The organism is Pseudomonas sp. GYB4201, assembly GCF_056312595.1.
In genome coordinates this window covers 56,313-104,467 of record NZ_JBWGIG010000023.1, presented here as the reverse complement: position 1 = coordinate 104,467, position 48,155 = coordinate 56,313, and the positions used below count along the sequence as shown (strand labels likewise).

At 66.5% G+C, this 48,155-nt stretch carries 40 protein-coding genes and 1 pseudogene; 21 read left to right on the top strand and 20 right to left on the bottom strand.

Annotation, left to right across the window (positions count from 1 at the left end):
* The first annotated feature begins 753 nt into the window (after positions 1–753).
* The gene (locus AC0Z2B_RS21175; protein ID WP_476299206.1) at positions 754–1,020 is read left to right on the top strand and encodes a DUF3077 domain-containing protein; all 267 of its coding nucleotides are present in this window, start codon (positions 754–756) and stop codon (positions 1,018–1,020) included.
* 531 nt (positions 1,021–1,551) lie between these two features.
* Here the strand turns inward: AC0Z2B_RS21175 and AC0Z2B_RS21170 are convergent.
* The 7 genes from AC0Z2B_RS21170 to AC0Z2B_RS21140 form a co-directional block, all read right to left on the bottom strand.
* The gene (locus tag AC0Z2B_RS21170; protein ID WP_476299204.1) at positions 1,552–2,973 is read right to left on the bottom strand and encodes an efflux transporter outer membrane subunit; all 1,422 of its coding nucleotides are present in this window, start codon (positions 2,971–2,973) and stop codon (positions 1,552–1,554) included.
* Entirely contained in the window at positions 2,970–6,149 is a 3,180-nt protein-coding gene (locus tag AC0Z2B_RS21165; protein WP_476299202.1) for an efflux RND transporter permease subunit, read from the bottom strand. The genes AC0Z2B_RS21170 and AC0Z2B_RS21165 overlap by 4 nt, the downstream gene beginning before the upstream one ends.
* A 13-nt stretch (positions 6,150–6,162) precedes the next feature.
* The gene (gene mexE / locus AC0Z2B_RS21160; protein WP_476299200.1) at positions 6,163–7,398 is read right to left on the bottom strand and encodes a multidrug efflux RND transporter periplasmic adaptor subunit MexE; all 1,236 of its coding nucleotides are present in this window, start codon (positions 7,396–7,398) and stop codon (positions 6,163–6,165) included.
* A gap of 696 nt (positions 7,399–8,094) precedes the next feature.
* On the bottom strand, positions 8,095–8,952 hold the full coding sequence (locus AC0Z2B_RS21155; RefSeq protein WP_476299198.1) for an efflux RND transporter periplasmic adaptor subunit: 858 nt from the start codon (positions 8,950–8,952) through the stop codon (positions 8,095–8,097).
* Positions 8,953–8,962: 10 nt separating this feature from the next.
* Positions 8,963–9,163, bottom strand: coding sequence for a DUF1656 domain-containing protein (locus AC0Z2B_RS21150; protein ID WP_416424750.1), 201 nt, complete (start codon positions 9,161–9,163; stop codon positions 8,963–8,965).
* Positions 9,164–9,180: 17 nt separating this feature from the next.
* Complete coding sequence (locus AC0Z2B_RS21145; protein ID WP_476299196.1) at positions 9,181–11,193, bottom strand: FUSC family protein; 2,013 nt, start codon at positions 11,191–11,193, stop codon at positions 9,181–9,183.
* Complete coding sequence (locus AC0Z2B_RS21140; RefSeq protein WP_476299194.1) at positions 11,190–12,695, bottom strand: efflux transporter outer membrane subunit; 1,506 nt, start codon at positions 12,693–12,695, stop codon at positions 11,190–11,192. The genes AC0Z2B_RS21145 and AC0Z2B_RS21140 overlap by 4 nt, the downstream gene beginning before the upstream one ends.
* A gap of 143 nt (positions 12,696–12,838) precedes the next feature.
* On the opposite strand from AC0Z2B_RS21140, the gene AC0Z2B_RS21135 reads away from it, so the two are divergent.
* The gene (locus AC0Z2B_RS21135) at positions 12,839–13,786 is read left to right on the top strand and encodes a LysR family transcriptional regulator (RefSeq protein WP_476299192.1); all 948 of its coding nucleotides are present in this window, start codon (positions 12,839–12,841) and stop codon (positions 13,784–13,786) included.
* Positions 13,787–13,825: 39 nt separating this feature from the next.
* On the opposite strand, the gene AC0Z2B_RS21130 is transcribed toward AC0Z2B_RS21135, so the two are convergent.
* A complete protein-coding gene (locus tag AC0Z2B_RS21130; RefSeq protein WP_476299190.1) occupies positions 13,826–14,245 on the bottom strand; it encodes a hypothetical protein in 420 nt (139 codons plus the stop codon).
* Between the two features lie 72 nt (positions 14,246–14,317).
* On the opposite strand from AC0Z2B_RS21130, the gene AC0Z2B_RS21125 reads away from it, so the two are divergent.
* Together AC0Z2B_RS21125 and nudK are read left to right on the top strand one after the other, a co-directional pair.
* The gene (locus AC0Z2B_RS21125; RefSeq protein WP_476299188.1) at positions 14,318–14,698 is read left to right on the top strand and encodes a MerR family transcriptional regulator; all 381 of its coding nucleotides are present in this window, start codon (positions 14,318–14,320) and stop codon (positions 14,696–14,698) included.
* A 37-nt stretch (positions 14,699–14,735) separates the two neighbouring features.
* Positions 14,736–15,317: a GDP-mannose pyrophosphatase NudK gene (gene nudK / locus AC0Z2B_RS21120; protein WP_476299186.1), complete on the top strand. Its 582-nt coding sequence runs from the start codon at positions 14,736–14,738 to the stop codon at positions 15,315–15,317.
* 4 nt (positions 15,318–15,321) lie between these two features.
* On the opposite strand, the gene AC0Z2B_RS21115 is transcribed toward nudK, so the two are convergent.
* From AC0Z2B_RS21115 to codB, 4 genes are all read right to left on the bottom strand, one after another.
* A complete protein-coding gene (locus AC0Z2B_RS21115) occupies positions 15,322–16,716 on the bottom strand; it encodes an MFS transporter (protein WP_476299184.1) in 1,395 nt (464 codons plus the stop codon).
* A gap of 198 nt (positions 16,717–16,914) precedes the next feature.
* Positions 16,915–18,150, bottom strand: coding sequence for a cytosine deaminase (codA, locus tag AC0Z2B_RS21110; protein ID WP_476299182.1), 1,236 nt, complete (start codon positions 18,148–18,150; stop codon positions 16,915–16,917).
* Positions 18,147–19,370, bottom strand: coding sequence for a PucR family transcriptional regulator (locus AC0Z2B_RS21105; protein ID WP_476299181.1), 1,224 nt, complete (start codon positions 19,368–19,370; stop codon positions 18,147–18,149). Before AC0Z2B_RS21105 ends, codA begins: the two co-directional genes overlap by 4 nt.
* Complete coding sequence (codB, locus tag AC0Z2B_RS21100) at positions 19,367–20,623, bottom strand: cytosine permease (protein WP_476299179.1); 1,257 nt, start codon at positions 20,621–20,623, stop codon at positions 19,367–19,369. Before codB ends, AC0Z2B_RS21105 begins: the two co-directional genes overlap by 4 nt.
* Before the next feature lie 260 nt (positions 20,624–20,883).
* Here codB and AC0Z2B_RS21095 point away from each other — a divergent pair, with 260 nt between their 5' ends.
* Positions 20,884–21,096, top strand: coding sequence for a hypothetical protein (locus AC0Z2B_RS21095; RefSeq protein ID WP_476299177.1), 213 nt, complete (start codon positions 20,884–20,886; stop codon positions 21,094–21,096).
* Positions 21,097–21,224: 128 nt separating this feature from the next.
* On the opposite strand, the gene AC0Z2B_RS21090 is transcribed toward AC0Z2B_RS21095, so the two are convergent.
* Both AC0Z2B_RS21090 and AC0Z2B_RS21085 read right to left on the bottom strand, forming a co-directional pair.
* The gene (locus AC0Z2B_RS21090) at positions 21,225–21,554 is read right to left on the bottom strand and encodes a hypothetical protein (protein ID WP_473002602.1); all 330 of its coding nucleotides are present in this window, start codon (positions 21,552–21,554) and stop codon (positions 21,225–21,227) included.
* 511 nt (positions 21,555–22,065) lie between these two features.
* Positions 22,066–22,509: a hypothetical protein gene (locus AC0Z2B_RS21085; protein WP_473002601.1), complete on the bottom strand. Its 444-nt coding sequence runs from the start codon at positions 22,507–22,509 to the stop codon at positions 22,066–22,068.
* 259 nt (positions 22,510–22,768) lie between these two features.
* Here AC0Z2B_RS21085 and AC0Z2B_RS21080 point away from each other — a divergent pair, with 259 nt between their 5' ends.
* Positions 22,769–24,970, top strand: a complete 2,202-nt coding sequence (locus tag AC0Z2B_RS21080) for a TonB-dependent receptor (protein WP_476299175.1) — start codon at positions 22,769–22,771, stop codon at positions 24,968–24,970.
* Between the two features lie 147 nt (positions 24,971–25,117).
* Here the strand turns inward: AC0Z2B_RS21080 and aceE are convergent, their stop codons facing one another.
* Positions 25,118–27,787 (bottom strand): pyruvate dehydrogenase (acetyl-transferring), homodimeric type, encoded by a 2,670-nt coding sequence (gene aceE / locus AC0Z2B_RS21075; protein WP_476299173.1) that lies wholly within the window; start codon positions 27,785–27,787, stop codon positions 25,118–25,120.
* Between the two features lie 98 nt (positions 27,788–27,885).
* On the opposite strand from aceE, the gene AC0Z2B_RS21070 reads away from it, so the two are divergent.
* On the top strand, positions 27,886–28,326 hold the full coding sequence (locus AC0Z2B_RS21070) for a MarR family winged helix-turn-helix transcriptional regulator (RefSeq protein WP_476299171.1): 441 nt from the start codon (positions 27,886–27,888) through the stop codon (positions 28,324–28,326).
* A 119-nt stretch (positions 28,327–28,445) separates the two neighbouring features.
* Here AC0Z2B_RS21070 and AC0Z2B_RS21065 read toward each other — a convergent pair whose 3' ends face one another.
* Together AC0Z2B_RS21065 and bamA are read right to left on the bottom strand one after the other, a co-directional pair.
* Positions 28,446–30,164: a tannase/feruloyl esterase family alpha/beta hydrolase gene (locus AC0Z2B_RS21065; protein ID WP_476299169.1), complete on the bottom strand. Its 1,719-nt coding sequence runs from the start codon at positions 30,162–30,164 to the stop codon at positions 28,446–28,448.
* Positions 30,165–30,240: 76 nt separating this feature from the next.
* Positions 30,241–32,607, bottom strand: a complete 2,367-nt coding sequence (bamA, locus tag AC0Z2B_RS21060) for an outer membrane protein assembly factor BamA (protein WP_476299167.1) — start codon at positions 32,605–32,607, stop codon at positions 30,241–30,243.
* Between the two features lie 224 nt (positions 32,608–32,831).
* Here bamA and AC0Z2B_RS21055 point away from each other — a divergent pair, with 224 nt between their 5' ends.
* From AC0Z2B_RS21055 to AC0Z2B_RS21020, 8 genes are all read left to right on the top strand, one after another.
* Complete coding sequence (locus tag AC0Z2B_RS21055) at positions 32,832–33,515, top strand: response regulator (RefSeq protein ID WP_416424731.1); 684 nt, start codon at positions 32,832–32,834, stop codon at positions 33,513–33,515.
* Positions 33,512–34,765 (top strand): HAMP domain-containing sensor histidine kinase, encoded by a 1,254-nt coding sequence (locus AC0Z2B_RS21050; RefSeq protein WP_476299165.1) that lies wholly within the window; start codon positions 33,512–33,514, stop codon positions 34,763–34,765. The genes AC0Z2B_RS21055 and AC0Z2B_RS21050 overlap by 4 nt, the downstream gene beginning before the upstream one ends.
* Before the next feature lie 129 nt (positions 34,766–34,894).
* Positions 34,895–35,101 carry a hypothetical protein gene (locus AC0Z2B_RS21045; RefSeq protein WP_416424729.1) on the top strand — a complete coding sequence of 69 codons (207 nt, stop codon included), beginning with the start codon at positions 34,895–34,897 and terminating at the stop codon, positions 35,099–35,101.
* The gene (locus tag AC0Z2B_RS21040; protein ID WP_476299163.1) at positions 35,098–35,511 is read left to right on the top strand and encodes a hypothetical protein; all 414 of its coding nucleotides are present in this window, start codon (positions 35,098–35,100) and stop codon (positions 35,509–35,511) included. Before AC0Z2B_RS21045 ends, AC0Z2B_RS21040 begins: the two co-directional genes overlap by 4 nt.
* Before the next feature lie 161 nt (positions 35,512–35,672).
* On the top strand, positions 35,673–37,019 hold the full coding sequence (locus tag AC0Z2B_RS21035; protein ID WP_476299161.1) for an MFS transporter: 1,347 nt from the start codon (positions 35,673–35,675) through the stop codon (positions 37,017–37,019).
* A gap of 94 nt (positions 37,020–37,113) precedes the next feature.
* Complete coding sequence (locus tag AC0Z2B_RS21030; protein ID WP_476299159.1) at positions 37,114–38,361, top strand: OprD family porin; 1,248 nt, start codon at positions 37,114–37,116, stop codon at positions 38,359–38,361.
* 59 nt (positions 38,362–38,420) lie between these two features.
* Positions 38,421–38,828 carry a protein-tyrosine phosphatase family protein gene (locus AC0Z2B_RS21025; RefSeq protein ID WP_476299157.1) on the top strand — a complete coding sequence of 136 codons (408 nt, stop codon included), beginning with the start codon at positions 38,421–38,423 and terminating at the stop codon, positions 38,826–38,828.
* A gap of 434 nt (positions 38,829–39,262) precedes the next feature.
* The gene (locus AC0Z2B_RS21020; RefSeq protein ID WP_416424724.1) at positions 39,263–40,894 is read left to right on the top strand and encodes a methyl-accepting chemotaxis protein; all 1,632 of its coding nucleotides are present in this window, start codon (positions 39,263–39,265) and stop codon (positions 40,892–40,894) included.
* A gap of 52 nt (positions 40,895–40,946) precedes the next feature.
* On the opposite strand, the gene AC0Z2B_RS21015 is transcribed toward AC0Z2B_RS21020, so the two are convergent.
* Positions 40,947–41,474: an RrF2 family transcriptional regulator gene (locus AC0Z2B_RS21015; RefSeq protein WP_476299154.1), complete on the bottom strand. Its 528-nt coding sequence runs from the start codon at positions 41,472–41,474 to the stop codon at positions 40,947–40,949.
* A gap of 162 nt (positions 41,475–41,636) precedes the next feature.
* On the opposite strand from AC0Z2B_RS21015, the gene AC0Z2B_RS21010 reads away from it, so the two are divergent.
* The 6 genes from AC0Z2B_RS21010 (at position 41,637) to AC0Z2B_RS20985 (ending at position 46,737) form a co-directional block, all read left to right on the top strand.
* Positions 41,637–42,839 carry an NAD(P)/FAD-dependent oxidoreductase gene (locus AC0Z2B_RS21010; RefSeq protein WP_416424722.1) on the top strand — a complete coding sequence of 401 codons (1,203 nt, stop codon included), beginning with the start codon at positions 41,637–41,639 and terminating at the stop codon, positions 42,837–42,839.
* A 155-nt stretch (positions 42,840–42,994) separates the two neighbouring features.
* Positions 42,995–43,759: a COG4705 family protein gene (locus AC0Z2B_RS21005; RefSeq protein ID WP_473002587.1), complete on the top strand. Its 765-nt coding sequence runs from the start codon at positions 42,995–42,997 to the stop codon at positions 43,757–43,759.
* 32 nt (positions 43,760–43,791) lie between these two features.
* Entirely contained in the window at positions 43,792–44,217 is a 426-nt protein-coding gene (locus tag AC0Z2B_RS21000) for a hypothetical protein (RefSeq protein ID WP_476299152.1), read from the top strand.
* A gap of 34 nt (positions 44,218–44,251) precedes the next feature.
* On the top strand, positions 44,252–44,917 hold the full coding sequence (locus AC0Z2B_RS20995) for a response regulator (RefSeq protein WP_476299150.1): 666 nt from the start codon (positions 44,252–44,254) through the stop codon (positions 44,915–44,917).
* A complete protein-coding gene (locus tag AC0Z2B_RS20990) occupies positions 44,893–46,239 on the top strand; it encodes an ATP-binding protein (RefSeq protein WP_476299148.1) in 1,347 nt (448 codons plus the stop codon). Before AC0Z2B_RS20995 ends, AC0Z2B_RS20990 begins: the two co-directional genes overlap by 25 nt.
* A 213-nt stretch (positions 46,240–46,452) precedes the next feature.
* Entirely contained in the window at positions 46,453–46,737 is a 285-nt protein-coding gene (locus AC0Z2B_RS20985) for a hypothetical protein (protein ID WP_476299146.1), read from the top strand.
* 161 nt (positions 46,738–46,898) lie between these two features.
* On the opposite strand, the pseudogene AC0Z2B_RS20980 reads toward AC0Z2B_RS20985, so the two are convergent.
* Positions 46,899–47,063 (bottom strand): annotated as a pseudogene (locus tag AC0Z2B_RS20980) (MATE family efflux transporter); the annotation flags it as partial.
* A gap of 151 nt (positions 47,064–47,214) precedes the next feature.
* Positions 47,215–47,625 carry a carbohydrate binding domain-containing protein gene (locus tag AC0Z2B_RS20975; protein ID WP_476299145.1) on the bottom strand — a complete coding sequence of 137 codons (411 nt, stop codon included), beginning with the start codon at positions 47,623–47,625 and terminating at the stop codon, positions 47,215–47,217.
* Between the last annotated feature and the right edge of the window lie 530 nt (positions 47,626–48,155).

Below are 48,155 nucleotides of genomic sequence, written 5' to 3'. Positions count from 1 at the left end.
CGCCAGGCTGCGCTGGCCGGTGTGAACCCTGAAGATTTCCAGTGAGGCACAGGGCCAGCGCAGCCTGGCGGCAGCGGCTACGCGATCGGGTTATGGCTGCCAGGTGCTAGGCGATGTTTTACCGGCGCCCTTGAGATCGAGCGCCGCCCGCGCGGCGCATCGCGACCAAGGTCGGCTCCTACGGTTTGTTGCAACGTGCCATGGCCTGATAGACCTGCGTTGGCAGCCTTTGGTGCATGGCTGGGAGAAGAGGAGGGGCCGTTCCTGGGTGGCAATAACCTCCCCCGTAGCAGCTGCCGCAGGCTGCGTCCGCGCCACCGCGCAATACCTGGCTTAACTGGGTGGGTGGCCCGGACGCAGCCTTCGGCAGCTGCTACGCGATAGGGTCATGGCCGCCAGGTGCCAGGCGATGTTTTACCGGCGCCCTTTAGATCGAGCGCCGCCCGCCTGGGGGATGAGGGGAGGTCCTGAGCGGCAAGGTTTCCGTAGGACCAAACGTAGGACAATTCTGATTTGCTCGGGTAGGCTTGTCCGGCCCGGGTCATGGCAATAACCTCCCTCGTGCCACTGCTTCCAGTGGTCGGGTTTGGTAGCCCGGGCCTTTGATGTATGCGCATTTCCACCTGTGGTGGCTGTGCGCAGGGCACCTTGTGTGCGCCGGTTTTTCTCGTTGGCCCGGTCTACCAACCTGCGGACAGCCGCCTCCATCGTTTGGTAGCGATGGAGCGGTGTTTATTCCCAACGAGGATCTACATGACATTCGAAACCCCTTGTACCGCGACAACCTCCTTCGGCACCCACGGCGCCACCTCCGAACCCTTCTACACCGTACGTGCCGGTATCCCCCTGGAGGATGCCCTGGGCCAGATCTCCCTGTTGCTCAAATGCGCGGGTGAATCAGCGTATGAATTGTGCGATTGCGAAGTGCGTGAGCGCGGCCTGCTGTGGTCCGCGCTGCATCAGATCGAAGCCGCGAAGGCCCTGACGGATGCGTTGATTCGCGGTGTTTCGCTGAACTGACAGGCCTACGCCCACAGTCCACCTAAACCTGAAGCCAGGCCAACAAGGCGGGCAACTCGGCCTATCAGGCCATGGCACGATGCAACAAATGTGGGAGGGGGTTCTACCCCCGAAGCGCCGCGCGGGCGGCGCGCGATCTCAAGACCGCCACAGCCTCCAAGGCATGCACCTCCAACCCCCACCGCAATCCTGTAGCCGCTGCCGCCAGGCTGCGCTGGCCGGTGTGAGCCCTGAAGATTTTTAGTGAGGAACCGGGCCAGCGCAGCCTGGCGGCAGCGGCTACGCGATCGGGTCATGGCTGCCAGGTGCTGGGCGATGTTTTTTCAGTGCCCTTGAGATCGAGCGCCGCCCGCGCGGCGCATCGCGACCAAGGTCGGCTCCTACGGTTTGTTGCAACGTGCCATGGCCTGATAGACCTGCGTTGGTAGCCTTTGTTTGTTCGGCTCGGGGTTTGTGTCAGGCACAAAAAAGCCCCGCACGAGGGCGGGGCAAAAAGGTCAGTCAAAAACCAACCAAAGGAGCTCGGTTAAATCACTGGGCCGAGGCCACTGCCTGGCCTTTGTCCGGCACCTGCCAGCCACCGCCCAGCGCCTTGTAGATGGCGACGATGCCGCGGTATTGCTCGATTTCGGCCTGGGCTTGGGCGTCTTCGGCGCTCAGGCGTTCGCGTTCGGCGTCCAGCAGCACCAGGTAGTCGACGGTGCCTTCGCGGTACTGGATCGAGGCCAGGTCGGCGGCGGCGCGGCTGGCCTGGCTCTGTTTGTTCAGCGAGGCCAGGCGCTGCTGGATCTTGCCGTAGTCGCTGAAGGCGTTTTCCGATTCTTCCAGGGCCAGCAGGACCTGCTGTTCGTAAGTGGCCAGGGCGCCTTCGGCTTCGGCGTTGGCGCCACGGATGCGCGCTTTCACGCTGCCCAGGTTGAACGCCGCCCAGGTGATGCTCGGGCCCAGGGACCAGGCGTTGGCGGCGGCCGAGCCGATCTGCGAACCGCGGGCGGCGGTGAAGCCCAGGAAGCCCGACAGGCTGACCCGTGGGAACAGGTCGGCGGTGGCCACGCCGACGTTGGCGGTAGCGGCGGCCAGCTTGCGTTCGGCGCTGCGCACGTCGGGGCGGCGGCGCAGCAGCTCGCCAGGGTCACCGATGGGCAGGGCCTTGGAGATGGCCGGCAGTTTCGCCGGGCTCAGGTCCACGCTCAACTGGTCCGGGCGCTGGCCCAGCAGGGTGGCGATGCGGTTGCGCGCCCGTACCTGTTCGGCCTGCAGTTGCGGCACGGTGGCTTCGACCCCGGCCAGGCGCGCGTCGGCGCGCACCACGTCCAGTTCGTTGCCAACGCCTGCGTCACGCAGGCTGACGGTGATGGTGCGCGATTCCTGCTGGGTCTTCAGGTTGGCCCGGGCAATGTCTTCGCGCAGTTGGGCGCCGCGCAGGTCGCCGTAGGCGTCCACCAGGTCGGCGATCATGGTCACCTGCAGCTGCTGCAGGTCGGCGCGCGCGGCGTCTTCCTGGGCGTCGCTGGCTTCCAGGCTGCGCTGGATGCGGCCGAACAGGTCGACCTCCCAGGCCATGTCCAGGCCCAGGTCGTAGCGTTCCTGGTTGACCCGGTCGGTGGTCTGGCCGGGCACCTGGCCCTTGCCGACTTCGCTGCTGGCGCGGCTGGTGACCACCGGGAAGCGCTCGGTGTTGACGTCGTCGCGAATGGCGCGGGCGGCCTTGAGGCGGGCGAAGGCCACGCGCAGGTCGCGGTTGCCGGTCAGCGAGGTCTGCACCAGCTGGTTCAGGGTAGGGTCGTCGAACTGCTGCCACCACACCGCGTCGAAGTGACCGCGGTCGTACTGGCCGTCCTTGGCGGCAACCACGTTGGCCGCCGCCGTGTCCGGGGTCTTGTAGTCGGGGCCCACGGCGCAGGCCGCCAGGGCCAGCACCAGCAGGCTGGGCATGAAGAGTTTCAGGCTCATGCTGGGTTCTCCAGGGTCAGAAGCTGGGCGGCCTTGCGGGCCTTTTTCTTTTCCACGCGGTTGCGGATCAGCACGAAGAACACCGGGGTCAGCAGCAGGCCGAAGAAGGTCACCCCCAGCATGCCGGAGAACACCGCCACGCCCATGGCATGGCGCATCTCGGCACCGGCGCCGTGGGACAGCACCAGCGGCACCACGCCCATGATGAACGCGAAGGAGGTCATCAGGATCGGCCGCAGACGCATGCGGCAGGCTTCCAGCACGGCGGCCAGCGGGTCCAGGCCTTCTTCCTGCTTGTCCTTGGCAAACTCGACGATCAGGATCGCGTTCTTGCACGCCAGGCCCACCAGCACGATCAGGCCGATCTGGGTGAAGATGTTGTTGTCGCTACCGGCGATGATCACGCCAGCGATGGCCGACAACAGCGTCATGGGCACGATCAGGATCACCGCCAGCGGCAGGCTCCAGCTTTCGTACTGGGCGGCCAGCACCAGGAAGGCCAGCAACACGCACAGCGGGAACACGAACAGCGCGGTGTTGCCCGAAAGGATCTGCTGGTAGGTCAGCTCGGTCCACTCATAGGTCATGCCGTTGGGCAGTTCCTGCTTCAGCAGTTTCTCCACCGCCGCCTGGGCCTGGCCCGAGCTGTAGCCGGGGGCGGCGTTGCCGCTGATTTCGGCGGTGACGAAGCCGTTGTAGTGCATCACCCGGTCCGGGCCCGAGGTGTTGTTGACCTTGATGAAGGTCGCCAGCGGGATCATCTCGCCGAGGTTGTTGCGCACCTTCAGCTGGCCGATTTGCTCGGGCTCGAGGCGGAACTGCTGCTCGGCCTGGACGTTGACCTGGTAGGTGCGGCCAAAGCGGTTGAAGTCGTTGGCGTACAGCGAGCCCAGGTAGATCTGCAGGGTGTCGAAGATGTCGCTGATGGCCACGCCGTGGGTCTTGGCTTTCTCGCGGTCAATGGCGGCGTCCACCTGCGGCACGTTCACGGTGTAGCTGGTGAACAGCCCGGCCAGTTCCGGCACGCTGCGGCTCTTGGCGATGATGTTCTGGGTTTCGGTGTACAGCGCGTCGTAACCCAGGTTGCCACGGTCCTCGATCTGCAGGCGGAAGCCGCCGATGGTGCCCAGGCCCTGCACGGGCGGTGGCGGGAAGATCGCCATGTAGGCGTCCTGGATGGCGGCGTACTTGCCGTTCAGGGCGCCGGCGATGGCCGCGGCCGACTCGCTGGGGTCACGGCGCTCGTCGAAGTCCTTCAGGGCCACGAAGACGATGCCGTTGTTGGGGCTGTTGGTGAAACCGTTGATCGACAGGCCCGGGAAGGCGATGGCGTTGGCCACCCCCGGCTGCTTCATGGCGATGTCGGACATCTGCTTGATGACGTCTTCGGTGCGGTCCAGGCTGGCGGCATCGGGCAGTTGCGCGAAGGCCACCAGGTACTGCTTGTCCTGGGCCGGGACGAAGCCGGTGGGGGTATTGGAGAAGCCCAGCCAGGTCAGGCCGATGAGGCCGGCGTACACCACCAGGGCCACGCCGCTGCGGCGGATCACCCGGCGCACGGTGCCTACGTAGCCATGGCTGGCTTTGACGAAGAAGCGGTTGAACGGCGCGAACAGCCAGCCGCCCAGCAGCTTTTCCAGCACCCGCGAGAAGCGGTCCTTGGGCGCGTCGTGGCCTTTGAGCAACACGGCGGCCAGGGCCGGCGACAGGGTCAGCGAGTTGAACGCCGAGATCACCGTGGAGATCGCGATAGTGAGGGCGAACTGCTTGTAGAACTGCCCGGTCAGGCCACTGATGAAGGCGGCCGGCACGAACACCGCGCACAGCACCAGCGCCGTGGCGATGATAGGCCCGGTCACCTCGCCCATGGCGCGCTTGGTGGCGTCCACGGGGTTCAAGCCCAGCTCGATGTTGCGTTCGACGTTCTCCACCACCACGATGGCGTCGTCCACCACGATGCCGATGGCCAGCACCAGGCCGAACAGCGACAGGGCGTTGAGCGAGAAGCCGAACAGGTGCATCACTGCAAAGGTACCGATCAGCGACACCGGCACCGCCACCAGCGGGATGATCGAGGCGCGCCAGGTCTGCAGGAACAGGATCACCACCAGCACCACCAGGATCAGTGCCTCGAACAGCGTGTGGATCACCGCCTCGATGGAGCCACGCACGAAGATGGTCGGGTCATAGACGATGCTGTAGTCCATGCCTTCGGGGAAGCTCTTCTTCAGTTCGGCCATCTTGGCCCGCACTTCATTGGAGATGTCGATGGCGTTGGAGCCAGGGCGCTGGAAGATCGGGATGGCCACCGCCGGCTGGTTGTTGAGCAGCGAGCGCAGGGCGTACTGGCTGGAGCCCAGCTCGACCCGGGCGATGTCCTTCAGGCGAGTGATCTCGCCGTCGGCACCGGTGCGGATGATGATGTTCTCGAACTCATCCTCGGTGACCAGGCGGCCCTGGGTGTTGATCGACATCTGGAAGCTGGTGGCGCTGGGCGAGGGCGGCGAGCCCAATTGGCCGGCGGCCACCTGGCGGTTCTGCTCGCGAATGGCGGTGACCACGTCGGTGGCGGTCAGGTTGCGCGACGCGGTCTTGTTCGGGTCCAGCCACACGCGCAGGGAGTAGTCGCCCATGCCGAACAGCTGCACGTCGCCCACGCCGCCCAGCCGCGCCAGCTCATCCTTGATGTTGAGGATGGCGTAGTTGGACAGGTAGAGCATGTCGTAGCGTTTGTCCGGCGAGGTCAGGTGCACCACCATGGTCAGGTCGGGGGAGGCCTTGTCCACGGTGATGCCGATGCGCGTCACTTCCTCTGGAAGCTTGGGCTCGGTGCGCGTCACGCGGTTCTGCACCTGCACCTGGGCGTTGTCAAGGTCCGTGCCCAGGGCGAAGGTGATGGTCAGGGTCAGCTTGCCGTCGGCGGTGGACTGCGAGGACATGTACAGCATGTTCTCCACGCCGGTGATGGCCTGCTCCAGCGGCGCGGCCACGGTTTCACCGATGACCTTGGGGTTGGCGCCGGGGAAGTTGGCGCGCACCACCACGGTGGGCGGCACCACTTCGGGGTATTCGCTGATGGGCAACTGGAACAGCGAGATCGCGCCGCCGATCAGGATCAGCAGCGAGAGCACGGCGGCGAAGATCGGCCGCTGGATAAAGAACTGGGAAAATTTCATCGGTCTGTTCCTGTTAGCCGCGTGGCGTGGCGGCGCTGGCCAGGTTCACGCTGGCAGCGGCGGCGGGCTTGTTGCTGGCTTGCAGCGCCCGCAATTGCTCGGCCAGGGCGGCGAGGGTGGCGGGGCTGGCCATGGGCGAGTCCTGCGGGTCGACCTGGGCGCCGGGGTGCACGCGCTGCAGGCCGTTGATGACGATGGTGTCGTCCTTGGCCAGGCCCGAACGGACGATGCGCAGGCCTTCGAGTTTCGGCCCCAGTTCCACGGTGCGGTAGGCGGCCTTGTGGTCCTTGTCCACCACCAGCACGTACTTCTTGCCCAGGTCGCTTGCCACGGCCTCGTCCTTGATCAGCACGGCCTCGTAGGTGGCGCTGCCCACCAGTTTCAGGCGGGCGTACAGGCCGGGGGTGTAGCTGCCGTCGCTGTTGTCGAACACGGCGCGGCCGCGGATGGTGCCGGTCTTGGGGTTGACCTGGTTGTCGACGAAGTCCATCTGGCCCAGGTGCGGGTTGCCGTCCTCGTTGGACAGGCCCAGGTACACCGGGGTGGTGGCGCCGCGCTCGCCCTTGCGCGCCAGCTGGCTGTACTTGAGGTACACGCGCTCGTCGGCGTCGAAGTAGGCGTACACCTTGTCGGTGGACACCAGGCTGGTCAGCGGCGTGACATCGGCGGTGACGATGTTGCCGGCGGTGATCTCGGCGCGGCTGACGCGGCCGCTGATGGGCGCGGTGACACGGGTGAAGCTCAGGTTCAGGCGGGCCAGGTCCAGCTGGGCCTGGATGGCGGCCACGGCGGCGCGCGATTCCTGGGCGGTGCTGGTGCGGGTTTCGGCAAGCTCGGTGGAGATGGCGTTGCTGGCGCGCAGGCGCTCGCCGCGCTGGGATTCACTTTCGGTACGGGTGGCGGTGGCGCGGGCCTGTTGCAGTTGCGCTTCCAGGCGGCGTACTTCGGCTTCGAAGGGACGTGGGTCGATCTGGAACAGCAGGTCGCCTTTCTTCACCAGGGCGCCTTCGGTGAAGGCTACCTGGTCGATCTGTCCGGACACCCGTGGGCGCACTTCAACGGTTTGCGGCGCCTCCAGGCGCCCGGTGAACTCGTCCCACTCGTTGATGGGCTGCTCCAGCACCTTGGCCACGGTGACTTTCGGCGCCGCTGGCGCCTGGGCCACTTCGGGGGCACGCCCGCAAGCACTCATCACCACGACCGCGAGGGCGGCCAGAGGGAAGCGTAGATGTTTGATTGACTGTTCCATGGGGCACGTCCACCACTGTATTGAGAATGGGCGGAGTGTGTTCGCTTGGGCGGGTTATCGACGAATCGAATGGGGCGAAGGTATATATCATTCACAATGATATTAGAGTGCCCCCAAGGCTCTGGGACGGTGATTTCGTAAGCTTGCTATCGATTTTGGTGATGGCGGACGCTATTGAAAAGGTGACGCCGCGAATGGCGTAGCCGCTGCCGCCAGGCTGCGCTGGCCCTGGCGTACGCCGCAGATCTTCAGCGTGGACCAGGGCCAGCGCAGCCTTCGGCAGCGGCTACATCGCGTGTAGCTGCCGCAGTTGGAAAAGGTGACGCCGCGAATGGCGTAGCCGCTGCCGCCAGGCTGCGCTGGCCCAGGCGTACGCCGCAGATCTTCAGCGTGGCTCAGGGCCAGCGCAGCCTTCGGCAGCGGCTACATCGCGTGTAGCTGCCGCAGTTGGAAAAGCGGACGCCGCGAGTGGCGTAGCCGCTGCCGCCAGGCTGCGCTGGCCCGGGCGTACGCCACCGATCTTCAGCGTGGATCAGGACATCGCGTGGTAGCTGCCGCAGTTGGAAAAGGGGACGCCGCGAATGGCGTAGCCGCTGCCGCCAGGCTGCGCTGGCCCGGGCGTACGCCGCCGATCTTCAGCGTGGATCAGGACATCGCGTGGTAGCTGCCGCAGGCTGCGTCCGGCCGCGACGCGGTTCAGGCGCCGGGGGTGATGACCACCGTGCAGGTCGTGCCCGCCGCCAGCACCATGTCCTGGGGCACGTCATCCAACTGGATACGCACCGGCACGCGCTGGGCCAACCGCACCCAGTTGAACGTCGGGTTCACATCGGCCACCAGCTCGCGGCTCTCGGGGTTGTCGCGGTCGTAGATGCCGCGCGAGATGCTTTCGACGTGGCCCTTGAGCACTTCGCCGCTCATCATCTGCAACTGCGCCTTGTCGCCCACTTTCACGTTGGGCAGCTTCGATTCCTCGAAATAACCGTACACCCAGAACGAATGGCGGTCGACCACGGCCATTTTCGCCTCGCCCACCTTGGCGTAGTCACCCGGGTGCACGTTGAGGTTAGTGACGTAACCGTCGACGCTGGCCACCACCTGGGTGCGGGCCAGGTTCAGCTGCGCGGCGTCCAGCGCGGCCACCGCCTGCTGGTAGTCAGCCTGGGCGGCGCTGGCGGTGTTGCCGGCGTCTTCGCGGCTTTCCTTGGACACCACCAGGTTGTCCATGTCGGCGCGGCGCTTGGCGTTGACTTCGCGCATCTGCCAGGTGGCCTTGCGCGAGGCCACCAGGGCCTTGGCCTGGTCCACGGCCACCTGGTAATGGGCCGGGTCGATGCGCATCAGCACGTCGCCCTTTTTCACCAGCTGGTTGTCGTGCACCGGCACCTCCACCACCACGCCGCTGACGTCCGGGGCGACGTTGATGATGTCGGCGCGCACGCGGCCGTCACGGGTCCAGGGCTGGGCCATGTAGTGGTTCCACAGGGTCGAACCCAGCTGGGCGGCCACGGCCACCACCAGCAGGGTCGCCACTACGCTGAAGAGTTTTTTCATGGTTGGCGTCTCAACGGTAGATGGTCAGCGCCAGGGCGCTGAACAGGCAGATGAACAGGCTCAGGCGCACCAACGGGGCGTGCCAGAAGAAGCGGTACAGGTTCAGCGCGATCAGCGCGCGGTCCAGCAGCCAGGCCAACAGGGCGCTGGCGCCGAGCACCAGCAACAGGGTCGGCAGGTACAGTTCGAGGAAAAACAGTTCGCGGGGCATGGTCGGTCAGGTCCGGTTCAGGCGCTGGCCAGCGGCGAGCGAGGGTTGAGCAGGGCGCTGCGGATAAAGTGCAGGTACGCCGCCTGGGGCTGCGCCGGTTGTGCCGCCAGGGCGTCATCCAGGGCCAGCAGCGCCTGTTCGCGCTGGGCCGCGCCGGGGCGGTCGAACAGCCGCGCCAGGGCCGCGCTGACCGCCGCCGGCGCCTGGCCCAGCTCGCGCAGGCGCACCAGGGCGTGGCCCACGTCCTGCACGCTCAGCGCCCATTGCAACAGTTCGTCCTGCACCGCCGGGCGCGCCGCCGACAGCGAGGTGGCGTGCTGCAGCACGTCGCGGCTGCGGCTGTCGAAGCGCTGGCGCAGGTGCTTCAGGCTGCCATGGGCGGCGAAGCCCACCTGGCGGCGCAGGTCGCGTTGCAGGTGGCGCCAGGCCCAGGGCGCGTTGCTGGGCAAAATCACCGCGCCGGCGATGGCGCACAGGCCGAAGGCGATGATGTTGGCGATGCAGTCGTTGAGGAAACCGCTGGGGTTATAGACCGTCAGGTTCGCCGGAATGGCGCCGGTGGCGAAGGTGATCAGGAAGCCCAGGCCGATGCCCATGGTAGACATACGCGTGGTCAGGAACCCGCCGAACAGCAGCGCCGGGGCCAGCACGAAGCACAGCAGGGGAAAACCGTCGATGTGCGGGTACAGCAGGAAGTATTCGACGAAGCCGAACAGGCTGCTGAGCACCACGCCCAGGCCCATCTGCACGCCTGCGCGCCACGGGTTCGGGGTGCTGGCGGTGAGGCTGATGCCGGCGGCGGCCGAGATCATCAGGCTGATGCCACTGGGCCAGGCGGTGGCGAGCCAGAAGCTGGCGGCCAGGGCCACGGTCAGGAAGCCGCGCACGCCCGAGGCGGCGCACAGCCACAGGTTGGTGCGGGGCGTGTAGCCGGCGGCCCATCGTTCGCGCGGGTGGCGGTGGCTGGCGAGCGAGGCGTGGGTCTGGGCGTAGTCGTGCAGTTCGTCGATCAGCCCCAGCAGCAGCTCGCCGGCGGTGTCCAGGTCTTGCTGGCAGGCGGTGGCAGGCAGGTGCCGCAGGCGCACGGCGGTGTCGGCGTGCAAGCGCTGCAGGCGCTCGGCCAGGGGCGCGGCGCCGGCGCTGTCCAGCGGCTGGTTGCGGTAGTCTTCCAGCAGCGCCACCAGCCCGGCCAGCGCCGGTTGCAGGTCTTGCCAGGCGCCTGGCGCTTCGTGGCGCAGGCGCTGCAGCTGCTGGTGCAGGGCGTTGAAGCGCGTGGTGCACTGCATGAATTCGCTGTTGAGGCGGCTCAGGCGGCCGCTGCGCATGTGCGTCAGCGGGTCTTCGAACACGGTCACGCTGCGCAGGTTCTCCAGGCCCACGGCCTCGGCCACCAGGCGGCGGTTGTGCTGGGCGAAGGCGCCCTCGGCCAGGCGGCCTTGCAGGCTGTCGGCGGCAAAGGCGGCGAACAGCCCCAGGCGCTTGCCGATGGTGGCGCGCAGCGCCGTGCGGCTGTTCTGCGGGAAGATCACCGCCGAGACCACGCCGCTGCAGATCACCGCCAGGCCGATCTCGATGGCCCGCCACACCGCCGACAGGTACACGCCTTCGGGGTGGGTGAGGGCCGGCACGCCGACGATGGCGGCGGTGTAGCCAGTGAGCACGAAGGCGTAGGCCTGGAAGTTGCGGTAGCGCGCCGACAGCCCGCAGCACAGCCCCACCCACAGTGCCAGGCAGCCCAGGAACAGGTCGCTGTGCTGGCCGAACAGGGCGATCAGGGTGACCACCACTACCGCGCCCAGCAAGGTGCCCAGCAAGCGCCAGGCGCTCTTGGCAATGACCTGGCCGCTTTGCGGCTGCATGACGATGAACACCGTGGCCAGTGCCGTGGTCGGTTGCGGCAGCTCCAGGCGCAAGGCCAGCCAATAGGTGAGGAAGGTGGCAGTGAGCAGCTTGAACAGGTAGATCCAGGTCACACCGTCACGTTCGGCCCAGGCGCGCAGGGCGGCGCGCCAGTCGTTGCCCAGGCTCATGGTTGCTGCTCGCCGCGCAGCAGCGCCAGGCCGGGCTTGGCCGGGGTGGCGCGGGCCGGGTCGGGGCTGTCGTTGCCGGCACGCACGCCGCCGCCCAGGGCAATCACCAGCGAGGCCTGGGTTTGCAGGCGTGCGGCCTGCACCTGCTGCAGGGTCTGCTGCTCGCGGAACAGCTGGGTCTGGGCGTTGAGCACCTCCAGGTAGCCGGTCAGGCCGCGCTGGAAGGCGATGCGGGCGATGTCATAGCTGCGCTGGGCGTTGGCCACGCCCTGGTTGGCCAGGGTGTATTGCTGGTCCATGGAGTGGCGGCGGATCAGCTGGTCGCTGATGTCCTTCAGCGCCTGCACCAGGGTCTGGTTGTACTGGGCGACGGCCAGGTCGTAGCCGGCCGAGGCGGCGCCCAGCTGGGCGCGCAGGCGGCCGCCGTCGAAGATCGGCAGGCTCAGCGCCGGGCCCACGGTCCAGGTCTGCTTGCTGGCGTTGAGGAACTCCAGCACGCCACCGCCGGTGGCGCTGAAGCCGAGGCTGGCGGCCAGGTCCACGTCAGGATAGAAGCCGGCGCGCGCCACTTCGATGCCGCGTGCCTGGGCGTTGACGCGCCAGCGGCTGGCGACCACGTCCGGGCGCTGGCCCAGCAGTTGCGCGGGCAGCCGGGCTGGCAGGGCCAGCGCGGCGCCCAGGGCCAGGGTCGGGCGTTGCAGGCTCTGCGCAGCGCCCGGGCCCTTGCCGGCCAGGGCGGCCAGCTGGTTGCCGCTCAGGGCAATGCTCTCATCCAGGCTGTCGATCTGGCGCAGGGTTTCGGGCAGCGAGGTCTGCGCCTGGCTGACCTCCAGCTGGGTGCCGATGCCGTGGTCAAAACGCTTCTGGGCCAGGTCCAGCACCTGCTGCTGTTGCTTGAGCAACGCTTGGAGAATGTCGCGCTGGGCATACTGCTCCGACAGCTGGATATAGGCGCGGACGATATTGCCCTGCAGTTCCAGCTGCGCGGCGCGCCCTTGGGCGGCCGCGGCGTGGGCGCTGTCCAGGGCCTGTTCGGTGGCGCTCTGCTCGCGGCCCCACAGGTCCAGGGAATAGCTCAGGCCCAGGGCGGCGCTGTTGTCGAAGTCGGTGACGTCGGCCAGCTCGCCGGGGCCGTAGAAGTTGTCGGTGGGCCATTTGTGGCGGGTGATCGAGGCCTTGCCGTTGACCTGCGGCGCCTCATTGGCGGCGGTCACCCCGGCCATGGCCTTGGCCTGGCGCACCCGCGCGGCGGCTTCGGCCAGGGTTGGGCTATTGCGCTGGGCATCGTCGATCCACCGGTTGAGCTGGGCGTCGCCGTAGGCCATCCACCAGCGGCTGTCGGGCCAGTGGGCGTCGTTGCGGGCCTGGGCAATGGCGGCGTCGAGTTGCAACTGGTTGGCGGCCATGGGCTGGCTGGTCGGGCCGATGCCGTGGGTGCTGATGCAACCACTGATTGTTAACGTTAATGTGAGTAACATCAGGGGCAAAGCGTGTCTGGTCATGCGTGTATCGTTCCCCTGATAGGCCCGTTGATTATGGATGGGGAGGATTTTACCGGCTGGCGGCTGATGCAATAAACGCAACAACACATGATTGTTTGTTGTAATTAATTTTATAATCGCCCGGTCACTCGGGGAAACGTCAGATGAACATCCTCCAATACATGCGCGCCTTCGTCTGCGTGGCGCAAACCGGCAGCTTCACCCTGGCCGCCGAGCAGATGAACACCACCACCGCCAACCTGTCGCGCGCGGTGTCGAACCTGGAAAGCCACCTGCGCACCCGGCTGCTCAACCGCACCACCCGGCGCATCGCCATGACCGAGGCGGGCAAGCGCTACTACCACCGCTGCGAGAGCATCCTGGCCTCGGTGGCCGAAGCCGAAGCCGAGGCCGAAGCCACCCAGGACTACGCCGCCGGCAGCCTCAAGGTGCACGCCATGGCGGGCATCGGCATGCACTACGTGATCGAGGCCATGGCCGACTACCGCGAGCGCTACCCCGAGGTGAGCTTCGACCTGCACCTGAGCAACCGCGTGCCCGACCTGATCGAGGATGGCTTCGACGTTTCCATCGTGCTGGCCGCGCAGTTGCCCGACTCGGGCTACATCTCCCAGCGCCTGGGCACCATCTACAGCGTGCTGTGCGCCGCGCCGCGCTACCTGGAGCGCCGCGGCGGCGGCCCGTGCACCCCGGCCGAGTTGGAAGAGCACGACTGCCTGCTGATGAGCAGCGTCGCCTACCCGGACAACCGCTGGCAGTTCGAAGGCCCCGATGGCCCGGAAGTGGCCTCGCTGCGCGCCACCCCGTTCCAGGTCAACGCCATCGACGCCATGCGCGTGGCCATCCGCAGCGGCATGGGCATCGGCGTGCTGCCCAGCTACTCGGCCATCGACGGCCTGCGCAGCGGCGAGCTGGTGCGGGTGCTGCCCGGCTACCGCCTGCAGCGCCTGAACCTGTACGCCATCTACCCGTCGCGGCTGTTCCTGGACGCGAAGATTCGAACCTGGGTGGAGCACCTGCGGGCGTCGTTGCCGCAGGCGCTGGCGGATGAGGAAAGTGACTTGAATGCCACCCAGCCACTGTCTTCCTGACAAACACCGCGTCGCCTGCATCGCGACCAAGGTCGGCTCCTACATCGTCCGTGGTAGGAGCCGACCTTGGTCGCGATTAGGCGACAATTGCAACGCCCCGAAGGTGAGCTCCATCAGCGTGAAGGCGAGGATGATCGGGCTGGCGCCGCTGAGCACCGCCACGACCTGCCACAACGCGAACAACCCCCGCGCCGCGGCGTCGTACAGTCCGTGTTCGGGCCGGGTGTGCCGCAGGCGCAGCAGCGCCCAGACAATCACCACGCTGCCCAGCAGGTTGGCCATGAGCATGTGCGCAGGGTCGGTGAGCGGCTGCGGCGCGCCCAGGCCCAAGGTTGTCGATAGACCGGCCAGCTGGCCGAACAGCCAGTGCATGCTCCAGGGAGTCATGAACGCCGCCGTGGCGAACAGGTCGTACCAGGCACTGGCGCGCACCAGGCGCAAATAGCGGGGGGTATCCATTGTGACAGGCTTCCTTAGTGATAGGATCGCCAGGCTAAACCCTGGTGCTAGGTCCAGGGTCAAGGGGGCAGGATGAAAATAGGGCAGGTGGCCGCGCTGGCCGGGGTGAGTTGCGACGCGCTGCGTTTCTACGAGGAGCGCGGGCTGATTCATTGCACCCGCAGCGCCAACGGGTACCGGCACTATCACCCTGACACGGTGCAGCTGGTGCAGTACATCCGCACCGCCCAGCAGCTGGGTTTCAGCCTGGCCGAGGTGGGCGAGAACCTGCCGGCGCTGTGGCAGGCCAGCGACGAGCCGGCCGAGCGGCTGGCGGCGGTGTTCGCGCAGAAACTGGCGGCCATCGACGCGCGCATCGCCCAGTTGCAGGGCTTGCGCCAGGCCCTGAGTGCGCGGGCGCAGGCGGTGTGCCCGCTGGCGCCGGTGCTTGACGCCAGCAAGGCCGGCGGGTAACCCTGCGCCCTTGGCGTTTTACCCTCAAGGATTTTCCATGGCCGACAGCCCCATTCGCATTACCGGCAAGGTACTGCTCTCTGACAACTGGTACCTGCTGAACAAATACACCTTCGACCTGCGCCGCCGCGACGGCAGCTGGCAGACCCAGACCCGCGAGGTGTACGACCGCGGCAACGGCGCCACCATCCTGCTGTACAACCTGGCCAAGCGCACCGTGGTGCTGATCCGCCAGTTCCGCCTGCCCACCTTCCTCAACGGCCACGACGGTTTCCTGATCGAGACTGCCGCCGGGCTGCTGGACAACGCCAGCCCCGAGGAACGCATTCGCCTGGAAGTGGAGGAGGAGACCGGCTACCGGGTCAAGGCCATCGAGAAGATCTTCGAGGCCTTCATGAGCCCCGGCGCGGTGACCGAGCGCATTCACTTCTTCATCGGTGAGTACGAGGACGGCGACCGCGTGAACGCCGGCGGCGGCCTGGAAGCCGAGGGCGAGGACATCGAGGTGCTGGAGCTGGGCTTCGACGAAGCGCTGGCCATGGTCAGCAATGGCCAGATCGTCGATGGCAAGACCATCATGCTGCTGCAGTACCTCGAATTGCGCATCATGCCGCGCTGAGCCCTCAGCCCTGCAGCACCTGCGCGCCGGCCTGGCGCGGCAGCTTGATGGCGTCCACCAGGGCAATCAGCCCCAGCACCGCGATGCCCAGGAAGGCCACGCGGAAGTCGCTGGGCTGGGCCTGGGCGGCGTGGCCCTGGACGTTCATGGACAGGCGCAGCAACAGCGCCGCGGCAGCCACGCCGACGCCCATGCCCAGCTGGAAGAACATGCTGAACAGGGTCGAGGCCTCGCTCATGCGGTCCTTGGGCACGTCGGCAAAGCCGATGGAGTTGTAGCAGGTGAACTGCATCGAGCGCGACAGGCCGCCAATGAACAGCACCAGCACCACCAATGGCCACGGCGTGCTGGCGCTGAACAGCGCGCAGGCAGCGATCGACGCCACGCCGATCAGGCCATTCACCAGCAGCACCCGGCGGAAGCCAAAGCGGCGCATGGTGGCGGTGGTGAAGGGTTTCATCGCCAGGTTGCCGGCGAACACCGCCAGCACCAGGCTGCCGGCGTACACCGGCGAGAAGCCGAAGCCCACCTGGAACAGCAGCGGCAGCAGGAACGGCAGGGCGCTGATGGCCACGCGAAACAGCGAGCCGCCGAAGATGCTGACGCGGAAGGTGTCGATGGCCACCGGCCCCAGGGGCAGCAGCGGCGAGGGGTGACGGCGGCAATGGCGGATGGCCAGCACCGCCAGCACTGCGCCGGCCACCAACAGGCCGAGGCCGGTGCCCACGTGCTCGGCACCGCCCAGCCACTCCAGGCCTAGCATCAACGCCGCACAGGCGCCGGCCAGCAGCAGGAAACCGAGGCTGTCGAACGGCCGGGTGTTTTCAGCGTGGCCCTTGGGCACCAGACACAGCGCGCAGCCCAGGGCGATGGCGCCCAGCGGCAGGTTGACGAAGAAAATCCATGGCCATGAGGCATGGGTGACGATCAGCCCGCCCAGCGGCGGGCCAAGGATCGGCGCCACCAGGCCGGGCCAGGTGATGACCGCGATCATCTTCACCAGGTCCTTCTTCTCGGTGGTACGCAGCACCGCCAGGCGCCCCACCGGCACCATCATGGCGCCGCCGATGCCCTGCAGCACGCGGGCCGCCACGAAGCTTTCCAGGCTCTGGCTCAGGCCGCACCACAGCGAGGCCAGGGTGAACAGGCTGATGGCGCAGGAGAACACCCGGCGCGTGCCAAAGCGGTCGGCCACCCAGCCCGACAGCGGAATGAAGATCGCCACGGCCAGCAGGTAGGCGCTGATCCCGATGTTGAGGTCCACGGGGGCCTTGCCGAATTGCTGGGCAATCTGCGGCAGGGCGGTGCTGATCACCGTGGCGTCGAGGTTCTCCATGAAGAAGGTGACGGCCACCAGCAGGGCGATCCAGGTGGCGGGCGTGGGGCGGTTGTCGGGCACTGTGGGGTTCCTTGTGTTGCCGAACGACGTACGAACAGGTGAGTCCGCGTTTCATTCTGCCTTCGGGGAAACCTTTTGTAACACCAATTTTCATCGCTACCAGATGAAACCCTGTAGCAGCTGCCGAAGGCTGCGTCCGGCGGCGTGCCTGCCCAACCGCAGGGTTCAAGACGCAGCCTGGCGGCAGCTGCTACGGGGTCAGGCGAACTGAACGCGTTCGGGCACCCGCGTCATCAACACTTTGCCTGCGCGAATCGACACCCGCGCCTTGGCCTGGCGCCGCACCGCCTCGTAATCACTCTCGGCGTCCAGGATCACCAGGTTCGCCGGGCGCCCCACCTCGATGCCGTAGCGCTCGCCCAGGTGCATGGCGCGGGCGCTGTTGTCGGTCACCAGGTCCAGGCTGCGGGCCAGGTCTTCGAAGCCCATCATGTGGCAGATGTGCAGGCCGGCGTCCAGCACGCGCAGGATGTTGCCGTTGCCCAGCGGGTACCAGGGGTCCTTGATCGAGTCCTGGCCGAAGCACACGTTGAGGCCGGCGCGGTCCAGTTCGGCCACGCGGGTCACGCCGCGGCGCTTGGGGAAGGTGTCGAAGCGGCCCTGCAGGTGGATGCTTTCGGTGGGGCAGGAGACGAAGTTGAGGCCCGACAGCTTGAGCAGGCGGAACAGCTTGGAGCAGTAGGCGTTGTCGTAGGAACCCATGGCCGTGGTGTGGCTGGCCGTGACCCGGCTGCCCATGCCGCGCACCCGGGCTTCTTCGGCCAGCACTTCGAGGAAGCGCGAGTGCGGGTCGTCGGTCTCGTCGCAGTGCACGTCCACCAGGCAGCCGGTGCGCTCGGCCAGGTCCATGAGGAACTTGATCGAGCTGACGCCCTGGTCGCGGGTGTTCTCGAAATGCGGGATGCCGCCGACCACGTCGGCGCCCATCTCGATGGCCTGTTCCATCAGCGCGCGGCCGTTGGCGAACGACTCGATGCCTTCCTGGGGGAAGGCGACGATCTGCAGGTCGATGAGGTGGCGGGCTTCCTCGCGCACCTCGAGCATGGCTTTGAGCGCGCCCAGGGTCGGGTCGGTGACGTCGATGTGGGTGCGCACGTGCTGGATGCCGTGCTCGGCGAGCATGCGGATGGTGGTGTGGGCGCGCTGCTTGGTGTCTTCGTGGGTGATGGTGGCCTTGCGTTGGCCCCAGCGCTCGATGCCCTCGAACAGGGTGCCGCTCATGTTCCATTCCGGCTCGCCGGCGGTGAGGGTAGCGTCGAGGTGAATGTGCGGCTCCACCAGCGGCGCGATCAGCAGCTGGCCGCAGGCGTCGATGTCGTCGCCGCTGGCACTGCGCAGGGCGGGTTGTGCGCTGATGGCGCTGATGCGCGCGCCGTCGCAGGTCACGGTAAACAGGCCCTGGCGTTTGCGCAGGGTGGCATTGATGATGTTCATGGGCGGTCCTGTAGCTGGGCCTCGGCCATGCGCCATACCAGCAGCGCGACCGAAGCGTTCATGCGGAAAAGGGGATCGTCGAGCGACTGCTCGCTGAGCTGTTCGATGCGTTGCAGCCGTTGGTTGAGGGTATTGCGGTGGATGCCCAGGCGTAAGGCGGCCTTGAGGGCGTTGCCGTTTTCCTGCAACAGCGCGTCCAGGGTCTGCAGCAGGGTCTGCGGTTGCTTGCGCCCGGGCTCCTGCAGCGGGCCCAGGGTCTGGCGCACGAAAGTGTCGATGATGCGCCGCTCGGGGATGGCCTGCAGCAGGCGCAACACCCCCAGTTCGTTGAAGTCGCAGAGGCCGTGGGCCGGGCGCAGCTGCTCGGCCACCTCCAGCGCCTGGCGCGCTTCGCCCAGGGCCTGGCGGTACTGGCCGGGGTCGTGGACCACGGTGGACAGGCCCATGAACAGCGTCATGGGCGCGCTCATGCCCAGCAGGTCGCGGTACAGCGGCGCCAGTTGGCTGCGCGGCTCGACGTCGCCGGCCAACAGCAGCACCAGCAGGTCACCCTGGCTGACCACCGGCAACGGCAGCGGGTGCGCGTTGTTCCAGGCCTCCAGCTGGTCTTCCAGCGCCTGGCGGCAGTGCTGCAACTGGCGCTCGGCTTCGGGCGGCGGGCTGTGGGCGAACACCGCGGCCTGGTTCGACAGGCGCATCACCAGCACTCGCCGTGGGCCGTCCAGGGGCACCTGCAGGTGGGCGGCGCGCTGGCGCACGATGGCCAGGCCAGGGTAGTCGCCGCTCAGCAGCTGGCCGAGGATGTCGTGGCGCGAGCGGCGCACCTGGGCCATCTGCACCAGCGACGTGCCGATCAGGTGGGTGACGATGACCATCTTCAGCTCGTAGGGCTGTTCGATCAGCGGCACCCCCAGCGCCTCGGCCAGCGCCACCACCGACGCCGGAATGCGGCGGATGAACGCCTCGCCGGTGAGAATCACCAGCCCGGCAATGGCGCAGCGCTCGCCCTCGCGCACCAGGCGCAGCAGGTTGGCTTCGTCGCGGGGCAGGTTGATGCCGGTGACGAACACCAGTTCGCCGCCCATCACCCAGTCGGCGATGCCTTCGTTCTCGGCCACGTACGACCAGCGCACGCTGCGGTGGCACTGGCGGGCGCCGGCACGCAGGGCCATGGCCTCCAGGCCCGGTAGCGCCAGAATCTGTTCAACGGTAAGGCTCACGTTTCCTCCTGCAGGTAGGGGCGGCGCTGGCCGCCCAGTTGCAACAGCAGCCAGTAGCAGCCGGCCGAGGCGGCGATGCCCACCAAGGGGGCGATCCAGGGTGACGCGTACGCGGCCACTGCCCCCACGGCGTAGGCGCCCAGGCCAGCCAGGTTATAGCGCGGCAGGCGGGCGTCTGCCAGGCGCGGGTAGCGGCCACGGTGGCGGCACCAGAAGTCGGCCATGATTACGCCGCCGATGGGCGGGATGATCGAGCCCAGCAGAATCAGGAAGGGGATCAGCAGCTCATACATGCCACCGATGGCCAGCACCACGCCGACGCCGGCGGCCACCAGGGTCATGGTGCGCCGGCGTTCGCTGCGCAGCAGGTGGCAGCTGGCGGCGGCGACGTTGTAGATGGTTGGGCCCTGGATGGTCCACAGGTTCAGGCACAGCATCACCACGGCGGCGAACGACAGGCCTTGCAGCATCATCACCTCGACGATGTCGGCCTGCTGGTAGACGATGGCGCACCAGGCCCCGGCAACGATCATCAGGCCGTTGCCCACCAGGAAGCTGAGCACGCTGGCGACCACCGCAATGCGCCCGCTACGCGCCAGCCGCGTCCAGTTAGTGGCCTGGGTGGCGCCGCTGGCAAAGGTGCCGAAGACCATGGTGATGGCCGCCGAGACGCTCATGCCTTGCTGCGGCAGTACGGCGCTCAGGCCCTGCCAGCCGCCGATGGTGCGTGTGGCGATGACCATCGACACCACCAGCAGGATGAACATCAGCGGCACCGACAGCCGCGACAGCACGTCCAGGCCCTTGTAGCCCACCAGCGCCGTGAGGCAGAAGCCGAAGCCGAACAGCACCATCAACGGCGTGGTCAGCCCCTGGCTCAGGCCCAGCAGTTTCACCAGCACGATGGCCACCGTGGCGGTGCCCCAGGCGTACCAGCCCAGCTCGGCGAAGCCCAGCAGCACATCGGAAAGACGGCTGCCGGCCTCGCCAAAGCAGAAGCGCCCCATCAGCACGGTGTTCAGCCCGCTGCGCGCGGCGATCAGCGCCAGGGCCGCGGCGTAGATCGCCAACAGGCTGTTGCCGATGAAGGCGATCCACAGCATGTCGCTGACGCCGAAGGCCATGCCCAGCTTGCCACCGGCGAACATGGTGCCGGTGAAGAAGGTGAAGCTGAACAGCACCATGGCGATGGACAGCAGGCCCTTGCGCCCCTGGGGCGGGGCTTCGCTCAAGGGGAAATCAGTTGCGCTCATTGTTGTGCTCCGCAGGCAGGCAGTGAAGGGGTAGGCCTGGCCGGAGCAAGTTGCGGGCCACTGCGCAAAGCAGGGCAGAGGTGCTGCTGGTAAGTGTTCACTGTGCACAGTCTTGTTGGTTTTATTGTACGGGTGGTGTGCATCGTGCCTCAAAAGGTGGCGTGGCTGCACCTGTTTCGACCTTCGGCTGCTGGACGAACGCCAGGCGCGTGGTTAACGTGTGGAAAATCCTGAACACAAGAACAAAGGGAATCACACGGATGAGAGAACAGGACAAGCCAGAACCGCCGCGGGGGGCGCGGCCCTTTCTGGGCGCGGGGATCTTCCTGCTGACGTTGCAGGTGCTGTGCAGCCTGTGCGAACGCCATCACTGGGGCCTGGCGGTGGTGGGTGCGCTGCTGGCCACCGGGGTGTGGGGGTATGGCGAGTGGCAGGCGCTGCGCCGCGAGCGGCAGCAGGGGTGGCAGGCGTAGGGCGAGGACGCGAACGCTCACCGTAGCCGCTGCCGCAGGCTGCGCTGGCCTCGACCCACGCTGGAGGTCTCCAGTGTATTCAAGGCCCAGCGCAGCCTGGCGGCAGCGGCTACAGGGCGGTGTCCTGCTTAGCAGTAGCGGTCGATCACCTGGACCTGCGCCGCTTGCCGCGCCTCGGGCCATTGGGCCTCAAGGGTGTGCAGCACGCGCCCCAGGAACTCGCGGTCGGCCGCTGCCTTGCGGCCGATGTAGCCCTGGCCGCGGCGGTAGGTGCGCAGGCGGGCGCGCATGCTTGGCTTGCTCTGTTCGAATTCGGCTTCGCCGGCATGGCGCGCCATTGCGTCGATATGAACTTCGCCCGATGCGCAGACCCACAGGATGTGGCTGTCCAGCGTGTCTTTGCGCGATGCGAACAATTGAGCCAGTTCTTCAATGGTCGGTTGATTGTTCAAGTTCATGATGTAAGTCCCCTCGACTGTTATTTCTATTGTCTGTGTTGAGTTCAAACATGGCCCCCAATCGGCCACTCCACGGTGCTGCAAGGCAAAAAAAGCCGGTTGCAGATAGCGCAGGGTTGATGTGTGTAGCGTTGATGGAAAGTGGCTACAGCAGGGAGGAAGGCGCGACGAATCAGGAAGATCACGGACGACAGTACTGCAGTCAGCCACAAGCATCTTGAGATCGTCTCGCCGGCCTGGTGCCCCATACGGGCGACCTGCCGGTCAGCTTTTCATCAATCTGCCTTGTGGGCAGTACACATCACGCAACCGGACGACGGCTTGTCGCCAGGCTTTGACACCCTTTGCCTTGGCTCCCGATCGGGGAGACGGCTTCACTATGCAAGGCGCCGTGCGGGGCGTCAACACCTTTTGTAGTGATTTTTTACTGGCACTACATGATTGTTGGCGGGGGCCTTTGTTTATAAGGGGTTGAGCCGAAAAGGCGACTTGGTGGCTTGGAAATGACTGGTTAGTCAGCGGGTTGTGGGGCAGGGGCCACTGTAGCCGGGGCCGGCAGAAGCGGGAGCGGAGGCATGGGGTGGACCGATTTTCCCAGTTGGAAAGCGGCCAGCATGTTGGAGGTCAGTGAGGCGTTGAACGAGGCGACCCCCAGCACGATCGCAATGGTTGCGGTGACGGCGGTCACCAGGATGGTGGTGCGCAGCGAGCTGAAGCCGGTGCGCATTTCCACGGCCATGTCGCGCACCTCGCCGGTCAGGGCTTCCAGTTGCTTGTCGCGAATTGCCTGGCCTTCGTAATAGCGCTGGTCGCGCTCGGCCTGCAGCAGCAGGAAGTTGTCGAACCGGGCATGGGTGGCGTCGGCCTTGGCAATGGAGGCATTGACGCGGGCATCCATGCGCGCCTCGATGGCCTCGATTTTGGCGTCGAATACGTCTCGTGATACCGCGCTCATCGTGAAGGTTCCCCGGAATAACTCCTTGTGAGCGGTCCATTATCCGCCGCCCGCTTCAGGAGTCCAGCGCTGCGCCGGGCTACTTTGTAACCCCCGATGAGCCAACTGTGTAACGCATCTGTGACCAAATATCATCCGCAAATGAGATGTATATCTAATTGATAAGTAATATCATTAATGCATGAGGCACATTGCCTCTACCCAGCGCACCCGAGGCTCTGCCTCGCGCCCTTCACCATTCCCCTCCGCAGGACTGATCATGCTCCCACCTGTTTGCCAAGGCGTCCCGTTCCGGCCCACGATGCTCGCACTGCTGTGCTCGCTGGCCATGACGGCGCAGGCGGCCACTGTCACCAACTCGCAGGATGCGACCGCCAAGCAGGGTGATGGCACCCTGCAGTTGAGCGACGTCAACATCGCTGCGCAGTCGCTGACTGCCGCGCCTTCGCTGCCCCCGGTGTACGCCGGCGGCCAGGTGGCACGGGGCGCGCAGCTGGGCGTGCTGGGCAACCAGGACATCATGGACACGCCGTTCACCAGCACCGCCTACACCTCGGAGCTGATCGAGAATCAGCAGGCCGAGAACATTGGCGACGTGCTGCTCAACGACGCTTCCGTGCGCCAGGCCTCGGGCTACGGCAACCAGTCCCAGGTGTTCATGATCCGTGGCCTGCCGCTGGCCACCGATGACATCTCCTTCAACGGCCTGTACGGCATGCTGCCGCGGCAGATCATTTCCACCGACGGCATCGAGCGCGTGGAAGTGTTCCGTGGCCCCAGCGCCTTCACCAACGGCATCACCCCCACCGGCACCGGCCTGGGTGGTTCGGTGAACCTGCAGCCCAAGCGGGCCGACGACACCCCGCTGCGCCGCCTGACCACCGACATCAGCGACAACGGCCGCGTGGGCGAGCACCTGGACCTGGGCCAGCGCTTTGGCGAGGACAACCAGTTCGGCGCCCGCGTGAACCTGGCCCAGCGCAGCGGCAACACCGGCGTCGATCACGAAAGCCAGAGCGAGCAGGTGTTCACCGCAGGCCTGGACTACCGCGGCGACAAACTGCGCCTGTCCGCCGACTTCGGCTACCAGAAGGAAGACATCGACGGCGGCCGCAACTCGGTGTTCCTGGGCAGTGCCACCAAGGCACCCAAGGCGCCATCGTCCACCAGCAACGCCAACGCCAAGTGGGCCAATACCACGCTGGAAGACACCTACGGCATGCTGCGTGGCGAGTACGACCTCAACGACAACTGGACCGCCTACGCCGCCGGTGGCTACAAGCACACCCGGGAGAACGGCCGCTATTCCTCGGTGACCCTGACCGACAACGTCGGCGACGCCAACGTCACCGGTTCCACCATTCCCCACGACGAAGACAACACCAGCTTCTCGGCGGGCCTGAACGGCACGTTCCAGACCGGTGCGGTCAGCCACCGCTTGAACCTCGGCATGGCCGATATCTGGGCCCAGCAACGCAGCGCCTACGATTTCGACGTGATCGGCGAAGCCTCGAACATTTACCACCCGGTAGCCACCGCCAAGCCTTCCTACGACTTCCCCGGCGGCGACCTCAGCGACCCGGGCATCACCGGCAAGACCTTCAACCGCAGCCTGGCCGCCTCCGACACCGTCGGCTTGCTCGACGACCGCGTGCTGGTCACCGCCGGGCTGCGTCGCCAGCAGTTGGTGGTCGAGGGCTACGACTACAACAGCGGCGCGCGCGACGCCAACTACGACAAGGAAATTACCACCCCGGTGTTCGGGCTGGTCATCAAGCCGTGGGAGCACGTGTCGTTCTACGCCAACCGCATTGAAGGCCTGGCTGCGGGCGACACCGCGCCAGATACCGCCAGCAACCGTGGCCAGACCTTCGCGCCCGGCCGTACCAAGCAGGTGGAGGCGGGCGTCAAGGTGGACATGGGCACCTACGGCGCCACCCTGGGGGTGTACCGCATCGAGGAGCCTACCGCCGGCTACACCAACAGCGCCTTGCTGTACGTGCAGGACGGCACCCAGATCAACAAGGGCGTGGAGTTCAACGCCTTCGGCGAGCCGGTGCAGGGCTTGCGCATCCTGGGCGGCGTGACGGTGATGAAGACCCGCGTGGAAGACACCCAGAACGGCACCAACGACGGCAACCGCGCCATCGGCGTGCCGACCTTCCAGCTCAACGCCGGCATCGACTGGGACGTGCCGGGCCTGGAAGGCGTGTCGCTGAACGGGCGCATGCTGCGCACCGGCGGCCAGTACGCCGACGCCGCCAACACCATCAGCCTGCCGACCTGGAACCGCTTCGACGCCGGCGCGCGTTACGGCTTCAAGGTGGACGAGCGTGACGTGACCCTGCGCGCCACCGTGGAAAACGTGTTCAACAAGGACTACTGGGCCTCGGCCCAGGGTGGCTACCTGACCCAGGGTGAGCCACGGGTGATGAAGTTGTCGGCTACCGTCGATTTCTGATCCAGCAAGCCCTTAGCGGCACAGGAATACCCGTAGCCGCTGCCGTCAGGCTGCGCTGGCCCTTGGGTACACTGAAGATCTTCAGTGTGGAGGTGGGCCAGCGCAGCCTTCGGCAGCGGCTACAGGGTGTTGTAGCAACTGCCGCAATCAAACACTGGCGGGGTCGGTCTTGTCGGGATCGATCTGCAAGGCCGCCAGCGCCTGCGCCACCACGGCGCGCGCCACCATTCCCTCATCCGCCAACGCCTTCAACGCCGCCAGCACCACGAACTGGCGGTCCACCTCGAAGTGCCGGCGCAACGCCTCGCGGGTGTCCGACTGGCCGAAGCCATCGGTGCCCAGCGCCACGAACCGACGCCCGTCGACGAAGGGGCGAATCTGGTCGGCGAAGATCTTCATGTAGTCAGTGGCCACCACCACCGGCCCTTGCCGGCCCGCCAGGCAGGCCTGCACGTGGCAGCTGCGCGGCGCGGCTTCAGGGTGCAGCAGGTTCCAGCGTTCCACCGCCTGGCCCTCGCGGCGCAGTTCGGTGAGGCTGGTGGCGCTCCACACGTCGCTGGCCACGCCGTAGTCACGGGCCAATATCTCGCCGGCCGCCAGCACCTCGCGCAGGATGGCGCCGCAACCCATCAGCTGCACATGGGGCGTGCCGGTGGCGGACGGGGTGCTGGACAGGTTATACAGGCCCTTGAGAATGCCGTCCTCCGCGCCCTCGGGCAGGTCGGGGTGGGCGTAGTTTTCGTTGAACAGGGTGATGTAGTAGTACACGTCCTCGTGGTCGACGAACATGCGGCGCATGCCGGCGTGGATGATCACCGCCAGCTCGTAGGCATAGGTAGGGTCGTAGGCCACACAGCAAGGAATGGTGGCTGCCAGCACGTGGCTGTGGCCGTCGTCGTGCTGCAGGCCTTCGCCCATCAACGTGGTGCGCCCCGAGGTGGCGCCCAGCAGAAAGCCGCGGGCGCGGGCGTCACCCGCAGCCCAGGCCAGGTCGCCGATACGCTGGAAGCCGAACATCGAATAGTAGATGTAGAAGGGCAGGGTGGCCACGCCGTGGTTGGCGTAGGCGGTGCTGGCGGCGATCCATGAGGCCATGGCGCCGGACTCGTTGAGGCCCTCCTGCAGGATCTGGCCGTCCTTGCTCTCCTTGTAATAACTCAGTTGCCCGGCGTCCTGGGGCGTGTACAACTGGCCCACGTGGGAGTGAATGCCGATCTGGCGGAACAGGCTTTCCATGCCGAAGGTGCGTGACTCGTCGGGCACGATGGGCACCACGCGCGGGCCCACCTGCGGGTCCTTGAGCAGGGTGCCGAGCAGGCGCACGAAGGCCATGGTGGTGGAAATTTCCCGTTCGCCGGTGCCCTTGAGCTGTGCGCCGAAGCTGGCCAGGGGCGGGATCGCCAGCGGTTCGACCTGGGCGTGGCGGGCCGGCAGGTGGCCGCCCAGCTCGCTGCGGCGCGCCTGCAGGTAACGGGCTTCCTGGCTGTCGGGCTCGGGCTTGAGGTAGGGCAGCGCCGCCACCTGTTCATCCGCCAGGCTGAGCTGGAAGCGGTTGCGGAACGCCTTCAGCGCCTCCAGGCCCATTTTCTTCTGCTGGTGGTTGATGTTCTGCCCTTCGCCGGCCTCGCCCATGCCAAAGCCCTTGACGGTCTTAGCCAGGACCACCGTGGGCGCGCCCGTGTGGCGCATGGCCGCGGCGTAGGCGTTGTAGACCTTGTGCGGGTCGTGGCCACCGCGCGACAGCTTCCAGATCTCGTCGTCGGACATGTCCGCCACCAGCGCCAGCAGCTCGGGGTACTTGCCGAAGAAATGCTCGCGCACGTAGGCGCCGTTCTGCGATTTGTAGTTCTGGTAGTCGCCGTCCACGCACTCCATCATGCGCTGGCGCAGCAGGCCGCTGCGGTCCTTGTCCAGCAGGCGGTCCCAGCCGCTGCCCCAGATCACCTTGATCACGTTCCAGCCAGCGGCGCGGTACAGGCTTTCGAACTCCTGGATCACCTTGGCGTTGCCGCGCACCGGGCCATCCAGGCGTTGCAGGTTGCAGTTGACGACGAAGATCAGGTTGTCGAGCTTCTCGCGGCCGGCCAGGGAAATGGCCGCCAGCGACTCGGGCTGGTCCATCTCGCCGTCGCCCAGGAACGCCCACACCTTGCGGCCCTGGTGCTGGCTGAGCGCGCGGTTTTCCAGGTAGCGCATGAAGCGCGCCTGGTAGGCGGCGGTGATCGGCCCCAGGCCCATGGACACCGTGGGGAACTGCCAGAAGTCGGGCATCAGCCGTGGGTGGGGGTAGGAGCTGATGCCGTCGCGGTCGCTTTCACGGCGGAAATTATCCAGCTGCGCCTCGCTGAGGCGGCCCTCCAGGAAGGCGCGGCCGTAGATACCGGGCGAGGAATGGCCCTGGATGTACACAAGGTCGCCTGCGAACGTGGCGGTGCGGCCGCGGAAGAAATGGTCGAAGCCCACGTCGTAGAGCACTGCGGCCGAGGCGTAGCTGGCGATGTGGCCGCCCACCCCCGAGTGCTTGCCGGCGCGCAGCACCATGGTCAGCGCGTTCCAGCGGATCAGCGCGTTAAGGCGCTTTTCGATGCCCAGGTCGCCGGGGTAGGGCCGCTCGCGGTCGGGGGCGATGGTGTTGACGTAGGGCGTGGCCACCCGGCCATGAAAGTCGCCGTGGCGCGCCACGTCGAAATCCAGCAGTTGGTCGATCAGGTAATGGGCGCGGGGGCGGCCCTCCACGTCCAGCACCGACTCCATCGATTCCAGCCATTCACGGGTCTGCTGGGGATCCTTGTCCAGAAACCTCGATTGCTCGCTCATCACGCCTCCTGGTGTTTTGATTGCAAATGCAATTACATTCAATCTAGCGCCGGCTAGCGTACAATTGCAACTACATTTCCCCTGCTTCAGGAGTCGCCATGGCCCAGGGCCAAGCAGATCTTTGGTTCAACTTCGTGCGTGCGCACCGCTCGCTGATCCGCGAGATAGAGCGGCGCCTGGCCGCCGAGCAGCTGCCGGCGTATGCCTGGTACGACGCGTTGTGGGGGATAGAAAGCGGCCCCGAAGGGCAGCGGCGCATGCATGAGTTGGCTGACGTGATGGTGATAGAACGCTACAACCTGACGCGGCTGGTGGACCGCCTGGAGGCCGAGGGCCTGGTGCAGCGCCGCCGCGCCGAGGGCGATGGCCGTGGCGCCACGGTGGGCATCACCGATAAGGGCCGGGCGCTGCGTCAGCGCATGTGGAAGGTGTACGAGGGGGCGGTGAAGGCGCTGTTCCTGAGCCAGTTCGCCCCCGGCGAGGCCGACCGGTTCGCCCAGGCGCTGGAGGGCGCGCGGCTGGCGGCGAACGGGCCGTGACGCGGCCTGCGGCCGCTGCTACACCGAACCCGCGTAGCAGCCGCCGCCAGGCTGCGTCCGGCTGCGGCGCGGTAGCCCTGGGAATGCGCGGCGCCTGCGGACGCGGCCTGCGGCCGCTGCTACATGGGCTTGTATGGGGTGAAGAAATCAGCGCCCATCCAGGCCGGCGTCGGCGTGCTGTCGATTGGGCCGCCACGGTGGTAGCTGGCCGCCAGCCGCGGGTCGCCGCTGCCGTTGTACACCGCCACGTAGGGGAAGGGGTACAGCGGCCGGGTGCGGCCGGCGTTGGCCTGGTCGGCGGCGGTTGCCGGCAGGCTCATGGGGCCCATGGGCGGCCGCTGGCCTTTCGGTGCGCCGGGCGGTGGCGCCATGGGCGCGCCGAAGCCTTGGGCCTTGGGCGTGGCCTGGGTGGTGAGGATCATCTCCGGCGCCTGCTGGCGCTCCACCCAACTCATCATCGGCGTCAGCAGGTCCAGCTGGCTGGGGCCTTCGCCGCCGCTGCAGTGGTGCACGCCGGGCAGCAGGTACAGGCGCTCGAACGCTTCGCTGCGGGCCTCGCCCATCTGTTTACGCAGGGCCTGGTGGTAGGCCAGGCTGTTGAGCGGCGAGATGTGCGGGTCGGCCCAGCCGTGCCAGATGATCAGCTTGCCGCCACGCTGGGCGAACGCCGACAGGTCGGGGTTGGTGGCGTCGTACAGCGGGTGCAGGGCGCGCAGTTGCTCGAAGGTGGCCGTGTCGAAGCGGGCATCGGCGAGCGTCAGGGTGCGCGTGGGGTTGCTGGCGAAGCTGACGTTCTGCAGCGCGTCCAGGGCAATTTTCTGGCTGAAGATCGGCTGGTCGGCCGACATCGGCACGAACACCCCGGCCCAGGCCAGTTCCGAGCCCGGCTGCGGGCCGCCGATGGTCAGGCGCTGGCCAGTGGCGGGGTCGCGGGGGCCGTCGTAGAGCTTGCGCACGGCGCCCACTTCGGCGGCGGTCAGGCAGGTGTCGGGCGCTTGCCCGGCCTTGCACTGGATGCTGGCGGGGTCGAAGTGGCAGCTGCGCGGGTCGCTGATCAGCCGGTCCACCTGGCCGTCCTGGGCGTCGCACTGCGCCAGCACGGCGTCGTGCAGCAGGTTCAGGCGGCCGGCCACCAGGATCGCCTTGCCGTCCGCGCCCTCGTTGGCCCGGGCCTGCCAGGCGTGGTACAGCGCGTTCTGCACCTGGAAGTTCAACGCTGCGGCGCCGGCGATGATGCCGTCGAAGTCCTTGGGGTAGCGCTGGGCCTCCATCAGCGCCTCGCGGCCGCCGTCCGAGCAGCCGTTGAAATAGGCGTACTGCTGGGGTTGGCCGTAGAAGGCCTTGATCAGCTGTTTCGCCACCAGGGCGGTGAGGTGCTGGCTGCGGTAGGCGAAGTCGACGCGCTTCTGCGGGTCCTGGCCGAACGCGCTGCTGTTGCCCTCGTGGCCCATGTCGGTGGCGGCGGTGACGAAGCCGCCGCTGTCCAGCGGCACGCAGCCTTGGGCGGCGCCTATCTGGGTGGCGATGTTGCCGCACAGGCCGCCGCAGCCTACCTGCAGGTAGCGCTGGGTCCAGGTGCGGGTGGGCAGGCTGACGCGGAAACCGATGCTGGGGGCCAGGGTGCCTTCTACCACGCAGTGGCTGATGCCGTTGTCGGTGGTTTCGCGGGCGCTGGTGATGTGGCTGCCGGCGCCACCCAGGGCGGCGAGGTCCTGGGTTTGCAGGGCGGCGCAGGTCTGGGTGGCTGGCACCACGGGGAGGGTGGCGATGGCTTGGGCGGCGTGGGCGCTGCCGGTCAGCAGCAGCGCCAGCAGGGTGGCGATCGGGAACGTCTTCATGACAGGGGCCTGGAAAGTGGTGGACGCGGCCTGCGGCCGCTGCTACGGCGAAGCCGCAGGCCGCGTCATGAAGGGCTTAGAACGTCTGGCCCAGGGAGAACTGGAACACCTGCGCCTCGGAGCCGCTCGGGCTGCGCACCGGCAGCGCCAGGCTGAAGGTCAGCGGGCCCAGCGGCGAGTACCAGGTGGCGCCGACGCCTAGCGAGGCGGCCATTTCGCTGAGGCTCACGTTGCCGCAGTTCTGTGTGGTGGAAAGGTAGCACTTGTCCGAGTACACGGTGCCGAAGTCCCAGAAAATAGAGGTTTGCAACGACTTCTGGTCCTTGATGAACGGCATCGGGAACAGGTACTCGGCGCCACCGGTGATGAGGATGTTGCCACCCAGGGAGTCGGTGCTGCGGTCCGAGTAGTACTCCTGGCCCATGGACGAGTAGGCGCCGGTGGCCGGGGTGCTGCGCGGGCCCAGGGTGCCGCTCTTGAAGCCGCGCACGCTGCCTTCGCCGCCGGCGGTGTAGTTCTCGTAGAACGGCAAGCCGTCGGTGGAACCGTAGCCGTTGCCGTAGCCCAGCTTGGTGTGCAGGCGGATGGAGGTGGTGTTGCTCATGGGCAGGAAGGTCTGCCCGTTATAGTCGATCTTGTAGAACGTCAGGTCGCTGCCAGGCACCGTGGCCATGAAGTTCACGCTCTGGGAGTGGCCACGGTTGGCCAGCACACCGCGGTTGAGGGTCGATTCCGACCAGCCCACGCTGGCCTTGAGGTTGGTGAAACTCTCGCCGTTGCGCTGGATGAAGTCGTAGATTTCGTCGGCGCTGTAGGTGCCTGGGCTGATGTCGTCGTGCTGCAGCGTCAGGCCGTAGGTCAGGCGCGTGGTTTCGCTGATCGGGTAGCCGAAGGTCATGCCGGCGCCGTAGCTGTTGATCGAGTAGTACGACACGCCATCGCTGTAGTAGTCGTTGTAGTCGGTCTTGTTGTAGAACAGGTTGTAGCCCAGGCTCACCCCGTCGGGCGTGAAGTAGGGGTTGGTGTACGCCAGGTTGTACTTGGTCTGGTATTCGGACTTGGTCAGGCCGATGCTGGCGTAGTTGCCGGTGCCCAGGAAGTTGCTCTGGGTGATGGAACCGCCCAGGATCAGGCCGGCGCTCTGGGCGAAGCCGACGCTGGCAGTGATCGAGCCGGAGGCCTGTTCTTCCACGCTGTAGTTGACGTCCACCTGGTCGTCCTTGCCGGGCACGGCAGGGGTTTCCACGTTCACGGTCTTGAAGTAGCCCAGGCGCTCCAGGCGCGTCTTGGACTGGTCGATCAGGTAGGTCGAGGCCCAGCCGCCTTCCATCTGGCGCATCTCGCGGCGCAGCACCTTGTCGTCGGTCTTGGTGTTGCCGACGAAGTTGATGCGGTCGACGTAGGCGCGCTTGCCGGGGGCGACCATGAAGGTGATATCGACCGTGTGGTCGTCATCGTGGGTTTCCGGCACGCCGTTGACGTTGGCGAAGGTGTAGCCCTCGTTGCCCAGGCGGCGGGTGATCAGCTCACTGGTGGTGGTCATCAGCTTGCGCGAGAACACCTGGCCTTTCTGTACCAGCAGCAGCGCCTTGACCTGGTCTTCGGGGGCCTTCAGCTCGCCCGACAGCTTCACGTCGCGCACCGTGTAGCGCTGGCCTTCGTTGATGTTGACGGTGATGAACACGCTTTTCTTGTCCGGGCTGATGGACACCTGGGTGGAGGTGATGTCCATGTTGATGTAGCCGCGGTCCAGGTAGTAGGAGCGCAGCTTCTCAAGGTCGCCGGAGAGTTTTTCGCGGGCGTACTTGTCGTCGTTCTTGAAGAACGACAGCCAGTTGGTGGTCTTGAGGGTGAACTGGTCGGTCAGGTCCTGCTCGGAGAACACCGTGTTGCCCACCACGTTGATGTGCTTGATGGCGGCCACGCTGCCTTCGTCGATCTTGATCTTCAGGCTCACGCGGTTGCGCGGCTGCGGCACCACCTGGGCGTCGACCGTCGCTGTGTAGCGGCCCTGGGCCACGTACTGGCGCTGCAGCTCGTTGCGCACGCCCTCCAGGGTGGCGCGCTGGAAGATCTCGCCTTCGGCCAGGCCCGACTGCTTGAGGCCCTTCATCAGGTCCTCGGTGCTGATGGCCTTGTTGCCTTCGATCTCGATGGACGAGATGGACGGGCGCTCCACCACGTTGATGATCAGGATGGTGCCATCGCGGCTCAGGTTGATGTCCTGGAAGAAACCGGTCTTGAACAGCGCGCGGGTGGACTCCACCAGGCGGCGGTCATCGGCGTCATCGCCGACGTTCAAGGGCAGGGCACCGAAAACGCTGCCGGCGGACACCCGTTGCAGGCCGTTGACACGAATATCGGAAATCTTGAACGCTTCGGCGTGCACCAGCGTGGCGTTGGCCACCAGTACAACCGAGCAGAGCAGGCGCGACAAATTCATCAGGACAGGTTCCAGGACGCTTCGACAGACAGCCCAGGCGCACCGCCGGGGCTCGCGGTGAGGCAAGGCGCCACGCGGTCGCTTGGCTTGGGGGGTGAAGCATAAAAGGCCGAGAAGTTCGGTGCGGTTAACCCAATGTCAAGTTAGGTAAAGGTTGCGCAAGTTGCGGTGACGGCAAAGGGGTCTACGGTGATAATCGACCGATACCCATTCAAGAGTGCGCCATGATTTCCGTATTGCTGGTCGACGATGACGAGGAGCTGACCGAGATGCTCGCCGAGTATCTGGAGCGTGAAGGCTTCCACGCCACCGCCGTGCACACCGGCGAGGAGGGCGAGGTGCAGGCGCTGTCGGGGCGCTACAGCATCGTCGTGCTGGACGTGATGCTGCCACGGCTGTCGGGCATCGAGGTGCTGCGGCGCATTCGCGCCAGCAGCCAGGTGCCGGTGCTGCTGCTGACCGCCCGTGGCGACAACATCGACAAGATCACCGGCCTGGAACTGGGTGCCGACGACTACGTGCCCAAGCCCAGCTCGCCGGGCGAACTGGTGGCGCGCCTGCGCGCCATCATGCGCCGCGTGCAGCCCCAGGACGCGCCGCCCAGCGACACCCTGCGCTCCGGCCCGCTGGTGCTCTGGCCGGGCAAGCGCCAGGCCAGCTGGCAGGGCGCCGCGCTGGACCTGACCAGCACCGAGTTCAGCCTGCTGGAAGAGCTGGCGCGCCACGCCGGCCAAGTGGTGAGCAAGCAGAACCTGTCGCTCAACGCCCTGGGCCGGCCGCTGACCCGCTATGACCGGCGCATCGACGTGCACATCAGCAGCATCCGCCAGAAACTGGGCCCGCGGCCCGACGCCAAGGCCTGGATACAGAGCGTGCGCGGCCTGGGCTACCTGTTGATCGCCGAATGATCAGGCCCAGCCGGCTGTTCTGGAAGCTGTTCCTGGCGTTCTGGCTGGCCACCACCCTGACCTTCGTGGTGGGCTTGGCCATCCTGCTGCTGGGGCGCTTCTTTCCCGGTGACCCGCAGATCGGCACGGTGTTCTTCAACACCCAGCACGTCATCGAGCGCTTCGGCGTCGACGCCGGCAAACCGTTGCTGACGGTGTGGGCCGACGACCTGCACGGCAAGCGCATCGGCCTGTACGACCCGCAGGGCCGGTTGCTGGCCGGCAGCCCGGTGCCGGCCGACGCCTACAGCCTGGCCGTCACCGCCAGCGACGGCCAGGTAGTGACCCTGCGCGCCCCGGAAAACCCCGGTTCGCCGGAAGGCAAGGGCCCCAGCCACGCCATCCCGCTGGTGGTGGGCACCATCATGAGCGCGCTGTTCAGCTGGTACCTGGCCTATTACCTGGTGTGGCCGCTGGTGCACCTGCGCCGGGCCATGCGCAACGTCGCCCAGGGGCGCTTCGACACCCGGGTGAAACCGAAGATGGGCCGGCGCCGCGACGAGCTGGTGGACCTGGCCGAGGACTGCGACCGCATGGCCACCCAGCTCAAGCTGCTGGTGGACGCCCAGCAGCACCTGCTGCACGACATTTCCCACGAGCTGCGCTCGCCGCTGACGCGCATGCGCGCTGCCATCGGCCTGCTGCTGCAGAGCCCCGAGCGCCTGGAAATGCTCGGGCGCATCGAGCGCGAATCCGAGCGCATCGACATCCTCATCGAGGAACTGCTGACCCTGGCCCGCGTCCAGGGCCGCCCGGAGAGCCTGGACAGCGAGCGCCTGGACGTCACCGAACTGCTGGCCGATATCGTCGAGGACGCGCAGTTCGAAGCCGGCATGAAGGATTGCCAGGTGCAGCTGGAAGCCCCCACGGCCTTTGTCAGCCGGGTCAGTGGCGAGCTGTTGTACCGCTGTTTCGAGAACGTGGTGCGCAACGCCGTGCGCTTCACGGCCCGGGCCACCACCGTGCGGGTGGTGGCCTCGGTGGAAGCGGACTGCCTGAAGGTGCGCATCACCGACCAGGGCCCGGGCGTGGAAGCCCACCGCCTGCAGCGCATCTTCAACCCCTTCGAGCGCGGCAGCGACCAGGCGGGCTTCGGCCTGGGCCTGGCCATCGCCCAGCGCGCCGTGGAGCTGCACGGCGGGCGCATCAGCGCCAGCAACCTGGCCGAAGGCGGCCTGAGCGTGGCCATCCACCTGCCACGCCGGGCGTGAGGCGCATCTTTACCCAATATTACATCCCCTTGACCGCCTTTCACCCACGCCCCGCATAAGCTTTGCCCCGAGGCGCCAGTTGCGCATGAAGCGCCAGGCGCGACGCAGTTTTCTGCTTTCGAGGTAATGATGAAAGACTTGATACGCTCTGTCGGCTTGACCCTGCTACTGGACAAACGCGTGCGCGGCCCCTACGTGGCCGAAGTGATCTTCCCGGCGTTCACCAGCTATTGCGACTTCAACGTGGTGCAGGCCCAGGTGGCCGGCTACGCCTTCGCGTTCCAGCACCCGGTGGCCGTGCAGCTGCCGTGGCAGGCGGTGGAGGGCGCATTGTGAAGCTCAAGCGCAAACTCAAGGCCCGCCCCAAACCCCTGATCGAAGAAGTGCCGGTGGCCATCCAGGACGCCCTGCAGGATCAGCTGCGCGCCTACCTGGGCCCAGGCTTTACCCCAGTGCTGCTGGGCAGCGGTGGCCGTGACGGCTCCCAGCGCTACCACCTGCAGATCCACCACGACAAGAGTGGCCAGTTCCTGGAGCTGCACGGCGACTTCGACGGCCGCTGCGCCGAAGACATCTTCAAGGTCGCCCACCAGATGAAGACCCTGGTGCAGCCCCAACCGCACAACCTGGGCAGCAACGTCCGGCTGATCGCGCGGATCACCGACCTGCCATGCCCCGAGCCCCTCAAGGACGCCGCCCGCCGGCTGACTTCCCAGGAACGCCGCTTCCAGTTCGCCAAGGACTGAAAGCGGCACGCCCGTGCCAGCCCGATAAACAAATCACATACCTGCTTAACCAGAACCCGCAGGCGCGCCGCCCCCCAGTCGACGTACAGTCGCAGCCACTGCAACACCCGCTGGCCCGCAGAGGCCACGGCAACCTTACAAAAACAACAAGGTGAAACAACATGCGCAACGACTCCGTCGACATCAAAGGGTGGATCGACTCACGGCCCGTGGGCCGCTACCAGTGGCTGATCATGGCGCTGTGCTTTCTGGTGGTGGTGTTCGATGGCCTCGACGTGGCGGTGATGGGCTTTATCGCCCCCTCGCTCACCCAGGAATGGGGCCTGACCAAGGCCGCCTTCGGCCCGGTGATGAGCGCCGGCATGATCGGCCTGGCCATCGGCGCGCTGACCGCCGGCCCCTACGCCGACCGCCTGGGGCGCAAGCGAATCCTGCTGATTGCCGTCACCGGCTTCGCCGTGCTCAGCCTGGCCTGCGCCTTTGCCCGTAACCCCTGGGAACTGGCCGGCCTGCGCCTGCTGTCCGGCGTGGCCCTGGGCGCCGCCATGCCCAACACCACCACGCTGCTCAGTGAGTTCCTGCCCCAGCGTAACCGCTCGCTGTTCATCACCGTGATGTTCACCGGCTTCAACTTGGGCTCGGGGGGCGGTGGCCTGGTGGCCGCCTGGCTGATCCCGCTGCACGGCTGGCAGTCGGTGCTGCTGGTGGGCGGCCTGCTGCCCCTGGCGCTGCTGCCGTTCCTGTGGCTGCTGCTGCCCGAGTCACCCCGCTTCCTGGCCAGCCGCAAGGCGCCGGCCGGTGACATCGCGCGGGTGCTGAACAAGCTGGGCGGCACCTTCGACGGCAACACCCGCTTCACCCTCAGCGAGCCACCGGCGCAGGACAAGGCGCCGGTCAGCAAGCTGTTCACCGACACCTACCGCGCCGGCACCCTGGCCCTGTGGACCACCTACTTCATGGGCCTGATGGTGATTTACCTGACCATGGGCTGGCTGCCGACCCTGCTGCGTGACGGTGGCCTGCCCATCGAACGCGCCGCGACCATCACCGGCCTGTTCCAGATTGGCGGCACCGTGGGCGCGATCTTTGTCGGCTGGATCATGGACCGCCGCAACCCCAACCGCGTCATCGCCACCTCCTATGCCCTGGGCGGTGCCTGCATCCTGCTGCTGGGTGCGTTCAGCCTGGAATCCAGCCTGCTGGCCGTGGGCGTGATCGCCGCCGGCTTCTTCATGAGCGGCGCGCAGACCGGCCTCAACGCCTTCGCCCCCGGCTACTACCCCACCGACTTCCGCGCCACCGGCGTCAGCTGGATGCTGGGCATCGGCCGCTTCGGCGCCATCTTCGGCTCGTTGATCGGCGGCGCCGTGCTGAGCATGGGCCTGAGCCTGCCGGCGCTGTTTGCCATGCTCGGCGTGCCGGCGTTCTTCGCCGCCGTGGCCATCCTGCTCAACGGCGTGGCCAAGCGCCGCGCCGGCCAGGCCTTGGCCGCCAGCCAGGCCGCCTGACCTCCCGCACACACGTTCCCGCTTCACCTCCGGCGCCCTGACAGCTCAGGGCGCGCGGAGCCCCCTTGCCCGAAGAAAATGGAAAACAATAACAATGAAAATGACCTTCAACCCGCGTTTCGTCAGCACCCTGGCCCTGATGGCCGCGTTGCCCCTGGACGGCATGGCCGAGGGCTTCCTCGATGACGCCACCGCCAACCTCAACCTGCGCAACTTCTACCTCAACCGCAACTTCACCAATCCAGGCTACGGCCAGAACCAGGCGGAAGAGTGGACCCAGAGCTTCATCCTCGACGCCCGCTCCGGCTTCACTCAGGGTGTGGTCGGCTTTGGTGTAGACGTGCTGGGCCTGTACTCGGTCAAGCTCAACGGCGGTGGCGGCACCGGTGGGTCGCAGCTGCTGCCGGTGGACCATGACGGCGACCCGGCGTCCACCTTCGGCCGCCTGGGCGTGGCGGGCAAGATGAAGATCAGCCAGACCGAGCTGAAGGTCGGCGAGTGGATGCCGGTGCTGCCGATCCTGCGCTCGGACGACGGCCGCTCGCTGCCGCAGACTTTCCAGGGCGGGCAGGTCACCTCCAGGGAAATTGAGGGCCTGACCCTGTACGGCGGCCAGTTCCGCCAGAACAGCCCGCGCAACGACTCGAGCATGACCGACATGAACATGCAGGGGAACACCACCGGCACCTCCGACCGCTTCAACTTCGCCGGCGGCGAGTACACCTTCAACGACAAGCACACCCTGGTGGGCGTGTGGAATGCGCAGTTGAAAGACATCTACCAGCAGCAGTACGTGCAACTGCTGCACAGCCAAAACGTCGGCGCCTGGACCCTGGGCGCCAACCTGGGCTACTTCTGGGGCAAGGAGGACGGCGCGGCGCTGGACGGCGACCTCGACAACCGCACCCTGTCCGGCATGTTCTCCGCCCGCTACGGCGGTGGCACGCTGTGGGTAGGCCTGCAGAAACTGACCGGCAAGAACGCCTGGATGCGCGTCAACGGCACCAGCGGCGGCACCCTGGCCAACGACAGCTACAACTCCAGCTTCGACAGCGCCCAGGAGCATTCCTGGCAGCTGCGTTACGACTACAACTTCGCCGCCCTGGGCATCCCCGGCCTGACCCTGATGAACCGCTACATCAGCGGCAGCAACGTGCACAGCGGCACCATCACCGACGGCAAGGAGTGGGGGCGCGAGAGCGAGATTGCCTACACCCTGCAAAGCGGTACCTTCAAGGACCTCAACGTGCGGTTGCGCAACTCCAGTATTCGCCGTGACTACAGCACCAACGAGTTCGACGAAAACCGCCTGATTGTCAGCTACCCATTGTCGCTGTTCTGACCACGGACCCCTGGTTGCGGTAACATGGGCGTTTTTCCAGCAATACGGAACTGCGCCCCATGGCCGCCACCCACAAGCAAGACAAACGCGCCGCCCGCGCCAAGACCAAGGCCAAGCAGAACCGCGTCAAGCGCGCCGCCGCCCCCGATGTGGAACTGGACCCCAACGACCAGCGCATCGACTTCGAATCGGTGGACCTCACCGAGCTGTTCAAGCTGATGCGTGATGCCGAGGCCACCAGCCAGCTGGCCCTGTGCAAGGCGTTCCTGTCGCACCCGCTGCTGGTGCTGGTGTTCGAGCAGGAAGGCGAGGAGGGCGCCATGGACTTTATCCTCGCTGCCCTGCTCGAATACCGCCAATGGTCGGCCGGCGCCGACGAAGCCCAGGCCCTGGCCTGGATCGAGTCGCCGCAGTTCCAGGCCGATTACGTTGCAGCCTCCGAGCAAATCGCGGCGGAAAACGCGTGAAACGCGTCTTGGACAAACCGCAATCGCGCTCTTGATCTTGACCTTGATCCCGTGCGGCCTTTGATCTTGATTGTGTGCCCCATAAAGCGCCAGGGCCTCTTTCCGGCGCCGCTCAACGGGCAGACGGCACCCGCTATAGAAGCCTGCGGGTTACCGTCTCTTCGGCCTGCGGCCTCGGCCCTTCGGGCAGCCCGTTGATCGACGCCTCCAGTCGGCCCGGGCGCTTTACGGGGCATACAATCAAGATCAAAAGCCAGATCACAAGCAGATCAAAAGCCAGATCACGCGCTTGATCGAGTGCACTTCATGTGCAGCTTCGCTGCACGGCATTTATGCCTAATACCGGACACCGGCACCTGCCCCCTTCATTTCCCGTCCCCCGCGCCGATGGCCTCTCAAAGGCCATAACAAAAACAATGCACGGAGTAGCGGACATGAACATGCGCAATCTTTCCATCAGCCGCCGCTTGTGGCTGATCCTGCTGGTGGCGGCGTTGATGCTGTGCGCCATGGCAGTGGCGATGGTCAGGCAGATCCACGATGACCTGTACGACGCCAAGGCGCAGAAGACCATGCACGTGGTGCAGACGGCCAGCGGCCTGCTGGATTACTACCACGGCCTGGAAACCGCCGGCACCCTGACCCGCGAGCAGGCCCAGGCCCAGGCCATGGCGGCAGTGGGCGGGCTGCGCTACAACCAGACCGATTACTTCTGGATCAACGACCTGCGCCCGGTGATGATCATGCACCCGGCCAACCCCAAGCTGAACGGCCAGGACCTGTCGGCCATCAAGGACCCGGACGGCGTCGAGGTGTTCAATGCCATGGTGGCGCTGGCCAAGGCCCAGGGCGCCGGGGTGGTGAATTATCGCTGGCCCAAGCCGGGCGCCAGCGCGCCGGTGGAGAAGACTTCGTACATCAGCCTGTTCGCGCCCTGGGGCTGGATCATCGGTTCGGGCGTGTACGTGGACGACGTCGAGGCCGAGTTCCATCAGCAGGTGCTGAAGGCCGCGGCCATCAGCCTGGGCATCATCCTGATCATGGCGCTGCTGGTGATTCTGATCGCGCGCAGCATCGTCCGCCCGCTGAACACCGCGGTGCAGGCCATGGCCAGTATCGCCAGCGGCGACAGCGACCTGACCCGGCGCCTGGAGGAGCAGGGCAACGACGAGGTCACCCAACTGGCCCACCACTTCAACGCCTTCGTCGCCACCCTGCGCCAGGTGGTCAGCGACCTGCAGCAATCGGCCACGCGCCTGGGCCAGGCCTCCGGCGAGCTGGAGGTGGACGCCGACCAGGCGCAGGTGCGCAGCCAGCAGCAGTCGCAGCAGATGGAACTGGTGGCCACCGCGGTGAATCAGGTGACCTATGGCGTGCAGGACGTGGCCAAGAACGCCGAGCACGCGGCCAGCGAGATGCGCGACGCCGAATCCGAGGCCCAGCGCGGCCAGGCCAACATCGACAGCAGCCTGCGGCAGATCGACCAGCTGTCGGGCACCATCGGCCAGGCGGTGGAAGTGATTCGCACCCTGGCCAGCGAAAGCACCCAGATTGGCAGCGTGCTGGAGGTCATCAGCGCCATTGCCGAGCAGACCAACCTGCTGGCCCTGAACGCGGCCATCGAGGCGGCGCGGGCCGGGGAACAGGGCAGGGGCTTTGCGGTGGTGGCGGACGAGGTGCGGCTGCTGGCCCAGCGCACGCAGAAATCAACGGCGGAAATCCAGGCGATGATCGAGCGCCTGCAGCGTCATTCCGACGCCGCGGTGAAGGTGATCGGCGACAGCAGCCGTGCCTCGCAGCTCACCATCGAACAGGCCAACCTGGCCGGCCAGAGCCTGGCGTCCATCAGCCAGGCGCTGAATAAACTCAACGGCCTGAATGCCTCCATCGCCAGCGCCACGCTGCAGCAGGCTCACGTGGTGGAAGACATCAACCAGAACGTCACCCAGGCCGCCGAACTGTCCCGCCACGCGGCGCAGGCGGCGGAGCAATCCAACGGCGCCAGTGCGCAGTTGAAAACCCTGAGCCAGCAGCTGGACAACGTGCTGCGTCGCTTCCGCGTGTAGCCGGGACGCCGCCTGTAGCAGCGGCCGCAGGCCGCGTCACAGGCGCCGCGGTCTAAAGCGTGACCGTCTGGATCTTGCGGTCGCGCCGCTCATTGATCCACTCATCCACCTGCCCGCCAAACTCCGCCGGGGCCTTGCGCCCCACCTTGCGGGCCATGTCCAGGATGGTCTGCTGCGCCAGCGCCTCTTCCATGCGCTGCTGCGCCGTGAGCATGGCGCCGTGCACCGCGCAGCCGCCTTCCAGCGCCCAGGCCGGCGGCTCGCCGTCGAACAGCGCGCAGCGGCCGCGGATCTCGCGGCAGTCGAAAATCAGCTTGCGCCCATCGATGGCATTGACCACGTCCAGCAGGCTGATCTCGTCCGCCGGCCGCGCCAGGCGGAAGCCGCCGCGCACGCCTTCGGTGGCGGCCACCAGTTTTGCCTTCGCCAGCTTGGTAAAGATCTTCGCCAGGTAGTCCTGGGGCACGCCCTGCAGGTCGGCCAGGTCGCGCACGCTGGCCTCGCGGCTGTCACCACCGGGGCCCACCAGGAAAATCAGGCAATGGATGCCGTATTCAACGCCCGCGCTGTAGAGCGACATGGGAGATCTCCGACTGAATGAGTCGCCATTCTAACAATGCTCATGCAGCCCAGCAACGCAGCCTGTCCGATGGACGGGGGATTGCCAAATTAAACTACGACAAATATAGTCGCAGTTATCGAGGCGCACCCAGCCGCCTCCCTTGCCCCTCTGGAGCGCAGCATGCAACAGCACATCCTTATCCTTGGTGCCGGTTTCGGCGGTGTATGGACTGCCCTGGGCGCCACGCGCCTGTTCAACCAGCACGGCCACCACGACACCCGCGTCAGCCTGCTGGCGCCGCAGCCCGAGCTGCGCATCCGCCCGCGGTTCTACGAGCCCAACGCCCACCGCCTGGCGGCCCCCATCGGTGAACTGCTGTACGCCGTGGGCGTGGAGTTCATCCAGGGCGCAGCGCAGTCCATCGACGTGGCGCACAAGCTGGTGCGCTACACCGACGCCCACGGTGCCATCCAGGCGGTGAGCTACGACAAGCTGGTGCTGGCCACCGGCAGCGGCCTGGCGCTGCCCGACACCCCCGGCGTGGCGGCCCACGCCTTCGACGTCGACCAGATCGAGCAGGCCATGCGCCTGGAAGCACACCTCAAGGGCCTGGCCAGCCAGCCTGCCAGCCGTGCGCGCAACACCGTGGTGGTGGCCGGCGGTGGTTTCACCGGCATCGAGACCGCCGCGGAAATGCCGGCGCGGTTGCGTGAAATCCTCGGCGCCGACGCTGCGGTGGAGGTGATCATCGTTGACCGCGGCGCCCAGGTGGGCGGCAGCATGGGCGCGCAGATCGCCGAATCCATCGCCCAGGCCAGCGACGAGCTGGGCGTGAGCTGGCGCCTGCAGGCGTCGGTGGTGGCGGTGGACGAGCAGGGCGTGACCCTTGACGACGGCCAGCGCATCGAGGCCAGCACGGTGATCTGGACCACCGGCGTGCGCGCCCACGGCCTGACCACCCAGGTCCCCGGCGAGCGTGATGCCCTGGGCCGCCTGCACGTGGACAGCAGCCTCAAGGTGATTGGCCAGGACGACATCTTCGCCACCGGCGACGTCGCCCACGCCGCCACCGACGACCTGGGCAACCACGCCCTGATGACCTGCCAGCACGCGATCATGCTGGGCCGTTTCAGCGGCTACAACGTCGCCGCCCAGGTGCTGGGCCTTGAGCCGCTGCCGTACCGCCAGCCCAAGTACGTCACCTGCCTGGACCTGGGCGCCTGGGGCGCGGTGTACACCGAGGGCTGGGACCGCCAGGTGAAACTGGTGCGCGAGGAAGCCAAGGCGCTGAAGACCCAGATCAACACCGTGTGGATCTACCCGCCAGCCGCCGACCGCGACGCCGCCTGGGCCGCCGCCGACCCCCTGGTCCCGATCGCCTGACACTCCACCTCGTAGCAGCGGCCAAAGGCCGCGTCCCCAGGCACCGCGATGTCAGGGGACGCGGCCGGCGGCCGCTGCTACGGGGGAAGGGGGCTCAGGCTGGGCTAAGTTTCGCTGCGTAGGCTGCTGCTTATCGTGAAACGGAGCAGCCCCGCATGAAACCTCTCACCGCAGCCGACTGGCTGAACAAGGTCCCCGAAGTGACGCTGTCCTTCTGGGTGATCAAGATCATGTCCACCACCGTGGGCGAAACCTGCGCGGATTACCTGGCGGTCGACGTCGGCCTCGGCCAGGCGGTGACCAGCATCGGCATGGCCGTGCTGCTGGCCATCGCCCTGGCCACCCAGCTGCGCACCCGGGCGTACACCCCGTGGGTGTATTGGCTGTCGGTGGTGCTGGTGAGTATCGTCGGCACGCAGATCACCGACGTGCTCACTGACAAGCTCGGCGTCAGCCTGTACGCCAGCACGGCGGTGTTCTCGGTGTTGCTGGCGCTGCTGTTCGCGGCCTGGTTCGCGGTGGAGCGCAGCCTCTCCATCCAGGCCATCGTCACCCCGCGGCGCGAGCTGTTCTATTGGGCCACGGTGCTCTGCACCTTCGCCCTGGGCACCGCCGCTGGCGACCTGGCCACCGAGGCCCTGGGCCTGGGCTTCACCCTGGGCGCGGTGATCTTCGGCGCGCTGATCGCCGCCACCCTGGTGGCCTGGCGCCTGGGCGCCAACGCCGTGCTGACCTTCTGGATCGCCTACATCCTCACCCGACCCTTCGGCGCCTCCCTGGGCGACCTGCTCACCCAGGCCAAGACCTACGGCGGCCTGGGCATGGGCGCCGCCTGGACCAGTGCGATCTTCCTCTGCGTGATCCTGATGCTGGTCAGCGTGGCGCAATGGAGCGTCAGCCGCCAGCGCCTTGCCCACTGAATACTCCTTCACCCTGACTCAAGGAACTTCCCATGCATTACGTCAAACACCTGGTACGCAAGACCGCTATCCTCGCCGCCATCGCCCTGCTGGGCGTGGCCACCGGCTGCTCGAAACCGCCGGAGGCCGCCAAGCCGGCCGCCGCCGGCAGCACCCAGGCGGCGGCCACGCGGCTGGGCGACCTGTCGGCGTTCCAGGCCATCGCCAGCGACGTGGCGGGCCTGGTGGACAAGAACCAGCTGCCTGCGGCGAAGACTCGCATCAAGGACCTGGAACTGGCCTGGGACGGTGCCGAGGCGGGCCTCAAGCCACGCGCCGCCAGCGACTGGCATAAACTCGACGATGCCATCGACAAGGCGCTGGAGGCCTTGCGCGCCGGCACTCCGGTGCAGCAGGATTGCCAGGCGGCGATGACCGCGCTGCTGGCGACCTTCACGTCGCTGCAAGGCGGCAAATAACCCCGGCGCGCGCCGATCGAGGAAAGGGCCAACGATGCGAATCCTGCTGGTGGAAGACGACCCCATGATCGGCGAAGCGGTGCAGGGCGCGCTCACGGACAACGGCGACGCGGTGGACTGGGTCACCGATGGCCTCGCGGCGCTGGCCACCCTGCGCACCCAGCACTACGACCTGGTGCTGCTGGACCTGGGCCTGCCCGGCAAGGACGGCCTGGGCGTGCTCGACAGCCTGCGCGCCGCCCGGCACACCGCGCCGCTGCTGATCATCACCGCGCGTGACAGCCTCGACGACCGCCTGCGCGGCCTGGACGGCGGCGCCGATGACTACCTGCTCAAACCCTTCCACATGGCCGAACTGCTGGCGCGCATGCGCGCGGTAGTGCGGCGCCGCGGCGGCAGCGCGCAACCGCTGCTGGGCAACGGCGTGGTCAGCCTCGACCCGGTGACCAAGCTGGCCAGCAGCCCCGAGGCCACCGACGTGCAACTGTCCAACCGCGAGTTCGCGCTGTTGCAGGCGCTGCTGCTGCGCCCCGGCGCGATTCTGTCGCGCAGCGAACTGGAGGACCGCATCTACGCCTGGGGCAACGAGGTGGAGAGCAACGCCGTGGAGTTCCTGATCCATTCGTTGCGCCGCAAGTTGGGCAGCCAGGTGATCAAGAACGTCAGGGGGATGGGATGGCTGGTTGCAAAAGACGCCTGAACGAGTCCATCCAGCTTCGCCTGTCGGTGACCCTGTCGGCGGCCATCCTGGTGGTGGCGATCGTCGCTGGGGTGTTTGCCTTTGTCTCCGCCTTCGATGAGGCGCTGGAGATGCAGGACAACACCCTGCGCCAGATGGCCATGCTGTTCGACCGCCAGCACATGACCCTGGCATACCCCGCGGCAGACCAGGCCATCAAGGGTGACGATGAAGAGTCGCGCATCATCGTCCAGTACCTGGCCGATGGCCGCCAGGCCCAGGCGCCCGACGACGCCGCGCTGCCGTTGCCGCTGCCCACTGATCTGGTCGACGGCCTCTCCACCCAACAGGTGGGCGGCGAGCCGTTTCGCGTGCTGGTGCACACCACCTCCAGCGGCCAGCGCATTGCCGTGGCCCAGGAGACCGGCCCCCGCGACCGCGAGGCACGGGAAAGCGCCTGGCGCGGGCTGCTGCCGTTTTTGATCCTGTTCCCGGTGCTGCTGATGGTCGTCGCTGACCTGGTGCGCAAGGTGTTCCGCCCCATCGCCCAGCTGGCCAGCGAGGTGGAGCAACGCGACGACCAGCAACTGCACCCCATGGACGAGCAGCACCTGCCCAGCGAGATCCGCGCTTTCGTGCTGGCCATCAACGGCCTGCTGGGGCGGGTGGCCGGGGCCATGGATGAGCAGCGCCGCTTCGTCGCCGACGCCGCCCACGAGCTGCGCTCGCCGTTGACTGCGCTGTCGCTGCAGGCCGAACGGCTGGCGGCGGCGCCCATGCCGGCGTTGGCTCAGCAGCGGCTGGCCACCTTGCAGCTGGGCATCGAACGGGGCAAGCAGCTGGTGGAGCAACTGCTGGCGTTGGCCGCGGCCCAGGATGGCGGCGCCTCGGCCGAGACGGCGGTGGTGCACGAGGTCTTTCGCCAGGTGCTGGAAGCCCTGTGGCCGCTGGCCGAAGCCAAGGGCATCGACCTGGGCGTGGAACCAGGGCCGGCGCTGACCCTGCCGCTCAGCCCGTTGGCGCTGCACACCCTGGTGCGCAACCTGCTGGACAACGCCATCCGCTACACGCCGCCCGGCGGCCGCGTCGACCTGGCCGTGGCGCTGGCCGACGGCGGGGCGCTGATCCAGGTGCGCGACAGCGGCCCGGGCATTGCCGAGGCCGAGCGCGAGCGCGTGTTCGATCCCTTCTACCGCAGCCTGGGCACCCGCGAAAGCGGCTCTGGCCTGGGCCTGTCCATCGTCCAGGCCATCGCCGTGCGCCACGGCGCACGCGTCAGCCTCGCCACCAACCCCTCCGGCACCGGCCTGTGCGCATCAGCCTGGTTCCCCACCCCCCCGTAGCAGCTGCCGAAGGCGGCGTCCGGGTTCACCGCCGTATCCCGAGCAAAGCGCGGCGCCCCGGACGCGGCCTGCGGCCGCTGCTACAGAAACCATGTTGCGCGTGCCCCTGTAGCAGCTGCCGAAGGCTGCGTCCCGGAAGCACAGCTCCAAAGTGCAGAGCGCAAATGATGGCTATAGGCTATCTTATTGCCATCGCCTAACAAGGAACGTCGCATGCGAAATCTCCTGTCGGTGGCCCTGGCCGCGACCCTCTTTTCCGGCCTGGCCCTGGCCAAGGCGCCGTCCCCCAGCGACGATGAAATCGCCCGCCGCATCATCGCCGAGTCGGTTGCCAGCTACCCCCGTACCTGTGCCTGCCCCTACAACACGGCCCGCAACGGCAGCAGTTGCGGGCGCCGCAGCGCGTACAGCAAGCCTGGCGGCTACGCCCCGGTGTGCTACCGGGAAGACATTTCGGATGAAGACATCGCCTTGTACCGCCAACGCCTCAAGCGCTGACCCACCCCCGTAGCCGCGGCGGCGGGCCGTGTCCGATTTCGCCGCGTACCCCCAGGAACACCGCTGGAGGGCCGGACGCCGCCTGGCGGCAGCTGCTACACAGAACCTTGCCGCGTCCCGATCTCTAACCAACCGCTCGATCCTGCGGAGCTGCCACACTGGTTGACGATCTGCGTGACCGCCCCGCAGGCAGCCGTGGCCTGGAAGCCGTAGCCGTTGACCAGTGCCAGGATGACCAGCTCGGCAGCGAGATGACCACTATCTGCAAACCTGGGCGCGCCGATTCGGAGCACCTTGGCGAGAATCCTGCCGTCCAGGCGCAGGGCGGTCTGGCCGATCAGCACCTGCTGCAGGCTGAGCTGAGACCCGCGCGGTTAATTCGTGGCTAGTGCCATAATAAAAAAACCGCAAAGGAGCTGAGCTCAATTGCGGCCTTTTAACCAGCTAATACGGCGCTTCCGACTACCGTATTTTCACTCACACTGTCTCTAATTTTATATAACCAAGCAAGTATAAGCTGCGGCTCGCAAACTCGATGAAGGTGACAATACCCACGTCCACCCCAACCAAATCGATTTGATATTCCTGCCATTCCGGCGTTAGTGGATTACGAACTATGAACGCTCCGGTCCCAGATGATGCGGAGATTTGGATCTCCAATTCCCGACCGTGCTCAGCGAGTTCGTTCTTCGCCCAAAAACTAAGCTTGTAATTTCCTGTGCCGGAATTCACTTTGCGTGAAATACCAATATTTCCGGAGCCGTCGGCGATAGATAGAGCGTAACCCGACTCGTACCTGACAATTTCAAATCTGGGGTCGGAACCTGCCGTTACTGCCCAACCATCAAAATCACCGTTCTCAAACGTGGAATTAAATACAATAGCCATTATCTTCTCCAAGGGAGTGCTTCAGGAGAAGGCATGGGATCACATACATTACCCGTTACGCACCTGTCAGAAGTAACAGTGAAAAAGAGGCATAGCGCCATCATCTCATGGCTTTCAGTCCAAGTAATATCAATACGCCCTGAAGCTGGTGTCTTGGGGGTGGAGCCAAACTGCGAGGGAGGATTTAGTGACGTCGATACAGCGCCAGAAAATCATGGGGAACACCTTTTACACCTAAGCATGAGACCACTCTGGTGATGCCCATGCTCGTGATGATCGAGGTAGGCGTTTTCAACTGTTCGGGCTTTTAGCCAGAACGGAGAGGGGAATGGGGGTCTACTGCTACATATGCTTATTAACACCGCTGCTGAACAGCCTGCCATTCACCGCTTTCACCTCAGATTCTATTCCCGTCTCTAGACACAAGCTGCCGAAGGCTGCGTCCGAACGCGCCACAGCATGCCTGGCCCAACGCAGCGCCCATGGACGCGGCCTGGTGGCCGCTGCTGCGGGGGATCCGTTATCATCGG

Excerpts from the sequence above, each read along its gene's own strand:
- AC0Z2B_RS21175 (WP_476299206.1), top strand. The coding sequence starts at position 754 with ATGACATTCGAAACCCCTTGTACCGCGACAACCTCCTTCGGCACCCAC.
- AC0Z2B_RS21170 (WP_476299204.1), bottom strand. The coding sequence starts at position 2,973 with ATGAGCCTGAAACTCTTCATGCCCAGCCTGCTGGTGCTGGCCCTGGCG.
- AC0Z2B_RS21165 (WP_476299202.1), bottom strand. The coding sequence starts at position 6,149 with ATGAAATTTTCCCAGTTCTTTATCCAGCGGCCGATCTTCGCCGCCGTG.
- mexE (WP_476299200.1), bottom strand. The coding sequence starts at position 7,398 with ATGGAACAGTCAATCAAACATCTACGCTTCCCTCTGGCCGCCCTCGCG.
- AC0Z2B_RS21155 (WP_476299198.1), bottom strand. The coding sequence starts at position 8,952 with ATGAAAAAACTCTTCAGCGTAGTGGCGACCCTGCTGGTGGTGGCCGTG.
- AC0Z2B_RS21150 (WP_416424750.1), bottom strand. The coding sequence starts at position 9,163 with ATGCCCCGCGAACTGTTTTTCCTCGAACTGTACCTGCCGACCCTGTTG.
- AC0Z2B_RS21145 (WP_476299196.1), bottom strand. The coding sequence starts at position 11,193 with ATGAGCCTGGGCAACGACTGGCGCGCCGCCCTGCGCGCCTGGGCCGAA.
- AC0Z2B_RS21140 (WP_476299194.1), bottom strand. The coding sequence starts at position 12,695 with ATGACCAGACACGCTTTGCCCCTGATGTTACTCACATTAACGTTAACA.
- AC0Z2B_RS21135 (WP_476299192.1), top strand. The coding sequence starts at position 12,839 with ATGAACATCCTCCAATACATGCGCGCCTTCGTCTGCGTGGCGCAAACC.
- AC0Z2B_RS21130 (WP_476299190.1), bottom strand. The coding sequence starts at position 14,245 with ATGGATACCCCCCGCTATTTGCGCCTGGTGCGCGCCAGTGCCTGGTAC.
- AC0Z2B_RS21125 (WP_476299188.1), top strand. The coding sequence starts at position 14,318 with ATGAAAATAGGGCAGGTGGCCGCGCTGGCCGGGGTGAGTTGCGACGCG.
- nudK (WP_476299186.1), top strand. The coding sequence starts at position 14,736 with ATGGCCGACAGCCCCATTCGCATTACCGGCAAGGTACTGCTCTCTGAC.
- codA (WP_476299182.1), bottom strand. The coding sequence starts at position 18,150 with ATGAACATCATCAATGCCACCCTGCGCAAACGCCAGGGCCTGTTTACC.
- codB (WP_476299179.1), bottom strand. The coding sequence starts at position 20,623 with ATGAGCGCAACTGATTTCCCCTTGAGCGAAGCCCCGCCCCAGGGGCGC.
- AC0Z2B_RS21095 (WP_476299177.1), top strand. The coding sequence starts at position 20,884 with ATGAGAGAACAGGACAAGCCAGAACCGCCGCGGGGGGCGCGGCCCTTT.
- AC0Z2B_RS21090 (WP_473002602.1), bottom strand. The coding sequence starts at position 21,554 with ATGAACTTGAACAATCAACCGACCATTGAAGAACTGGCTCAATTGTTC.
- AC0Z2B_RS21085 (WP_473002601.1), bottom strand. The coding sequence starts at position 22,509 with ATGAGCGCGGTATCACGAGACGTATTCGACGCCAAAATCGAGGCCATC.
- AC0Z2B_RS21080 (WP_476299175.1), top strand. The coding sequence starts at position 22,769 with ATGCTCCCACCTGTTTGCCAAGGCGTCCCGTTCCGGCCCACGATGCTC.
- aceE (WP_476299173.1), bottom strand. The coding sequence starts at position 27,787 with ATGAGCGAGCAATCGAGGTTTCTGGACAAGGATCCCCAGCAGACCCGT.
- AC0Z2B_RS21070 (WP_476299171.1), top strand. The coding sequence starts at position 27,886 with ATGGCCCAGGGCCAAGCAGATCTTTGGTTCAACTTCGTGCGTGCGCAC.
- AC0Z2B_RS21065 (WP_476299169.1), bottom strand. The coding sequence starts at position 30,164 with ATGAAGACGTTCCCGATCGCCACCCTGCTGGCGCTGCTGCTGACCGGC.
- bamA (WP_476299167.1), bottom strand. The coding sequence starts at position 32,607 with ATGAATTTGTCGCGCCTGCTCTGCTCGGTTGTACTGGTGGCCAACGCC.
- AC0Z2B_RS21055 (WP_416424731.1), top strand. The coding sequence starts at position 32,832 with ATGATTTCCGTATTGCTGGTCGACGATGACGAGGAGCTGACCGAGATG.
- AC0Z2B_RS21050 (WP_476299165.1), top strand. The coding sequence starts at position 33,512 with ATGATCAGGCCCAGCCGGCTGTTCTGGAAGCTGTTCCTGGCGTTCTGG.
- AC0Z2B_RS21045 (WP_416424729.1), top strand. The coding sequence starts at position 34,895 with ATGAAAGACTTGATACGCTCTGTCGGCTTGACCCTGCTACTGGACAAA.
- AC0Z2B_RS21035 (WP_476299161.1), top strand. The coding sequence starts at position 35,673 with ATGCGCAACGACTCCGTCGACATCAAAGGGTGGATCGACTCACGGCCC.
- AC0Z2B_RS21030 (WP_476299159.1), top strand. The coding sequence starts at position 37,114 with ATGAAAATGACCTTCAACCCGCGTTTCGTCAGCACCCTGGCCCTGATG.
- AC0Z2B_RS21025 (WP_476299157.1), top strand. The coding sequence starts at position 38,421 with ATGGCCGCCACCCACAAGCAAGACAAACGCGCCGCCCGCGCCAAGACC.
- AC0Z2B_RS21020 (WP_416424724.1), top strand. The coding sequence starts at position 39,263 with ATGAACATGCGCAATCTTTCCATCAGCCGCCGCTTGTGGCTGATCCTG.
- AC0Z2B_RS21015 (WP_476299154.1), bottom strand. The coding sequence starts at position 41,474 with ATGTCGCTCTACAGCGCGGGCGTTGAATACGGCATCCATTGCCTGATT.
- AC0Z2B_RS21010 (WP_416424722.1), top strand. The coding sequence starts at position 41,637 with ATGCAACAGCACATCCTTATCCTTGGTGCCGGTTTCGGCGGTGTATGG.
- AC0Z2B_RS21005 (WP_473002587.1), top strand. The coding sequence starts at position 42,995 with ATGAAACCTCTCACCGCAGCCGACTGGCTGAACAAGGTCCCCGAAGTG.
- AC0Z2B_RS21000 (WP_476299152.1), top strand. The coding sequence starts at position 43,792 with ATGCATTACGTCAAACACCTGGTACGCAAGACCGCTATCCTCGCCGCC.
- AC0Z2B_RS20995 (WP_476299150.1), top strand. The coding sequence starts at position 44,252 with ATGCGAATCCTGCTGGTGGAAGACGACCCCATGATCGGCGAAGCGGTG.
- AC0Z2B_RS20990 (WP_476299148.1), top strand. The coding sequence starts at position 44,893 with ATGGCTGGTTGCAAAAGACGCCTGAACGAGTCCATCCAGCTTCGCCTG.
- AC0Z2B_RS20985 (WP_476299146.1), top strand. The coding sequence starts at position 46,453 with ATGCGAAATCTCCTGTCGGTGGCCCTGGCCGCGACCCTCTTTTCCGGC.
- AC0Z2B_RS20975 (WP_476299145.1), bottom strand. The coding sequence starts at position 47,625 with ATGGCTATTGTATTTAATTCCACGTTTGAGAACGGTGATTTTGATGGT.